The sequence below is a fragment of the Actinoplanes sp. NPDC026670 genome (assembly GCF_040638175.1).
In the GTDB taxonomy this organism is placed as follows: Bacteria; Actinomycetota; Actinomycetes; order Mycobacteriales; family Micromonosporaceae; genus Actinoplanes.
In genome coordinates this window covers 1-57,671 of the sequence record NZ_JBEZXU010000044.1, presented here as the reverse complement: position 1 = coordinate 57,671, position 57,671 = coordinate 1, and the positions used below count along the sequence as shown (strand labels likewise).

Here is a 57,671-nt window from a genome sequence, read left to right as displayed (position 1 = left end):
AGGCCGATGCCCAGTCCCACGACGACGACCAGGGCGGCGGTGGCGGTCGGTGCGCCTGCGGCTGCCCGGCCGCCGAGCCGGGAGAGCCGGCCGGCCCAGCCGCGTGCCGTGATCAGGTGGGACAGTCGGTTCTGGGCCACCACCAGCAGAAGCCCGACCGCGGTCAGCGTCGCGGCCATCCCCAGCCCGTAGGCGACGACCAGGGCCACCCCGAGCCCGGCACGGCCGAGCCCGATCGCTCCGAGCAGCACCACGAGCGCCGACGGGCTCGGCACCAGGCCACCGGCTAGACCGATTCCGGCCAGCCCGAGCCGTCGCCGCAGCCGCCCGCCCCGACCTCCCGAACCCGCCAGCGCGCCCGAATTGTCCGCCCTGCCCGATCCGCTCGCCTTGCCGGGTCCGCTCGCCTCCTCCGTTCCACTCGCCTCGCTCGATCCGTTCGCCTTGCCCTGTTTGCGCGCCTCGCCCGGTCCGTCGGCCTCGCCCGGTCCGTTCGCTTCACCTGGTCCGCTCGCTTTGCCTGGCTCGCTCGGACTGTCGCTCGGCTCGTGGTGGTGATGCCCGTGATCATGGTGGTGGGCATGACCGCCTGGGCCGTGGGTGTGCGGGTGACCGCCATGGCCGTGGCCGTGCCCGTGCGAGTGGGTGTGGTCGTGGGAGTGGGTGTGGGTGTGCGGACGGCGGGCGGTGATCAGCATTCCGGCGCCGACCAGCACCACCAGCACGCCGCTGGCGACGCCGAGGACGGTCAGGACGCGTTCGCCGGCCAGGGCCGTCGACGTGCTCAGCAGCAGGCCGACCACCAGCACCGCGCCGGTGTGCGCGAACGTCACCGCCCCGCCCACGGCGAGCGCGTCGCGGATCCGGCCGCGCCGGCCCGCGAAGTAGGCGGCCATCACCGTCTTTCCGTGGCCGGGCAGCACCGCATGCCCGGCGCCGAGCAGCACCGCCAGCAGGAACGCCAGCCCGACGACCACCGGCGTGAGCCGTCCGCCGAGCGCAGCCTCGACCCGTTCCTGGGCCGCCGCGAGCAGCCCCGGACCAGCCGGCATGTCGAGCGGCCGGCCGGCCACGGCGCCGGGCGTCCCGTCACCGCCGACCTGAACGGTCGCGGTCCGCACATCAAGAGCGGAGGTCAGAAGATCCTGGGGGTACGCCCGGAGCCGCCCCGTGACACTCTCCACCGGAACGGTCGACGACGACAGCCGCACCCCGTCCCCGGTCGCGGTGATCTCCCGCCATCCGACCCGGTCCGCCCGGTACCCGTTGTCGGCGCGCACCTCGGCGATCCCGTCGAGCCGGGCCGGAGCAGCGAGCTCACATTCGAGCCGGCTCGTCTCCAGTCCACCGGTCCCGGAGGTCAACGTGTAGACGGGCGACGACACGCTCCAGGCGAGCCGCTGCCCACCGGCGGTGACCGCGAACCCGTCGGCGAGCCGACCACATTCGGCCTCCGCATACCGCTCCAGCTCAGCGTCCTGGAGGACACCGTCGCCGTCCCCGTCGGCGCGCGACCGGTCCTGGAGGGTGGGCAGTTCGGCCGCGTCGACGACCGCGCTCACCTCGACCAGGTCCGCGCGCAGGGTCAGCCCGGCGTACTGGTTGACCGAGAACTTCCCGAGCGGATGCGCCTGGGCCGGCGCGGCCGGCCAGAGCAGGGCCCCGGCGACCAGCGCACCGACGAGAGCTGCATACCTGTTCATCGATTGCCTCCGGAGGTGCGCAACCCGGCGAGGGCGCGGCGGGCGAGCGGTGCGTCGACGGGGGAGAAGTGGGGGTTGGTGTCCAGGGCCCGGGCCAGCGACGCCCGGGCCGCCTCCGGCTGCCCGAGACCGAGTTCGATCATTCCGAGGTGGTACGCGTAGACAGCCGCCCGCGATCCACCGGCGATGGCCCGTCGCGCATAGGGCAGGGCTTCCGCGTCCCGCCCGGCCGAGTGCAGTGACCAGGCCAGCATGTCGGCCACATCGGGGTGCTGCCGGCGCCCCCACTCGGCACGGGCGGCGGTGACGGCGTCCTCCGGCCGTCCCTGAGCGAGCGCCAGTTCGGCCGCGGCCAGCCCGTCGGCGCCCCCGTTGGCGGCGAACAGCCCCTCAGCCGCGGCGGCCAGCTCGATCTGCTGATCAGATTCGGCCTGCCGTCCCGCCGCGCGGAGCAGTGTGGCGTACTCCACCAGCGTCGAGGTGGCGGGCATCCGGGCGACGAGCCGCCCGTACCCCTCGAGGTCGCCTCGCACCGCGCCGATCCGGGCCATCCCGTGCTGGGCGCCGAAGGCGGACGGGTCCGCCGCGAGCGCGGCCGTATAGGCGGCCTCGGCGGCGGCGAGATCCCCGCGCCCGAACGCGAGGTCACCCAGCTGTGCCTGGCAGAACGCCACGTCGTGCGGGTCGACGGCGTTGTCCAGCGCCTGCCGCATGAGCGTCTCGGCGTCGGCGACCTGTCCGCGCAGTTCGAGGTCGTAGGAGGCGCGGGCGTAGGCCGCGAGCCCCGGCCGGAGGTCGAGCATCCGCTGCACGGCCGCGGTGGCGCCGGGCGCGTCGCCGAGCTGGGTCAGCGCGTCGGCGAGCACCCCGTACGCGCCGGCGTCGTGATCATTGGCGGCCAGCGCCTCCCGGGCCCGGTCGCGGGCGGCGGCGAAGTCGTGCCGGGCGTTGGCGAGCGCCCCGAGCACCACGAGCCCGTCGCTGTTGCCGTCCGGCCGCAGCCGCAGCGACCGCAGCGCCGCCTCCTCGGCTTTCGGGTACAGCCCGGGGTCGGCGGTGATGCGGGCCTGCTCCAGGTAGGCGGCGCCGAGGGCGGCCCAGCCCGGCCAGTCCCCGGGCACGGCCCGCAGCTGCTGCTGGGCCCGGGCGATCCGCTGCGCGAGCACGTCGACGGGCTGCTGGGTGGCGGTCTGCGCCACGGGTGTCGGCGCGTCCGGCCGGGCCACGACGGCGGCGGCGCCGAGCAGGCCGACCCCGAGCACACCGGCCAGTCCGAAACGGATCAGGTTACGTCGCATGAGAATTCCTCCACCGAGGAGCGAGAGAGCGAGAGAGCAGAGCGGGCCGTGGGAGCGCAAGGAGTGGGACAGAGAGGTTGGTGCCGGGCGGGCGTTCGGCAACACGCCCGCCCGGCGTCAGGTGCGGCTCAGAACGTCAGGGTCCGGTCGGGGTCGCCCCCGGTGTTGCGCCGCCGGTACCACCGGAGCAGCAGGAACACCCCGGCCAGCACGATGACCAGCCCGAGCCCGGTCGCGCCGGACACCACCGCCACCGGGACCAGGTCCGGCGCCGGCTGTGCCACGTCGGTGTCCGCGGCGGCGGGCGCCGCAGCGGCCGGGGAACCCCCGGTGAGCTTGCCGACCGTCGCCGGCTGCTTGGCGGCGCTGTTCACGGCGACCCCGTTGGGCAGCGCCACATACGGGAACTCCCCACCGAACTGCTGGTCGTTGGCGTCCACGGCGTCCCCGGCAGCGAGCGCGTCGACCAGCTTCCCGGTCTGTGCCGCCCCGACCAGCGCCTGAAGTTCGATGTCGACCACGTCGTCGCTGAGCCGCCGGCCGTTCGGGAACCCCTGCAGGTCACCGGCGAGCACCCCGAGCCGGTTCGGCGATCCGGCGACCGGCACCGACAGGTTGAGCCGCAACTGCTCGGACGGCGTGAACCGGGACGCCTTGACGTCGGCGTTGTTCAGCTGCGAGTTGAGGTCGGCCTTGATCGGCCCGCCGGCCTTGGTGGTGATGCCGGTCAAGAAGATCTCCGCGAGGTCGTTGCGGGGCGTCTTCGGCGCCGGGATCTTGTAGATCGACTCGATCAGCTTGGGCACCTCGGGTTCCAGCACCCGCTTGACCAGCGCCGGGATCTTGGCGTCCCGCTCCGGCGGGGTGGCGTTGAAGGTGTCCTTCAGCGAGGCGGGCACGACCACCTCGTTGACCAGCGGGTTGCCCAGGCGGGACACCTGCACCTTGCCTCCGGACTGACCGCCGCCGGTGATCCGTACCCGATTGCGTTCGGTCGTGGTCCACACCCCGATCACCGGGTTGCGGCCGGCGTCGGCCTTGAGCGCGACATCCTTGAACGGCACCTGGAGCGCGATCGTGTTGACGTTGTAGCCGGCCACCGTGTCCTGGCCGGTCTCCGAGAGGTCGCCGCCGTACAGCAGGTCGAAGACGCGCAGGTCGAGGAAGAACGGGTCGTCCGCCTGACCGGCGAAGATCTTCCAACCCCCAGGGAGGGTACGGGTGGCCTGCTGCCGCAACGTGCCGTAGTCGGGCATCGACGCGGCCCCGACCCGCGACGGCGCCACCGGAGCGTCCTCGACACGGGTCTTGAACGGCTCGCCGTTGAACGACGACTGGAGGCTGTAGGTCTGCTTGAACAGCAGGTTCTCGTCGTCGAGCGAGGTGACCGGCCCGTTGTTGTACAGGAACGTGCTGTCGCCCCGGTTGTCGATGCTCCGGAACTTCCACTTGAACTCGGCGTCCGGTTTGGCGTCACCGTCGTTGTCGACCTTGATGTGGTACGTGGCGTCGGTCGCGAACGGGTAGAAGTTGGGCCCGCCGTTCGGCTCCTCGAACGGCTGCCAGTTGGCGACGAACGTGACGAAGCCGGGCCGTTCGGGGCTGACGAACGCGTACAGGTCGGTGTTGTCGATCGCCGGGTCGGCGGCGACCAGGGGCGCCTCACGGTGGCTGGACGCCGTCGCGGTCCCGGGGCCGAGACCGTACAGCGAGCCGCCGAGCAGCGCGACTGCGCCGAGCGCGGCGAGGGTGCGCCGCAGGCGGGGTTTGGCCGTCATCAGTGGGTCCTTCCGTGCTGGCGAGAGTCGGTCTCTCGGCACGGATTCGCGGCTCCCGCATCTCCGGATGGGCCGATGTGGACTTGCCGACATCCACCCATCCGCGGGCCGGGCGTCTCCGAATCCCCTGGTTCCGGAACCTCGCGTTCATATTGACGTCTGTAAGTTAACTTTCCTAACCTTTGCTGACCCGGACAGAAGGGTCACATCCCCCATGAAGATCAGAAGAGTTCTCACAGCCGCCCTCACCCTCGCCACGTCGGTGATGGGACTGGCCGCGGCACAGCCCGCGTCGGCTGTGGTGCTGCCCAACGGATTCAAGAGCGTCGGCTACATGCCGTCCTGGGCCGGCAGCGTCACCGCCGTCCAGTACTCGAAACTGACCCACATCAACTACTCGTTCGCGCTGCCCAACGCCAACGGCACCCTCCAGCCGATCGAGAACACCGCCAAACTCCAGCAACTGGTCACCCTCGGGCACCAGAACAACGTCAAGATCTCCCTGGCGGTCGGCGGCTGGAACGACGGCAACGACTCCGCGTTCGAGAGCCTGGCCGCGAACTCCGGCACCCGGACCACCTTCGTGAACTCGCTGATGTCGGTGGTGCGCCAGTACAACCTGGACGGCATCGACATCGACTGGGAGTATCCGGACCCGGGCACTTCCGGCAACAACTACACGGCCCTGATGGGGCAGCTCAGCACCGCGCTGCACAACGAGGGCAAACTGCTCACCGCGGCGGTCGTCAGCGAGGGCGGGACCGCGAACGGCGTGCAGCCGGCGGTGTTCGGTCATGTCGACTGGCTGAACATCATGGCCTACGACGGCGGCAGCCCGCACGCCGGCTACGACTGGTCGATCGCCTCGGCGAACTTCTGGAAGAACCGGGGGCTGCCCAAGGCCAAGACCGTGCTCGGGGTGCCGTTCTACAGCCGGCCGGGCTATTACACGTACGCCCAGCTCGTCGCTCTTGATCCGGCCAACGCGAACCGGGACTGCACGACGGCGGGTGGGGCGCAGCAGTGCTACAACGGCCTGCCGACGATCCGCCGCAAGACCCAGTGGGCGCTCGCCAACGCCGGCGGCGTCATGAACTGGGAGCTGAGCCAGGACGCCACGGGGGCGAATTCGCTGGTCAGCGCGATCTACGAGACCGTGATGGGCGGCACCGGGCCGGTCGGCCGGACCGGGCGGATCACCGGCATCGGCGGCAAATGCGTCGACATCGCGGCGGCGAGCAGCGCCAACGGCACCGCCGTGCAGCTCTACGACTGCAACTCGACCACCGCCCAGACCTGGACCGTCGGCACCGACGGCACCGTCCGCGGCCTCGGCAAATGCCTGGACGTGAACGCGGCCGGCACCGCCAACGGCTCGCTCGTGCAGATCTACGACTGCAACGGCACCGGCGCGCAGCAGTGGCAGTCCGCATCGGACGGCACGCTGCGCAACCCGGCGAGCGGGCGCTGCCTGGACGCCCAGAACAACAGCTCCGCCAACGGCACGCGCCTCCAGATCTGGGACTGTTTCGCCGGCACAAACCAGCGCTGGACCCTCCCCTAACTCGGAAGTGGACCTACTTCCTCCCGGTTGAAGCCGCTTCACGCAGCAGACCGGCAGCGACCAACCCCACTCACCGTCCGCAACCACCCACCCACCGCCACTCACCGTCCGCAACCAACCACCCACCCGCCTTCCGCTGGCGCCACCTGTCGCCGCGCGCCGCCGGGCACCGCCGGTTCGCTGCTCGCTACTTCCCCTCGTCGATCTTGTGGAGTTCGGTCACTGTCTCGTGGAACTCCACAAGATCGACGTTGGGCGCGGTGCCGTTGAGGTCATCGCCCCCTTTCTTGTCGATCTTGTGGACGTCGGGCGCACCTGTCTCGCCCTCGAGTTACGCCATTTGGCGCAGCGGCATCGCGGGTCATGGTCGACGCTGAAGTGAATTTTGCATTCGTCCTGGTCAGCGTCATCCTCAGCGACCTTCGCAAGATCATCGTGAGGTCTGACGACCTCGGGTGGCCGCTTGGAGGCGATGCCGGGAGCAGGCCGCCGAGGGCGAACCCGCCGGCCGCAGCGATGGCCAGCGCACACGTTCGCCTGGGCGCAGCGGTGGTCAGCGCACACGTTGGCGCATTGTGTGCGTCTGCTTCGCTCTGACGGGGACGGGAGCACTCGTTGTGCCGTCCGTGTGCGCCCGCCATCGTTGCGGCGAGGGTGAAATCGCACGTTGCCGCATTGTGTGCGCTGGTCGTCGCGCGCCGGAGACCAGGCCGGGCCGAGGTGTGTGGCGGGAGGCGCGGTGGCGGCGGTGTGTGGTGTGTGGCGGTGCGTGGTGGGGCCGGGGGAGGGATGTTCGTCCGTCGTGGTGGTGAATCGGTTGCTGGTTGTCCGCTACGCGGGGGTTGCGTTTCCGGGACGCGGCTACAGTCGGGGCTTCCCACGGAAGGACTCGAATGCGGACGATCGCGCACGGTGTGATGACGGTGAGTCTGGTGCTCGCTCTGGGGGCCTGCACCGCTGAGGAGCGGGCCCCCGACGGGCCGGGCCAGCCCACGGTGGCCGAGTCGGGCGGGGCCGAGGTTCCGGAGCTGGTGGCGACCACGGTCAAGCCGCTCGGCGACACCGGATCGGCGCCGTTCGACCAGGCGCGGACGGTTCAGGCACCGCCCGGGTGGACGGTGAGCGTGTGGGCGCGGATCCCGAGCGCCCGGCTGCTGGCCTGGACCCCGGACCGGCAGTTGCTGGTGTCGCGGCCGAAGTTCGGGGACGTCCTGGCGCTGACGCCGGGCGCCGACGGGACGGTGCCCGCCCAGCGGACCCTGCTCAGCGGGCTGAACCAGCCGCACGGCCTGGCCTTCGCCGGTGACACGCTCTATGTCGCCGAGAGCGACCAGGTCAACTCGTTCGCCTACAACAACGGCCAGGTCGCCGACCGGAAGATCGTGATCGGCGGGCTGCCCGACGACAAGAGCCCGGAGCTGCGCGGCGCCTACTCGCACGCGCTGAAGAGCGTCGCGATCGGTAAGGACGGCAGCATCTACGTGTCGGTCGGGTCCACCGGCAACATCTCCGAACAGGACCGGGACGCGACTCCGCAGCGCGCCACCATCCTGCGGACCCCGGCCGGTGGCGGCACCCCGACGGTGTTCGCGCGTGGCGTCCGTAACGGCACCGGGCTGGCCGTGGACCCGGACGGCGCGGTGTGGACGGCGGTCAACCACCGGGACAACATCCAGTTCCCGTACGAGCTGGACTACGACGGTGACGGCGGCAAGGACAACGGCGACGTGATGCAGGCGTACGTCAACGATCATCCGATGGAGCAGCTGGCCCGCCTGACCGAGGGCCGGGAGCTGGGCTGGCCGTACTGCAACTCGGAGCCGGACGTGAACCCGGGCGACCCGAAGTCGCCGCTGAGCTACACCAACCGGCCGTTCGTGCTGGACCTGCAGACCAACGTGGACGGCTCGAAACTCGACTGTTCGAAGCTGCCGCCGGTCGAGCAGGGGATGGGCGCGCATTCGGCCCCGCTGGGCCTGAGCTTCGTGTCGGCGCCGGGGCTGCCCGGGTCGTACGGTCCGGGCGCTCTCGTCGGTATTCACGGTTCGTGGAACCGGAAGCCGCCGCGCCCGCCGGAGGTGTCGTTCTATGCCTGGCGCAACGGCACGCTGGGCCCGCAGCAGACCCTGCTCACCGGGTTCCAGCTGGCCGACGGCTCCCGCTGGGGCCGCCCGGTGATGGCGGTTCAGGGCCCGGACGGCGCCCTCTACGTCAGCGACGACCACGCGGGCGCGGTCTACCGGGTGACCGCTCCGGCCTAGCCTATATCGGCAAACATCGATGCATACCATAAGTGAGCGACGCGTGACAGGGAGTGGACAGGGTCGATGAGCTCGATCTAGAGTGGCCGGAATTGATGCGAGCGGCGTCGGGGGCGCATCGGCAGTTTCTCGTTCGCCGCCAGTGGCGGGGGCGCTGCCAGCCTTTCGGTCGACAGGTTGGTATTGATGCGATCACTGGACTACCCGGTCGGGCGGGGTGACCCGGTCACGCCCCTCGGCGACGCCGCGCTGCTGCACGAGCTCACCCGTACCGACTCGGCCGGGCCGGTCGTCCGGACGTACATCTGCGTGCCCTTCGGTGGCGGTGACGCCGGCGTCTATCAGCCGGTCGCGGATGCGCTGCCGGCCGGCCACCGGCTGCTCTCGGTCGTGGTGCCCGATCCGGATCCGGGCATCGACGAGCTCGCCGGGCGCTGCGCCGCGGAGATCCTGGACCGGGTCGACGGCCCGCTCGTGCTGTACGGGCATTCCGGCGTCGGGTCGGCTCTCGCACTCGAGCTGGCCCGGCGCCTGACCGCGGCCGGCCGGGCGCCGGAGGCCGTCTACGTCGGCGCCGCGTTCCCGTCCGCCCGGCCGGAGAGCCGCCTGATCAGCGGCGTGTCGACATGGTTGCGGCGGCTGCGTTCCGACCAGGCGTACGCGAACCGGCTCGCCGCCCTCGGTCTCGACCTGAGCGAGCTCGCGCCGGGCGAGGCGGCCCGTGTGGTGCGCAGCCTCCGCAACGACGCGGACCGGGCCGAGGAGCACTACACCAGGCTGCTGGCGCATGCCGCCGAGCGGTTGCCGGTCCCGATCATCACGATCGTGGGCAGCGCCGACCCGGTCACCGAGTACTTCGCGGAACGGTTCCGGGAATGGCACCTGCTCACCGACACGTCGGCGCTGGTCGTCCTGGACGGGGCCGGCCACTACTTCCTCAAGTACCGGGCGAAGGACGTCGCCCGGATCCTGAGCACCGTGGACGAGGCGCTGCCGGCCGACACCACCCCGGATGTGCCGGGTGACGAATGGCGGCTGGCCGCGGTGTCGCGCAGCCGCGAGCGTGGGCACCGGGCCGGGCCGCGGCCCAGCATGCGCCGGTTCGCCACGGTCGCCGCCAGCCAGCTGGTCGCCCTGACCGGCGCACAGATCGCCGACTTCGCGGTACCCCTGTGGATCTACAGCATGACCGGTTCGCTGACCCGGTTCGGCCTGCTCACCCTGCTGGCGATCGCACCCGGGGTGCTGGTCGCGCCACTGGCCGGCGCGGTCATCGACAGGTTCGACAGACGGACCGTGATGCTCGCCGGCGACGCCGCGGCCGGGCTGGTGATCGCCGCGATGGCCGTCTGCTACGCCACCGGCGGACTTCTCGACTGGCCGATCTATCCACTGCTGGCGCTGCTGTCGGTGGCGCTCACCTTCCAGCGGCTGGCCTACCTGTCGGCGGTGCCGCAGCTGGTTCCGAAACAGTTCCTCGGCCACGCCAACGGCCTGGTCCAGACGGCCGACGGCACGGCCCGCCTGATCGCCCCGCTGGCCGGCGCCGCCCTGCTGGCCGCCCTCGGGATCGAGTGGATCCTGCTGCTCGAACTGGCCACCGTCGTCGTGTCGATCATCGTGGTGCTCGCGGTCCGGTTTCCCCGGACGATGGCCCATCAACGCCGCGAACCACTGCTGGCCGAGATCGCGGCCGGGCTGCGCTACTCGGTCGGCAACCGCAGTTTCCGGGCCATGCTCGGCCTGTTCGCGATCGTCAACGTGTTCATGTCGCCGCTGATCCTGCTGGTCCAGCCACTCGCGCTGAGCTTTCTGCCGCTGGCCACGGCCGGCTGGATCTCGTTCGCCGGCGGTCTCGGCGCGGCCACCGGCGGGCTCATGCTGACTGTGTGGGGCGGGCCGCGCCGGCGACGGATGCGGGCGGTGCTGCTGTTCATCCTGCTGTTCTCGGTGTTCGCCGTGCTCACCGGGTGGCGCGCGTCGCCGTACCCGGTCGCGGTCGGGGTCTTCGGAATTCTCTTCTCGCTGTCGGTGACCAACGGGATCTACATGACGATGATCCAGGTCAAGGTGCCACAGCGGTTCCATGGACGGGTGCTGGCGGCCAACCAGATGATCGCCTGGTCGTCGATGCCGGTGGCGTTCCTGCTGGTCGCGCCGGGCGCCACCCATGTGCTGAACCCGCTGCTCGAACCGGGCGGCCCGCTCGCGTCGACGGTCGGCGCCCTGATCGGCGTCGGGCCGGGCCGGGGGATCGGGCTCACCTACATCCTGTGCGGGCTGGCGATCGCCGCGGTCGCCGCGCGGGCGTTACGGCACCGGCTGCTGTCGCGTTTCGACGAGGAGGTGCCCGATGCGGTCTCCGGGTCCTGACCGGCGTCAGATCGTGGTCGGTTCCAGCAGCTCACCGAGCCAGGCGGCCGGCGCTCCGCGGAACTGCTCGTCGACCGGGACGACCGAGCCGGCCAGCCCACGCTGCCAGGACAGCGCCCGCGACACCCGGGTGACCCGGCAGGCCAGGGTCGCCGAGCGGCGCAGCGCCGGGAGATCGGCGAGGTCGCTCCACGGCTCCAGATAGGCGTCGCGTAGTCGTTCCAGCGCGGCCGGCCGGTCGGCCGCATCCAGCGCGTCGTGCATGACGTTCAGCGTGACCAGCAGTGTCCCGAACGGATGCCCGACACTCGCGTCGCCCCAGTCGAAGAACCGCAGGTCCGGGAAGACGTTGTTGTCGTGCAGGTCGTCGTGCTGCAGCGCGGCCGGAACACCGTCGGCGTCCAGTTCGGCACACCACCGCGCGAAGTCGCCGCTCAGCGCGGGCACCCGCGGGTCCAGGCCGGCGGCCACGTCCGGTTCGGCGAGCAGACCGGCCAGGAGGCCGGGCAGGAGCGAAACCCGCTGATCCGGTACGCCCAGAGCGCGCAACTGATCGACATGAGCGACGGTGGCCCGCTGGAGCGCGGAGTAGGCCTGAAGCATCGAGATCCACGTCGTCATCCGGCCGTCCGCGGTGATGGTCTCCCGCAGCCCGGATCCAGTCCTGAGCCTGCAGCCGCCAGCCGGGGTCGTGCCAGTCGTTGTCGCGCACGAGGCCCGACCCTACGGGCTGTCACCGCCGGCGGCACGCCGATTTCGGCCGTGCCGAACAGAGTGCTCCACGGCCGGGACGGCGCCGGTCGACCGTACCGCCGGGATCGCTCTGACCGCGAGCCCGGCGGAACGGTGACCGGTCAGCGGATCCGGCGGCGGTCGCCGAGGCCGTCGTCGATCGGCAGGTCGGCGGCCAGCGGGCGGACCAGCGTCGCCGGGACGCCGGCCCAGCGGCGCAGCATCGTCGTCGCGGCGGCCGAGTCGGCCGGGTTCAGGCGGGCGATGTTCGCGCCGTGGTTGGCGCCCGGAGCGACAAACAGCGCCGAGTCACGCCGGCTCGGCACGAACCGTTCGGCGCCCCACGGGTCGTTCTCGCCGTAGACGAACAGCATCCGTTCGGACTGCGTGCGCACCCACAGGTCGACGTCGATCATCGGCAGCGGGTTGTGCGGGCGGCGCAGCTCCTTCGGCAGCGACGCGTTCGCCGTGTACAGGTGCGGGTGGTTGCGCAGCCCGCGCAGGTGCTCGAACCTCAGGCTCGGCCAGCCCAGCTGCGACGCCGCCTGGAAGTAGTACGGCCAGTAGTACTCCAGCGCCTGATCGGTGTAGAAACTCCAGCCGGCGACCGTGTCGATCCAGGTCCAGATCTCGTCGTCGGAGGCCGTCGCGGCCGGCACCTCGGCACAGTCGGCCGCCAGGCTGTACTGCCAGAACGCCCACACCGAGTCCAGCACGGTCATCTCGAACGAGCGGTCCGCGGTGCCGATCGTCCGCTCGAACGTCCAGCCGGCCTCGGCCGCCTCGGCCTCCAGCCGCGGCACGAGACGGTCCCGGCGCAGCAGCGCCTGCCGCTGGACCTCGTCGAGCGTCTTACGGCAGTCGGCGGTGCCGACCGTGTCGAAGAACCTGTCGTACGCGCTGTCGGCCGGGTTGATCGCGTCGTTCGGCGCCACGTAGGCGACCACGCCGTCGATGTCCTTCGGGTAGAACCGCCGGTGGTAGACGCTGGTCATGCCACCTTTGCTGCCGCCGGTCTGGATCCACCGACCGTCGTAGACCGACTTGAACGCGCCGACGATCCGGTGCTCGTCGGTGGCCTCCTGCCAGATGTTCAGATCCGACCAGTCGGCGTCGGCCGGACGCGACGGGGTGAAGAACCGGTGCTCGACCGAGATCTGGTTGGCGTTCAGCAGGGCGGTCGGCTCGGTCTGGGTGGCGCGCGGGTTGGCGGCCAGGCCGTAGCCGTTGGTGAACAGCACCACCGGGCCGGCCTCCGACCGGTGCAGCAGGGTCAGGCGCTGCTCGAAGGTGCCCTGGCCGGGGTGCCGGTGGTCGGCCGGCTGGCGGTAGGTCATGACGAAGAACCGGTAGCCGGTCCCCTGGGTCTGCGAAACGATGGAAAGCCCCGGGATGGCCGTCAGCTGGTCGAGCAGAGGGTCATCGGCGGCACGGGCGGCGGTGGCCGGTGATAGGACCACGAGCAGAGAGGCCAGTACGGCCATCAGGCGAAGTCTCACGCCGGACACCATATCGACTGACGGCTATCGGCGTCCCACCCCGGGCAAGGGCCGCTCCTCGATGCCCGAGCCGTCGGCCCATCGATGGAATGTCCGGTGCCGGGCCGCGTACGACCATCCGCCGGAACCGCCGGACCGGCTGCCGAAGTCGCCGTGCGACGGTGGACTGGCGAGGCTCAGATCGGGCAGATGGGTCACGACCTCACCCTCGAGCGAGAGGATGTAGGCGCCGTCGCCGTCGGTCTGCGCGATCAGGTGACCGGATTCGGGGTCGTAGTGCAGCTCGCCCTTGACCTCGCCGTACTGGTTGCGTGCGAACACCTCGCAGTCGACCAGTGCCCGAGGTTCCAGCCAGTCAGGCGCATCCGTGGCCGAGGACAGGTCGGGGATGTCGAAGAAGGCCAGCTGACGGTAGGGCGCGTCCTCGTCCTCGGTGTCTTTGTCGTTCTCGTCGTCCGCGTCCAGGGCGAGCACGAACGTGTGATCGTCGATGAACGTGGCGGGCCGGTCCCAGTTGTATCCGAAGGCGGTCGAGACGGTGACACTGGTCTTCTCGAAATCGGTCAGGAACGCCTCGGTGGAGAAGACCCGCACCACGTCCACCGGAGACCACACCCACCCGTTGCTGAGGAAGTGCCCGGTGTCGGGGGAGACGTGTAGGAGCGAGTGGAAGTAGTCGATGTAGTTGTGGCGGTCGTACACCGTTGCGCCATCGGCGTCATGCAACCCGGAGTCCCGGATGTACACCTCACGCTCGGTCAGGTTCGCACCGGTTCCGGCGTCGAAGACGTCCAGCCGGTTCCACTCCGTCTGCGCGATCAGCAGCGTGCGTCCGGCCCGTTCGACGAACCCGATCGAATAGCTGGACACGTCCGAGTGGTAGTCGGCGCGGGTGAGTTCACGGACCGTCCGGTCGGCCGTGTTGATCAACGCCGCGTTGGTGCCGAACCGTTCGGTCACGCACACCCATGGCCCATGCACATACAGCCGGACTTCCAGGGGCTTGCCCTCCAGGCGTCCGTCACCGGTGCCACGCCCGACCTCAAGGATGTTCGGCACGTCGACGACCGGCTCGGCCTGCGTGCTGCCGGCGGCCACTCTCAGCAGCCGGCCGTCCGCGAACACGAAGTAGGAGTGCGGAGCCGTGTGGTCTGCCGCGACCGCGCGCACGTGCCGGTCCGAAAGATCTTTCACCACCGCGACATTGCACCAGACCGTCCGGCCCCGGCACCACCGAGATTCCGCGCCACCGGCTCCGGCGAGCGCGGCCGGGCGCCGCTCGGACGGGTCTCAGGCGGTGTGGCGCTCGACGAGGGTGGGCTCGAAGATCACCGAGGTCACCCGGGCGTCCGGGTCGTCCAGGCGGGACAGCAGCATGCGGGCGGCCTCGGCGGCCATGTCCTCCAGCGGATGGCGGACCGTGGTCAAGGCCGGCCGGGCCGACAGGGCGGCGCTGCTGTCGTCGAAGCCGACCACCACCACGTCGTCCGGGATGCGGCGGCCGGCGTCGTGCAGGACCAGCAGGGCGCCGAGGGCCATCAGATCGTTGGCGACGAACACCGCGTCCAGTGCCGGGTGGGCGGCCAGCAGGGCGCGCATCGAGCGCTCGCCGCTGTCCTGGGTGAAGTTGCCGGTCTCGGCCGGGATCCAGGCGTGCCCGTGCCGGGCCATCGCGCGGCGGAATCCGGAGACCCGGTCGACGCTGGCCGGGACCTCCGGCGGCCCGGAGATCATCACCGGGCGCCGGCAGCCGCGCTCGGCGAGACGGTCGGCGGCCAGTGCGGCGCCGCCCTCGTTGTCGAGGTCGACGTAGCTGATCGGCACCGGCTCGGCGGGCCGCCCGATCAGGACGGCCGGAATGTTCGACTCGGCGAGCAGGCCGGGCAGCGGGTCGTGGGCCGGCAGGGACAGCACCACCGCGCCGTCGGCCTGGCCGTTGCGCAGGTCGCCGACCAGGCGTTTGTGCCCGTCGGCCCCGACCATCTGCAACGCCAGCTGCACGCCGAGCGGCCGGAGCACGCTCATCAGCCCGCCGACGACCCGCCCGAAGTAGGGGTCGGAGAAGAACCGTGACATGAACGGGTCGTCGTCGTGGGTCTCGCTGTCCGAGACGACCAGGGCCACCGTGCCGGTGCGCCGGGTGACCAGTGATCGGGCCATCTTGTTGGGCACGTAACCGGTCTGGTCGACGGCGGTCCACACCTGCTCGTGCAACTGCGGGTCGACGTTGCGGATGCCGTTGATGACACGGGACACGGTGGCCCGGGAGACCCCGGCCACGCGAGCCACGTCCTCGAGGGTGGGCAGCCGCTGGCTCTGCATGCCGCAAGTTATAGCACGGGGAGAGCGGTTTCCGACGCCCCGGTCACAGGTCCGAAACACCGGGTTCCGGAACCGGAAATCATTGACGTTCGGGACAGGGCAGCACACGATGGGAAAACGCTCTCCAAGCGCGTTTCCCCCGTCCTCGCACAGACTTGGAGATCAACCGTGCGAAAACGCATCCTGGCGCCGATCGGCGCCACCCTGCTGACCGCCGCCCTTCTGGTGGCCGCCGGCAACCAGTCCGCGCAGGCCGCGGACACCCTGCTCTCCCAGGGCAAACCGGCCCTCGCCTCGTCGCTGGAGAACGGCGAGTCACCGGCCATCGCGGCCTTCGACGGCCGCGCCGACACCCGCTGGGGCAGCCAGTGGGCCGACCCGCAGTGGCTGCGCGTCGACCTCGGCGCCTCGGCCACGATCACCCAGGTCGTGCTCCAGTGGGAGACGGCGTACGCCAAGGCCTTCCAGATCCAGACGTCGCCGGACGGCAACGCCTGGACGTCGATCTACAGCACCACCACCGCGACCGGCGGCAATCAAACCCTCAACGTCAACGGCACCGGCCGGTACGTGCGGATGTACGGCACCCAGCGCGGCACCACCTACGGCTACTCGCTGTACGAGTTCAAGGTCTACGGAACCTCGACGGTCACGCCGCCACCGACCGACGGCCCCGGCTATGTCTACGCGAACCCGCCGGTCACCGGGGTGGTCCCGTCCACCGAGATCCCCCCGGCGATGAACCCGCCGGTCACCCACCGTGAGTTCCAGGCGAACTGCTCGGTGAGCCGCACCAACCTCAACGACGACCCGATCGTCTTCCCCGGCCTGCCCGGCGCGTCGCACTCGCACACGTTCATGGGCAACCGGACCACCAACGCCAACTCCACGCTGTCGAGTCTCCAGGCGGGCGGCACCTCGTGCATCACGCCCGGCGACAAGACCGGCTACTGGATGCCGACGCTGCTCAACGGCAGCACCGCGGTCCAGCCGGACGGCCCGCAGGTCATCTACTACAAGAGCGGCGTGATCGACTACCGCAGCGTGCGGCCGTTCCCACCGGGCCTGCGTTACGTGGTCGGCAGCCCGACCGCCACCCAGGACGAGTTCCGTAACGCCCCGGGCGCGGTCGAGGGTTTCGAGTGCGGCAACAGCTCGTTCAACTGGGACATCCCGGCGAACTGCCCGGCCGGCACCCAGCTGAACGCCCGTTACCAGGCGCCGAGCTGCTGGAACGGCATCCACCTGGACTCGCCGGACCACAAGAGCCACATGGCGTACCCGGTCAACGGCGTCTGCCCGACGTCGCACCCGGTGGCCGTCCCGATGATCGAGTTCAAGATGGCCTGGCCGGTCAGCGGGAACATGTCGCAGGTCAGGTTCTCCAGTGGCCGCGGGTACTCGTTCCACTATGACGTGTACAACGTCTGGGACCCGGCGACGCTGGCCGCCCTGGTGCGCCACTGCATCAACGGCGGGCTCCAGTGCAACCCGCGCGGGTTCGATCAGTACAAGCCGGAGCGCGGGGCGGCGCTGAACGAGAACTACGAGCTGCCCGGATAACAGTTTTTCTACAGAAGATTCAAAGCGGACTGCCGGGTCTCGGAAATGCGTACGGCGAGTGCGACCGTACGCGGTTCGGACCCGGCAGACCGTTCGCTCGCGGCCAATTTCTGGCTCTGTTCGAGATGGGCCCGCAGGTGCTCGCGCAGCACCGCGTCGAACTCCTTCCCGCGGAGCTTGGCCGCCGCCGACACCTGCGACGGCATCACCATGCCGGGCATCGGCATGCCCTTGTGCTGGTTCTCCCGGGGCAGCCCGGCCTCCTCGCCCAGCCGCCGCATCTCGCTCAGCTCGGCCTCGGTGAACTCCCTGATCTGGGACACCACGTCGAACAGGTCGGAGTCGTCATCGACCAGATCGAGCAGCGGGAGCAACTCCTCGTCCATCGCGATGTTGATCTCGAGCCAGGAGCGGTCGGTGCCGCCGAACGCGGCGGCCGACGTGCTGACGACCGGCGCGGGCGCTGCGGGCGTGGCGGCGGCGCACCCGGCGGTGCTGAGCAGGGCGCATGCGAGAAGGATACGGGGAATCGCATTCACGTGGCGCAGTCTCCGGTTCCGGAACTGATTCTGTCAACGCTTTCGTATTGACCCGCGGCAACCTGGGCGAAACAATCGCCTCGCTTGGAGAGCGCTTTCCGTCCCCGCTGAGGTATTGGTGTGATCATGTATAGACGGCTGCTCCTACTCATCGCGCTCGTCGCCGCGACCCTGGGCGTCCCGTCCGCCGCCGGAGCGGCCGAGACGCTGCTGTCGCAAGGCAAGCCGGCCACCGCGTCCTCACAGGAGGTCGCCGGCCCCGGATACAGCCCGGCACTCGCCTTCGACGGCAACACCGGCACCCGCTGGTCCAGCGCGTTCGCCGACCCGCAGTGGATCCAGGTCGACCTCGGCTCGTCCGTGGCGATCACCCGTGTCGTACTCCAGTGGGAGGGCGCGTTCGGTCGCGCGTACGACATCCAGATCTCAGCCGACGGCAACGCCTGGACCACCGTCAAGAGCGTGAGCAATGGTGCCGGAGGCACCGAGACGCACACGGTCAGCGGCACCGGCCGCTACGTGCGGATGTACGGCACCCAGCGCGGCACCGGCTACGGCTACTCGCTGTGGGAGTTTCAGGTCTTCGGCGGCGACAGCGGCCCGGTGAACGACGAGTTCACCACGATCTGGACCGACACCTTCGACGGCGCGGCCGGCACCAGCCCGAACGCGTCGAACTGGCTGCTGCGCACCGGCACCCAGTACCCGGGCGGCGCCGCCAACTGGGGCACCGGCTCGGTCGAGACCGCCAGCAACTCCACCGCCAACGTCTCGCTCGACGGCGCGGGCAGGCTCAACATCAAGGCGATCCGGGACGGCGCCGGCAATTGGACCTCGGGCCGGATCGAGACCCAGCGCGCCGACTTCAACCCGCAGCCCGGTGAGCTGCTGAAGTTCACCGCCGTGCTGAAGCAGCCGGGGGTCGCCAACGGTGCCGGTTACTGGCCGGGCTTCCGGGCCACCGGCGCCGCCTACCGTGGCAACTTCAACAACTGGCCGGGCGTCGGCGAGACCGACATCATGACCGGTGTCAACGGCCGCGACCAGCTCTCCCAGACGCTGCACTGCGGCACCGCGCCGGGCGGGGTGTGCAACGAGTACGACGGCCGGTCCTCCGGGTTCGCGTCGTGCGTCGGCTGCCAGAGCGGCTACCACGAGTACACCCAGATCATCGACCGGACCCTGACCGACGAGGAGATCCGGTTCTACCTGGACGGCCGGCAGACCTGGGTGGTCCGCGAGTCGCAGGTCGGCGTCGCGGCCTGGCAGGCAGCCGTGCACCACGGCTTCTACCTGCGCTTCGACCTCGCGATCGGCGGCTCGCTGCCGAACGCGATCGCCGGCTCGACCACGCCGACCGCCGACACCACCTCCGGCGGCACCCTCAGCGTCGACTCGGTCACCGTGGCCCGCTCGGTGAAGACCGCGGCGCCGGCGATGAACGACCCGCCGGTCCCGGCCGGGCCCAGCGTCGTCCGGGTCACCGGCTCGCAGGGCAACTGGCAGCTAACCGTCAACGGCAGCCCATGGGAGATCAAGGGCATGACCTACGGCCCGCCGCAGGGCGCCGCCGACGGGTACATGCGCGACCTGAAGAACATGGGCGTCAACACGATCCGCATCTGGGGACCGGACGCCAGCACCCCGCTGCTGCTGGACACCGCGGCCCGGCACGGCATCAAGGTGGTCGTCGGGTTGTGGCTCAACCACGGCGCCGACTACGTCAACGACACCGCCTACAAGACCGCGGTCAAGGCCGAGATCGTCGCCAAGGTCAACGAGCTCAAGGGCCGGTCCGGGGTGCTGCTCTGGGACGTCGGCAACGAGGTCATCCTGGAGATGCAGAACTACGGGCTGGCCGCCGACGTGGTCGAGGCGCGGCGGGTGGCGTACGCCCGGTTCGTCAACGAGGTCACCGAGGCCATCCACGCCGCCGACCCGAACCACCCGGTCACCTCGACCGACGCCTACACCCACGCGTGGACCTACTACAAGCCGTACTCGCCGGCTCTGGACCTGCTCGCGGTCAACTCGTACGGCGCGATCGACACGGTCAAGCGGGACTGGATCGCGGGCGGCTACACCAAGCCGTACATCCTCACCGAGGGCGGGCCGTCGGGGGAGTGGGAGGTGCCCAACGACGTCAACGGGGTGCCCAACGAGCCGTCCGACCTGGCCAAGAAGGCCGGGTACACGTACAGCTGGAACGCTATCAAGGGACACCCGGGAGTGGCGCTCGGCGCGACCGAGTTCCACTACGGCATCGAGAACGACTTCGGCGGCGTGTGGCTCAACACCACCACCGGCTTCTGGCGGCGGCTCGGCTACCACGCGATGCGGCAGGCGTACACCGGGCAGCCCGCCCCGAACACCCCGCCGGAGATCACCGCGATGACCGTCGGCTCGCAGACCGCGGTCCCGGCCGGCGGCACGTTCACCGTGTCGGCCACCGCGACCGACCCGCAGGGCGACCTGATCCGCTACAACCTGATGGCCGGCGACAAGCACATCAACGGCAACCGTGGGCTGCGGCATCTGGCTTTCAGCCAGACCGGCAACGGCACTTTCACGGTACGGGCGCCCGAGACCCTGGGCGTCTGGAAGATCTACGTGTACGCCTACGACGGCCACGGCAACGTGGGCATCGAGCAGCGGTCGTTCAAGGTCGTGCCGCCGCCCGCGCCCGGCACCGAGCTGTCCCGCGGCCGTCCGGTGACCGCGTCCAGCTACCAGCCGACCGGCACGAACGGGCCGCAGCTGCCGTCCTACGCGGTCGACGGCGACTACGGCACCCGCTGGGCCAGCGAATGGGTGGACACGGCGTGGCTGCAGGTCGACCTCGGTTCGGTGCAGTCGTTCAACCGGGTGCGGCTGGCGTGGGAGGCGGCGTACGCGAAGGCGTACACCGTGCAGGCCTCCGACGACGGCAACAACTGGCGGACGATCAACACCACCACAGCCGGTGACGGCGGCTTCGACGAGCTGACGGTCGCCGGCTCCGGACGCTACGTCCGGATCAACGGCACGACCCGGGCCACCGCGTACGGCTACTCGCTCTACGAATTCGGCATCTACCGGGCCTGAGGTTCCGGAACTTCCCCGGCCGCTTTTTGAGTGTTGGCCCACTGAGCTGGGTCTATGCCTCGGAAAGCGGCTGGGGAAGCGCTTCCCCGATGTTTCCAGTGCATTGACAGCTCCTTACGGCCAGTTCACAGTGGCGTCCAATAGAGCGCTTTCACAGCGTCGTTCCCCCTCTCCAGGAGCCCCCGCCCATGAGACGCCGTCTGTTCTCCCTAGCCGGAATCGGCGCCCTGCTCGCCACCTCGGTCATCGCCCTCGGTGGCCAGGCGAGCGCCGCCGACACCCTCCTCTCCCAAGGCAACGCCGCCACCGCCTCGTCCACCGAGTCGGCCGCCTTCCCCGCCGCCAACGCCGTCGACGGCAACCTCGGCACCCGCTGGTCCAGCGCGTTCAGCGACCCGCAGTGGCTACAGGTCGACCTCGGCGCCAGCGCCACCATCACCTCGGTCACGCTGAACTGGGAGGCCGCGTACGCCCGCAGCTTCAGCCTGCGGACCTCGGCCAACGGGTCCAGCTGGACCACCGTCTACAGCACCACCACCGGCGCCGGCGGCCAGCAGTCGATCAACGTCACCGGCACCGGTCGCTACGTGCGCCTGGAGACCACCGTGCGGGCCACCCAGTGGGGGGTCTCGCTCACCGAGTTCCAGGTCTACGGCACCGGCGGCACCACCACGCCGACCATCCCGCCCGGCGCGGTGCGGGTCGCCGAGTTCCTGGCCGACTGCCCGTTCAGCCACCGCCTGCCGGACGACCCGATCATCTTCCCCGGCCTGCCCGGCGCCTCGCACATGCACAGCTTCTTCGGCGCCACCAACACCAACGCGTTCAGCACGGTCGACACGCTGCTCAACGCCAACAGCAACTGCAACCCGTCGATCGACAAGTCCTCGTACTGGATTCCCACCCTCTACCAGGACAACCAGCCGGTCGAACCGGTCACCGGGATCTTCTACTACCTCGGTGAAGGCGTACGCGACGACCTGATCGCACAGACCCAGCCGCTGCCGCTCGGCCTGCGCATCGTGGCCGGCAACGCCAAGGCCACCGGCCCGGCCGACAACACCATCTCCCGCTGGTCGTGCCTGCACGCCGGGCACGTCGGCTCGTCACCCGACTTCGTCAACTGCCCGTCCGGCACGATGCTGGAGTCGTACCTCGACTTCCCGCACTGCTGGAACGGCCGCGACCTGGACTCCGCCGACCACAAGAGCCACATGGCGTACCCGGTCGGCAACGCATGCCCGGCCAGCCACCCGGTCGTGGTGCCCAAACTGCGGCAGGTCATGCGCTACCCGGTCTCCGGTGACCCGGCCCGGCTGCGGCTCGCCTCCGGCGGCGGATACACGATGCACGGCGACTTCTTCAACGCGTGGCCGGTCGAGGAGATGGCCCGCCGGGTGAACGACTGCATCCGACCCATCATCAAGTGCGGAACCAACGGACGGCCCTGATACAACATCAGGTCATGAGCTCGAAATCTGGACGCGGCGGTCACCATCCCACGATGGATCAGGTGGCCGCCGCGGCCGGCGTCTCCCGGGCCACCGTCTCCCGGGTGATCAACAACGCGGCGTCGGTGGCGCCGGGCATCCGCGACGCGGTCCAGCGGGCGATCACGCAGACCGGGTACGTGCCGAACGTCGCCGCCCGCAGCCTGGTCACCCGCCGGTCGAACTCGGTGGCCCTGGTGATCAGCGAACCCGACCGGCCCGACGACCACTCGTTCCTCAACCGGATCTTCACCGACCCGTACTTCGGCCGGGTCACCGCGGGCGCGACCGGGGCGCTGCGGCCGCACGACGTACATCTCGTGGTCGTCCCGACCGACTCCGCCGACCATCACCAGGTCGTCCGCTATCTGCGCCAGGGCCACGTCGACGGGGTGCTGCTGATCAGCAGCAGTGAGGACGACCCGCTGCCCGCCCAGGTCCACTCGCTCGGCATCCCGGCGGTGCTGGCGTCCCGGCCGTCGGGCCCGCTGCCGGTCAGCTACGTCGACGTCGACCAGCGGTTCGGCGCCCGCCTCGCGGCCGCCCACCTGCTCGGCCGCGGCTGCCGGCGTCTCGCCACGATCAGCGGGCCGCTGGACATCCCGGCCGGCGCCGACCGGCTCGACGCCTTCCGCGAGGCCGCCTTCTCTCCTCCAGCCGGCCCTTCTTCGGCCGGCGCCTCTTCTGCCTCGGCCGGCCCCGCTTCTGCCTCGGCCGGCCCCGCTTCTCCCTCGGCCGGCCCCGCTTCTTCTACTGGCGCCGCTTCTCCTTCGGCCGGCCCGTTTTATCCTTCGGCAGGTGCCCCTTCTCCTTCGGCCGACGCCCTCTTCACTTCGGCCGGAGCCGCTTCTCCCTCCGCCGGCCCCTCATCTACTTCTGGCGCTGCTTCTCCTTCGGGCGGCCCGTTTTCTCCTTCGGCCGACGTCCTCCTTACTTCGGCAGGAGCCTCTTCTTCCTCGGCTGGCGCCCTTTTCGCTTCGGCTGGAGCCGGTTCGTCCTGGGCCGGCGGCTCGATCCCGGTTGAGATCGGTGACTTCACCCGGGTCGGCGGGGAGGCAGCCGCGCACCGGCTCCTCGACCAGTACCCGGACCTTGACGGCCTGTTCGTGGCCAGCGACCTGATGGCCGAGGGGGCGTTGCGGGCGCTCCAGGACCGGGGCCGCCGAGTGCCCGACGACGTGGCGGTCGTCGGGTTCGACGACAGCAGCGCCGCCCTCGAATGCCGCCCGCTGCTGACCACCGTCCGGCAGCCGGTCGAGGAGATGGCCGCCGAGATGGCCCAGCTCCTGATCGCGCACATCGACAACCCGGGCCGCTCACCACGCTCGGTGATCTTCCAGCCGACGTTGGTGATCCGAGAGTCCGCCTGACCGCCAGTTGGAAACCCGCGGCTCAAATCAGGCCACAAGTCACCACGCTGCCGAGCCTCGTGGCCGATGTGGATGTCTGTGGTCTGGTTCGAGCCTGGGGTCGGCACGTTGTCGAGCGTCGTGGTCGGTGTGGATGTCTGTGGTCTGGTTCGAGCCTGGGGTCGGCACGTTGTCGAGCGTCGTGGTCGGTGTGGATGTCTGCGGTCTGATTCGAACCCGGGATTACCACGCCGATCATTGCTGTCAGCGTGGCTGACGGAACGCGGAAAGCCCTGACCGCGCACCATTGGCCGGGACGACGACGAACGCACACGTTCGCCGACCGTGTGCGTTCATCCTCGCCACCGCGTAGGTCCGGTCGCACGATGAGCGTTGCGTGGACGCGCATCATCGCTATCGCAACGACCAAAGCCCACGATCGCGCAAATGTGTGCTCCCGTCGTCGTTCGAGCAAGCACCGCGTTCCCGTCGGACCGGACCAGGCAGGCCAGCCCAGGTGGCCTGGAGCAATCGGTCCAATCCAGGTGGCCTGGACCAGGTTCCAGCCCAGGTGGACCGAGGATCACCAGATCTGGCCGCTGTGGCGGGTGGCCGTCCGGTGTGCGGCCGGTTACCGGGTGGCGACCGGCGCCTGACATCGGGGCGTGACACGAATTCGTGAGAAAGAGCAGCTCAGCGGTCCTCATAGGATTCCCGGCAGCGGTCACCGACGCCGCTTTTCAGAGAACCGATCATGGGGAGATTCATGTTCTCGTTCAACCGCCGGGCGCTGGCCGCCGCAGTTCTGGCCGCCGCCGGCACCGTCAGCCTTCTGGCCACGCCCGCGCAGGCGGCCACCTTCGCCACCGCCAACGTGTGGGGCAGCGCAGTGCGGTTCGCCGCGGCGCCGGGCCAGGCCAACTTCGTGGTCATCACCGTCTCCGGGCGGTATGTGACCATCGACGACCGTAATGCCGTCCACCCCGGACCGGGCTGTGGCCAGGCCACCGGTGACCCGACCCGGGTCGTCTGCGTCACCCCTGGTAAGCCGGGCGCGGTCAGTGTCACGCTCGGTGACCTGAACGACCAGATCGACAACCGGACCGCGATCCCGTTGATCGCCGTCGGCGGCGCCGGGACCGACACGCTGGCCGGGGGCGCCGGCCGGGACCAGCTCTACGGTGGAGCCGGCCGGGACTACCTCATCGGCCGGGAAGGCAACGACATCCTCGACGGCGGCGAGGGCAACGACTGGTTCGAAGGCCGCGCCGGCCACGACTGGATCGAGGGCGGCTCCGGCAACGACGAGGTGCACGCCGGCGTTGGCAACGACACCGTGTTCGGCGGTGACGGCGACGACCTGCTCCACGGCTACACCGGCGACGACTACATCTACGGCGGCAACGGCGTCGACATCCTCCAGGGTTGGCAGGGCCGCGACCGGCTGAACGGACAAACAGGCAACGACGTGATCTACGGCGGTGTCGCCGACAACGACGTCCCGGACGCCGGCGATGTCATCACCGGCGGCGCGGGCCACGACCGGATCGCCGGCCAGGCCGGCAACGACGCGATCAGCGGCGGCACCGGCGACGACCGGATCGTCGGCGGCCCGGGCCAGGACCGGATCGACGGCGGCTCCGGCCGGAACCAGATCACCCAGTAGCCCCAACCCCGCGCCTGCGACGCTCACCGTGCCGTCTTTCGGCGCAGTTCGCACCGCAGGCGCGCCATGCGGGGTTCCAAAGGCACCGCAGCCCGGGCGGTCGGCCGTCGTTGGTGGTGGTTTTGGGGTGGGGATAGCAGGTGTGGGCGACGGCTGGGGTTTGTGGTGTGGCGGCCGGCCGTCGCTGGCGGCGGGAATGGGGTGCGGATTCCGGGTGTGGGCGACGGCTGGTGGTTGGGGGTGGCTGTGCGAGGGTGGGGGTGTGAGCTTTGATGTTGCTGCCCTGCGGGCACAGTTTCCGGCGCTTGACAGTGGGCTTGCGTTCTTTGACGGGCCCGGTGGGACACAGACGCCGCGGGCGGTGGCCGAGGCGATCGCCGCCACCCTGACCGGGCCGCTGTCCAACCGCGGGGTGGTCAGCTCCTCCGAGCTCAACGCGGAGCGGGCGGTCGGTGAGTTCCGTAGTGCCTATGCCGACCTGCTCGGGGTCGACGCCCGGGGGATCGTGCACGGGCGCAGCGCCACCCAGCTCACCTATGACTTCTCGCGGCATCTGGCCAAACAGTGGCGGGCAGGGGACGAGATCGTGGTCAGCCGGCTCGACCACGACAGCAATGTGCGGCCGTGGGTGCAGGCTGCCGAGCGGGCCGGGGTCACGGTGCGGGGGGCGGACTTCGACACCGGCAGCGGGGAGTTCGATCTCGGGTCGCTGGAGCGGGCGCTGTCCGAGCGGACCCGGCTCGTCGCGGTCACCGCCGCGTCCAACGTGCTCGGGACGGTGCCTCCGCTGCGGCGGATCGCTGACCTCGTGCACGAGGTGGGGGCGCTGCTCTACGTGGACGGGGTGCACTACGCCGCCCACCGGCTCGTGGACGTGGCGGCGCTCGGGGCGGACCTGTTCGTGTGTTCGCCCTACAAGTTCCTCGGGCCGCACTGCGGGGTGCTTGCCGCGGCGCCCGAGTTGCTGGAGACGATCCGGCCGGACAAGCTCGTGCCGTCGACCGATGTGGTTCCGGAGCGGTTCGAATTCGGGACTCTGCCCTACGAGATGCTGGCCGGGGCCACCGCGGCCGTCGACTTCCTGGCCGCGATCGATCCGGGGGACGGGGTGACCCGGCGGGAGCGGCTGGCGTCCTCGCTGGCCTCGGTGCACGAGCACGAGACTGCGCTGCGGCAGCGCCTGGAAGCGGGCCTACGAGGGCTGGGCGACGTTGTCACGCTGTATTCGGGAGCGGTGGACCGTACTCCCACGTTGTTGATGAATTTTGCGGGCCGGGACGCCCGGGCGGGCCAGGCCCATCTCGCATCGCTGGACGTCCTGGCTCCGGCCGGGTCTTTCTATGCGTATGAGCCGTTCGTGGCGCTGAAGCTGGACGCGGCGTTGCGGGTCGGTCTGGCGCCCTACAACACGGTCGAGGAGATCGACCGGCTGATCGACGGATTAATCAGTTGGACAGACTCGCCGGTGCGGGGATAGCGTGCCGTCGACCGTGGCACTGCATGAAGGGGGTGAGCATCGTGGACGTTGTAACGATGGGTGCTCCCCATACCGTCACGGTCGGCGAATGACGTAGGTGTCGCCGGGAGCACATCCGGTGAAAGGCGATACCTATGCAATCTGCGGAAATCACTCGTATCTCGGAGCGGCACTGGCATGCCCTCGACGACGATCAGGTCGTCGGGCGCGGCGAGGTGTGGCTCAGGCCGGACGGCCGCAGCTTCCTGAGCATCGACGCGTGGCACGGCGCGGTCTTCGACCGGCTGGCCGGGGCGATGCTGCCCACGCTGCCGAAACCGCTGTACACCGTGGTCGACGAGGACGACCTGGATCTGCTGGCGCAGTGGGAGCAGTTCGGGTTCGGGCCGCGCCGCCGCGAATGGGAACTGGTCGTGCCGGCCGGCGTCTTCCCCTCGTCCGGCGTCACGATCCGGCCGGTCGGTTCGGCCGAGGATGCGCCGCTGCGTGACCTGGACCGGGTGGTTCGTTCGGAGATCGAGGCGACGATCGGCTGGCACAACATGCCCGCCGAGATCTTCGACATGCACGACCCTTCGCGGTACGCCGTAGCCGTCGCCGACAGCAGCTACGTCGGCATGGTCCGGGTGGTGCCGTTGCCGCGCCGGCCGCGGATCGGGCTGATCGCGGTACGGGCCGACCACCGTCGCCGCGGCATCGGGCGGGCGCTGCTGGCCGAGGTGCTCGGGGCCGCCCACCGGGCCGGGCAGGCGTCGGTGTCGGCCGAGGTCAACCAGTCGAACACGGCGGCACTCGCACTGTTCGACGGATTCGGCGCCCGGCGTGAGAGCAGCAATCTCGAGTTGGTGCTGCGCTGATGTCATCCGAGATCTCGCTCGAGGGAAGGGTCCTCGAATGCCTGCGCAACGCCACGTTCCGGGTCGAGCTGAAGAACGGTCACCAGGTGCTGGCGCACATCAGTGGCAAGATGCGCAAGAACCGGATCCGGGTGCTGCCGTTCGACCGGGTGCTGGTCGAGCTCAGCCCTTATGACCTGAGCCGCGGCCGGATCTCGTTCCGCTACCGCAACTGACGCCCGACTGTGAGGGCCCGCGGGCGTCCCCCGCCCGCGGGCCCTTCTCGAGGGGGTCGTCAGTTCACGAACACCAGGGCGCCGGCCGAGGTCGACACCGGCGTGTACTTCGCGGTGAAGTAGGCGTTCGCGATGCAGGCGGCCGGGCCGCTGCTCTTGTTGAACTGCTGGTCGGTGAACGCGATCGAGTTGTCGGTGTTGCTGGAGACACCGCTGATGGCGTTGCCGTTGGCGACGAAACTACAGGTCACCGTGCCGAGCAGGGTACGCAGCACGAGGGTCGCCGAGATCGGCGCGGTGTCGGTGCCGGAGACCGTCACCGTGCCGTCGCTGGCGGTCGTGGTGGCGTACGGCTGGTTGTTGATCGACACGCTGTTGACGCCGAGCACACCGATGATGCCGGTCACCGTGCAGCCGGACAGGCCCAGAGTGGACCCGAGCACTGCCGCTCCGGGGGCGGCCGGGTTGTCGTTGACGACGGCGCTGAAGCTCGACGCCGTGCACTTCATGCCGTTGGCGCCGGCCGGGGCGGAGGCGAAGACCGCCTGCGTTCCGGTGGCGATGCCGGCCGAGATGGTGTCACCGACGGCGACGGCCGGGCCGGCCAGGCTCTCGCTGGTCAGCACGGTGGCGTCGTCGGCCAGGGCCGGGGCGCCGACCATCAGGACGGCGGTGGCGCCGGCGAGAGCGGCGGCGATGATGCGGGACTTGTGCATGGGGGTGCACCTTTCCTAGGAGGCGGCAAGCGCCTGGTTGAGATCTTCGAGGCTGGGGGAGACGGCGAAGGCGGTGTCGTTGCCGCTGAACGTGACGGCGTTGCGGCCGGCCGCGGAGGGCAGGCCGAACGCCAGGTTGATGATCCAGTCGAGGCTGCCCGGGATCAGGCCACAACCTGTTGCCTTCGGTACGGCGTACGAGTTGTCGACGAGGGTGGCGCCGGTGAATCCGACTCCGAGGGTCTGGTAGCCGTTCGGGTCGGCGACGATGTTCAGGGTTCCGGGGTCGCCGGTGACCGGCCCGTTCGGCGCGGGCGGGCTGGTGGTGCCGGTGGTCGGCTGGAACCGGATCGGGTTGGTGTCCGAGCCGATGTAGCAGCGGTTGCCGAAGAGCGCGTTCTTGAGCTTGAGCTTGATCGGCAGCACGAAGACCGGGGTGTTCGCGCCGGTGGCCAGCGGGATGAACTCGGTGATCGGCCCGGCCAGCTCGACCTGCGCGAACACGCTGGTCACGCCGGGCAGGAAGTTGATCAGACCGGGGATGACGACTTCGAGCGGCTGGGCCACCAGCGTCTTTCCGCCCGCAGCGAGGACCGTCGAGTAGACGTTGGCGACGCTGCCGTCCGGGAATTCCCGGACCGGGGCGGACGCCGGCCAGTAGACCCCGAACTGGACGGTGATCGGGCTGTCGAACTCGACGACGTTGGAGCCGATGGCGATGCTGCCGCCGTTGGTGACCGACCGGACGCACCCCACCTGCAGGTTCGCCGGGTCCATCATGACGGCCGAGGTGAGTGGGCATTCGTCGAGACCGGCGTATGCCCCGCCTGGTGCTGCGGCGGAGGCCGGACCGGCGGTGCCGATGAGAAGAAGAGCAGTGAGTGCGGAAACGAGTCGTGAGGCGCGCATGGGCGCCACCCTTCCTTCTGGTGAGGACGAGGTGGCCCGGCCGTTTCCGCAGCGTTCCGGGGGATTGAAGTACGGGTGATACTGGGGGAACCATCGAGGTCGGTGTCTCCCCGGTATGAGAAACCTCCGCGGTATGTCATGTCAAGACATTGAGGAACAGCGATGACGAATCCGGTAATCAGCCCGCTTCCGGGCGCACGCGCGGGCCGTGACCCGTCCCGGGCGATCAAACGTGGCCCGCGGTCGATGACACCCGAGGCGGTGGCCGCCACGCAGCGCGAACGCCTCTACGACGCGCTGGTGCACACGGTCGCCGAGAAGGGCTACGCCAACGCCCGGGTCAGCGACATCTGCACCGCGGCCGGGGTGACCCGCCCGGCGTTCTACGCGCTGTTCGCCGGCAAGGAGGACGCGTTCCTGGACACCTACCGGCACGGCACCGGCGTGGTGCTGCGGCTGATGGACGAGGCGTACGCGGCCGAGCCCGACTGGCGCAGCGGAGTGCGGGCCGCGCTCAAGGTGCTGCTGGACGTGCTGGCCAGCGTGCCGGCGTTCGCCGCGATGGCGATCGTCGAGATCGACGCGGCCGGGACCCTGGCCCGGGAGAAGCGCACCGAGCTGCTCGGCCGGTTCACCAGGTTCTTCGCCGACGCCCCGCCGGTTCCGGAGGGCCTGGTCGACACCGTGGTCGGCGGGGTCTACGCCACCATCTACGGCTACGTCTCGACCGGCCGGGTGGACCGGCTGCCGGATCTGCTGCCGATGCTCAGCTACTTCATGATCGCCCCGTTCGTGGGGCGCGACGCCGCCTCCGCCGAGCTGGAGTTACCGGCTGTGGGGGAGCGGGTGGTGGCGCCCTGCGCCGCGTCAGATACCGACGAGGTTTTTCACTGACGGGAAAGCGGGTTCCTGGGCTTGACGGGCCGTGTTACTGGGGCGTAACTTCGCCGAAATCCATCGAGGTTTCCCAATAGGGATCCCGCCGGGCGGCATCCGCAGTGTCCGCACCGGTGGCGATCGTCTGTGCCCGCATAAGGAGCGCGCATGTCCTCCACCCCGTTCGGCCGTACCCGCTGGCGCCGTTTCGCCACGGTGATGGCCGGTGGCCTGATCGCCACCACAGGTCTGGTCCTGCTCACCGGCCAGGGTGTCCTGGCGGTGTCCTTCTCGATCTCCGGCATGCCGTTCACCGTCACCTCGCCCAAACTCCACGGGTACGGCTTCGCGCAGTACGCCGAGATCGACAACATGGCGCCGGGCAGCCCGAACGGGGAGGCGAACGGCGAGCAGGTGCTGGTGATCGTCTCCGCCATCCGGGACGCCGAACTGGACGGCCTGTGCCAGAGCATCGACCTCGGCGGCACCCATCTCAGGCTCACCGCAGGCAGCGCGACCAACAAAGTCAAGGCTGACACCCTCGTCGTCGACTCCGACATGATCAGTGCCAATGCCGACTTCAAGAAGATCGACATCGCCAAGGACGCCAGCACCCTGACCCAGGTGCCCGGCCGGACCGGCGGCATCGGCGTCTTCGGCCAGGAAGCCGAAGAGGTCACCCTGACCAACCTGCGCCAGAACAACTGGGCCACCACGGCCGTCCGGTTCTACCTGCCCAACCTGAGCATGTCCTTCTCCTCGAACGGCTGCTGAGGATGGCCGAACCCGGCCTCAAGGTGCGCAAGCCCCGCTGGCGGCACGGACGGCCCTTCTGGGGAGGGCTGTTCGTGCTGCTCGGCGGCGCCGAGATCATGGCGACCGTGTGGGCGCCGCTGGGTGTGGTGCTGCACGTCGGCATGCAGAACTTCATCGGGTACCTGATCCCGATCGTGATCATCCTGTGTGGCCTGCTCCTCTGGTTCAACCCGGCGCAGCGGCTGTTCTACTCGCTGATCGCCATGATCTGTGCCCTCGCCTCCTTCATCACCTCCAACATGGGCGGCTTCATCATCGGCCTGCTCCTCGCCCTCACCGGCGGAGCGCTGGCGTTCGCGTGGACCGATGAGGAGCGCGCCACCGAGAAGCCGGCGACCGAAGAGCCGGTCGCTGCAAAACAGGCCGGAATCGACGAATTGTTGACGGAGGAATAGTGGAGCAGGCGAGATCTCCCCAGGTCAGCCGCCGCCAGGCGATCGGCGTGGCGGGTGGGGTGGTGGCCGGCGCGGCGATCGCCCAAGCAGGCGGGCTGCCCGCGTTCGGGGCGGCCGCGGCGGCCGACGCCGACGTCATCGTGGTCGGGCACGGCCTGGCCGGACTGGTCGCCACGTCCGAGCTGGTCGCCGCCGGGCGTAAGGTGCTGCTGCTCGACCAGGAGAACGAGGCGAACCTCGGCGGGCAGGCGTACTGGTCGTTCGGTGGGCTGTTCTTCGTCAACTCCGACGAGCAGCGGCTGATGGGCGTCAAGGACACCTACGACCTGGCGTGGCAGGACTGGCTGGGCACCGCAGGATTCGACCGCGGCATCGACGACCCGGCCGGTCAGGACTACTGGGCGTACAAGTGGGCGCAGGCCTACGTGCAGTTCGCCGCCGGGGAGAAACGGTCCTGGCTGGCCGGGCTCGGCATGCAGTGGTTCCCGATGGTGGGCTGGGCCGAGCGCGGTGGCGGCGTCGCCGACGGGCACGGCAACTCGGTTCCGCGTTTCCACGTCACGTGGGGGACCGGGCCGGCCGTCGTCGAGCCGTTCGAGAAGAAGGTGCGGGCCGGGGTCGCCGCCGGGAAGGTGGTGTTCAAGTTCCGGCACCGGGTCGACGAGCTCGTCGTCACCAACGGGGCGGTCACCGGCGTACGCGGCAAGATCCTCGAGGCAAGCACCGCTGCTCGTGGGAAGTCGTCGTCGCGTACCACAGTCGGCGACTTCGAACTGAAAGCGCCTGTGGTGATCGTGGCGTCCGGCGGGATCGGCGCCAACCACGACCTGATCCGGCAGAACTGGCCGGCCCGGCTCGGTAAGGCGCCCAGCACCATGGTCACCGGGGTGCCCGCGCACGTCGACGGCCGGATGCTGGGGATCACCGCCAACGCCGGCGGGCGGATCGTCAACCCGGACCGGATGTGGCACTACACCGAAGGCCTGCGCAACTGGGACCCGATCTGGCCCGGTCACGGCATCCGGATCCTGCCCGGCCCGTCGTCGATGTGGTTCGACGCCACCGGCAAGCGTTTCCAGGCGCCGGACTGGCCCGGCTACGACACCCTGCACACGCTCGGGTCGATCACCGCGAGCGGCTACGACTACTCGTGGTTCGTCACCACGCAGAAGATCGTCGACAAGGAGTTCGCGCTCTCCGGCTCCGAACAGAACCCGGACCTCACCGGCAAGAACATCTGGCTGCTGCTGAGCCGCGTCTGGCAGACCCCGGAGCCGATCCAGAAGTTCCAGCAGTACGGCGCCGACTTCGTGAAGGCGGCCACTCTCCCCGAGCTGGTCACCGGCATGAACCGGCTCACCGGGTCGAATCTGATCAGCCTGGACGGCCTGAAACGGCAGATCGAGGCCCGGGACCGGGAGATCGACAACTCGTACAGCAAGGACGCCCAGGTCCAGGGCATCCGCAATGCGCTGTCGTACCCCGGTGACGTCCTCGGCCGGACCGCCTCGGCACACAAGATCCTCGGCTCGGAGTCGGAAGGGCTGGTCGCGGTCCGCCTCAACGTCCTGACCCGGAAGACGCTCGGCGGCCTCCAGACCAACCTGCAGGGCCAGGTCCTGGGCGCCTCCGGCAGCCCGATCCCCGGCCTCTACGCGGCGGGCGAGGCGGCGGGCTTCGGCGGAGGCGGTGTGCACGGTTACCGATCCTTGGAGGGTACGTTCCTCGGCGGCTGCCTCTTCTCGGGCCGAGCCGCCGGTCGTGCCGCGGCGGCAGCCACCGCGAGCTAGCCGGACCGGTGCCGCCGTGACCCGCATGTCCGCGGGGGCCCGGGGCCCCCCGGGGGGGGCCCCCCAGCCGGTGTCCGGGCATGGCGGGGCAGCGGCACCGGGGCCGGAGGGTGCCGGCGATCGGTGCCGCTGCCTGTGCGCTCAGCCCCGGCGGGGACCAGGGCTGGAATTGCTCCTCCGTGGGGCGGAGGTTTCGGGGACCGAGGCGGGGCTACCTCGTTCCCCAGTGGAGAGGCACTGCGTGGACGGAGCCGTGCCACGCGGGGGATTTATGCCTCCGTTCTGCGATGGGGGACGACGTGGGAATTGGGAGCGCTCCCACTTAATCGCACTGTAACAAAAATGAACCGATGAGGGGAGATGTCAGGTAGTGGCGGCGCAGGTGATCGTGGGCGTCGACGCGGTACCCGAGCCGAGGAATCCGAAGCTCGTGCTGGCGCCGGCCGCCACGCTGCCGTTGTACGACACATTCGTCGCCACGACCGTGTTGCCGTTGGTGGTCAGCGTCGCGTTCCAGGCCTGCGCGATCGGGGGCGTGCCCGGGTAGGTGAGGGTCACCGTCCAGCTCTTGATTGCGGCGCTGCCCGCGGTCACCTTGATCTCACCCTGGAAGCCACCGGACCACTGCGAGGTCACCGCGTGGGTGGCGGCGCAGGAGCCGTTGACCGGCGGGTTCGAGGTGCTGGGCGAGACCGACGTGGACGGTGAGTTCGAGGGGGAGGGCGGGTTGGAGGGGGAGGGGGACGACGGGTTCGACGGCGACGGTGTGGTGGTGCCGCCGAAGTTCACGTCGCTGCAGAAGTAGTACGACTGGTCGAGGTGGCTGGCCTGCCAGATCGTGTAGATCATGGCGCGGCCGGACCGCCCGGACACGCTCGCCGGGATGTCGATCTGCACACCGTTGGACAGCTGCTGGGTCCACTGTGCGGCGGGAGTGTTCGGAACCGTCTTGATGAGTTCCAGATCCGACCACTTCAGCGCGGTGGTGACCGGGTTGTAGCCGGCCTTCGTCACGTAGACCCGGATGTAGTCGGCGCCGTGCCGGGCCCCGTCGAACAGCGAGACGGTGAACGAGTTGCCGAGCGAAGTGGCCTTCCAGTCGCCGACCACGTCCATGGCGTTGTAACGCCCGCTCTCGGTGTGCCCGGCGCTGCACAGCTGACCGTCCGGGATGACGGTCTCGTGCTGGCCGGCCACGCCCTCCCGGAACAGGCCGTTCCAGTTCCACATGGCGTTCGGGTTGGCCTGCCAGGCCTGCCAGCACATCGGGTCCTCGGTCGCCATGACCGGGTCCTGGAACCGCGATCCCCAGCGTTCCCAGCAGCCGTAGTTGCGGGAGGCCGGACTGACGACGTTGCCGTGGGCGGCCGCCGGGCCGCTGTGCACGGCGAGCAGAGCCATCGACGCGGCCAGGGCCGCGACCACAGCAGAGATCAACAATTTGATGCGTACGGGTTTGAGCATCTGAACTCAGCACTCCTGAGCTCGGGGCCGTCGACATGAACGGCCCGCCTGCGGTGGATGTGCGCGGAAGCTGCCCAGGCTTGCGCGCGCCGCGTGGCTCCGGCGGCAGTGCTGGCCACAGCCTGCTTGATCGATCGAGTTAAGTCAATGTGAAATTCGGGTGCTCCCGGCGGTGGCCGTGCCTACGGTGAGGGGATGTCCGTTGAAGCCGCGCACGCCGCCGGCCTGCTGATGCTGCTGTCCCACCCGGTTCGCTGCCGGGCCTTCGCCGAGCTGGCGCGCCACGGCAAGGACGGCGTGACCATCTTCGAGATGTCGATCCACCTGGATGTTCCCCAGACCGAGGCCGCTGAACTGCTCGGCCGCCTGGTGGGTGCGGGGGTGGCGACCGGCACCGGCAACGGTTATTACCGGGTTCGTGACGGGGTGCTGCGTGAGGCCGCCCAGGCCCTCGACCGGGTCCAGCCGGTCGGCCCGCTGCTGTCCGAGTACCCGCAGCTCAAGTCGTTCTTCGCGCACGGCCGCCTGAAGAGCCTGCCGCCCACGCTGAGCGAGCGGGCCCAGCAGATGGCCGAACTGTTCGCCCGCTTCATCGCGGTCGACGGCGTCCTGACCGAGTCCGAGGTGAACGACCGGATCGCCCGCGCCGCCGACGACGTGGCAGCCGTGCGCCGGATGCTCGTGGAGTCCGGCTGGCTGGAGAGAGACCGTGCCGGCACGTCCTACGGTTCCGCCCGCCCCCTGCCCACCACAGCCCTGTCCCTGACCTGACCCCAGACCACCAGCCGTCGCCTACGGCGGTTATCCCGCACGCTTTCCCGCGGTGAGCGACGGCCGGGACCGGGAGCCGTCGCCTACGGCGGTTATGCGGTGCGCTTTCCGGCGGTGGGCGACGGCTGGGACCGGGAGCCGTCGCCTACGGCGGTTATGCGGTGCGCTTTCCGGCGGTGGGCGACGGCTGGGACCGGGAGCCGTCGCCTACGGCGGGTATGCGGCGCGCTTTCCCGCGGTGAGCGACGGCTGGCGGTCTGGGCCGTTGCTGGGCACGGCATCCGGGCAGGCGAGAGGTGCGAGCGACGGCCGGGCCCGCGAGCCGTCGCTCACCGCGGGAAAGCGGCGCGGAATACCGCGTTCAGCGACGGCTCGCGGTCTGGGGTGGCCACGGCTCCGGGGGCGGCGTGGATGCTTCGGGGCGGGTGGCCGTACCCGATGAGGGAAGCGGGACCGGATTGTCAGTCGTGGGTGACGTTGAGCGGGGCCGCACTGCGGGGGACGATGGCGAGCGACGCGGCGGCGAGGATCGCCGCGAGGACGCCGAGGACGCCGAGCGCCGGCCGGAGGCCGCCGAAGGCGCCGGACAGCCCCGTGATCAGGACCGGTGACAGGAATTCGCCGATGAACAGGGTGCCGGTCCAGAGCCCGGTGCCCCGGCCGCGTTCGGCGAACGACAGCCCGTTGGTGGCCCAGGTGAGCAGGACCGGAAGCAGCAGGCCGGTGCCGGCGCCGGTGAGGACCGCGCCCACCGTGATCACCGGGACGGCGCCGTTGGACCAGATGACCAGGAACCCGGCGGCGGCGAGCCCGAACGCGACCGGCAGCAGCTCACGCGGGGTACGGCCGGACAGTTTCGCGAACGAGCCGGCGGCGAGAGCGGTGGCGAGGGACATCAGGGCGCTGAGCGCGCCGATGGTGGCGGTGGCGGTGACGCCGGCTTCGTCGAGGACGAACGACAGTTCCACGATGAGGGCGTAGAAGACGATGCCGCCGGCCAGCGTGACCAGGCACGGCACACCCAGGCGGCGCCACGGGACCGGCGGGAGCGCGGTCTTCTCGACGGTGGAGGCGGGCTGCCAGATCAACAGCGCCATGGGTACGGCCAGCACGATCGCCACCAGGTAGAGCCAGAACGGGGTGCGCCATCCGGACGAGCCCAGCGCCCCGCCGATGCCGAGGAACACGGTCGCCGAGACGGAGGCGAGCAGGGTCTGGAGGCCGAGGTACCGGCTGCGGCGCGGCCCGGACCAGTAGTCGGCGATCAGGGTCGTGCAGCAGGTCATGATCGCGGCTTCGCAGAGTCCGACGAGGACCCGGCTGCCGATGATCGCCCCGAGGGTGTCGAGGTAGAGCGGAGCGGTCCCGAAGATCGTGTAGCCGGCCAGGGCGATGATCAGCACCCGTTTGCGGTCGATGCGGTCGGCGATGAAGCCGGCGAACGGCGCGGTCAGGCCGATGATCAGCGCCGGGACGGTGAGCACGATCGGCACCAGCACGTCGGCGCCGGCCACGTCGGCGAAGTGGTCGGTCATCTGCGGCAGCACGGGCGCGATGAGGACGGCGCCGAGGACGGACAGGCAGCTGCCGGCGAGCAGCAGGACGAGCTGCGGCAGACCGGCTCGCCTTTCCAGAACAGCGGGCATGGACGGCCCTTCATAATCAGTGGTCCAGGTCACACGGTGGGCTCTGACTATGTGCGGACGCCAACCATCAGCGGAAGACGGATCCGCTGATGAGGGCTATAACTCAAGCTGATGGGCGCAGCTCGGCGGCCGCGGAGAGCAGCACGTCACGCAGCCACATGTGGGCCGGGTCGTTGCGGAACATCGGGTTCCACCAGAACGCCTCGGCCACCGGGACGACGTCGAACGGGCAGTCCAGGATCCGGATCCCGGCGACCGGGGCGACCAGCCGGGCCAGCCGTTCCTGCAACAGGGCGACCCGGCGGGTGCCGGCGACCAGGAACGGCATCTGCGCGAACCCGTCGACGACGACCTCGACCCGGGCCTCGATGCCGAGCATCCGCAGCTGCCGGGACGCCGGGGCGAACGCGGTCGGCCGGTCGAAGATCACCACCCAGGGCAGTTCGGCGAGCTGGTCCATGGTGAGCTCGTCGCCGACGTCGGGATGGTCGGCGGAGACCACGCACACCCAGCGGTCGGCGTACAGGTCCAGATAGGGCAGCCCGGTGACGAAACCGTGCGGGATGATCAGCCCGTCGGCGCTGCGCAGGGTGTCGGCGGCGTGGTCGACCGCGTACGGCGTGGTCTGCTGCAACCGCAGCCGGGCGCCCGGCGCCTGGGCCGCGAACCGCCGCGCGATCAGTGGCGCGAGGATCGTCGCCGCGTAGTCGGAGCTGACGATGGTGAACTCCCGGTCCAGTCCGGACGGATCGAACTCGGCGGTCGCGTCGAAGACCCGGCGCACCCCGGCCAGCGCGGGCCCGGTGAGCGCGGCGACCCGGGTGGCGAGCGGGGTCAGGTCGTACCGGTTGCCGACCCGGACCAGCAGCTGATCACCGAAGTGGCGCCGTAACCGGCTGAGCGCGCCGCTCACGGCCGGCTGGCTGACCCCGAGCCGTTCCGCGGTCCGTGTCACGTTCCGCTCCCGGAGCAGGGCGTCGAGGGTGAGCAGCAGGTTGAGATCGAGGTTCGCCAGCACCCGGTCGACGGCCATCCCGACACTATAAGCCGGGCCTATGGCTGCGATCACCAACTCGAGGTTCCCTGATGACCCGACGGCACGCGACAGTGGTCCCAGTCACAGGGGAAACAGAAGGGAAACCGCCGTGCCGGCAGTTCGTAATGTTCTGGTCGTCGGTGGCGGCGCCGCGGGCGCTGCTGTGGCGATCCTGCTCGCCGAGGGCGGCGTCACGGTCGAGCTGGTCGACCTGAAACCCGATGTGGCCGTCCTCGGCTCCGGCATCACCCTCCAGGGCAACGCGCTGCGGGTGCTCCGGCAGCTCGGCGTGTGGGGGAAGATCAAGGCCGAGGGGTACGAGTTCGACACGCTCGGCCTGCGCGCCCCGGACCCGGCCGGCACCCTGATCGCCGAGCTCACCGACATCCGCACCGGTGGCGAGGACCTGCCCGCGACACTCGGGATGTACCGGCCGGCGCTCGCGAAGATCCTGATCGAGCGTGCCCGGGAAGCCGGCGTGACGGTGCGGTTCAACACCAGGCCGGCCTCCCTCGGCGACCTCACGGCGCAATACGACCTGGTGATCGGCGCGGACGGGCTGCGTTCGTGGACCCGCCGGCAGCTCGGCATCGACGTCGAGCCGCAGCCGGTCGGCATGGGCATCTGGCGCACGTTCACGAAACGGCCGGCGAGCGTGACCCGGACCGACCTGTTCTACGGCGGGCCCGCCTACATCGCCGGGTACTGCCCGACCGGCGAGGACACCCTCTACGCCTATCTGGTCGAGGACGTGCAGGACCGGGCCGGCCTGTCCCCGGAGGAGGCCCTGGCCACGATGCGGGAGCTGGCCGCCGCCTACCACGGGCCGTGGGACGAGATCCGGGAGAACCTGACCGACCCGGCCCGGGTCAACTACACCGCCTTCGAGAGCCACATCATCGACGGCCCCTGGAACCGCGGGAACGTGGTCCTGATCGGCGACGCCGCGCACAGCTGCCCGCCCACCCTGGCCCAGGGCGCCGCCCAGGCCCTGGAGGACGCGTCGGTGCTGGCCGAGCTGCTGCTGCGCGACGACGAGCTCACCGAATCCCTCTGGCAGGAGTTCACCGCCCGCCGCCTCGACCGCGCGAGGACGGTCGTCGAGGCCTCCCTGCAACTGACCCGCTGGCAGCTCGCCCACGAGCGCGGCGACGTGCCCGGCCTGATGGCCCGGATCGCGCACCTGGTCGCCACGCCCGCGTGAAAGGAATGTCGATGAACGACGAACGCCTCATCACCCACCTGCGCCACGTCGACCTGGCCGTCCCGGACTACCACCGGCAGCTCGAGTTCTACACGAACATGTGGGGCCTGGACGCCGAGACCACCGACGAGGGCCTCGCCTTCCTGGCCGCCGCCGGCTCCCCCGAGCAGTACTCGGTGCGGCTGCGCAAGGCCGCCGAGAAGCGGCTCGACCTGATCGCCTTCGGCGCCGCGAGCCGGACCGACGTCGACGCGCTCGCCGAACGTCTCGGCCGTTCCGGGGTCACCCTGATCAACGAGCCGGATCAACTGCAGACCCCGGGCGGCGGGTACGGCTTCCGCTTCTTCGACATCGACGGCCGTACCGTCGAGGTGTCCTGCGACGTGGCCGCCCGGCAGCACCGGAAGGTGGCCGAAGGCGAGGCCGTCCCGGTCAAGCTCTCGCACGTGGTGATCAACTCGCCGAACCCGGAGGCGACCGTCGCCTTCTACAGCGAGCATCTGAACTTCGCTCTCTCGGACACCCTGATGCACCCGCGGATGGGCGAGATGATGTGGTTCATGCGGACCAACCGCTGGCACCACAGCCTCGCCGTCGCGCGCGGCCCGCACGTCGCCCTGCACCACGCGTCGTTCGAGATGCGCGGCATCGACGAGTACATGCGCGGCACCGGCCGGCTGCTGCGCGGCGGCGTCGAGAAGGTGTGGGGACCGGGCCGGCACATGGCCGGGAACAACACGTTCAGCTACTTCCTCGACCCGCACGGGAACACCATCGAGTACACCACCGAGCTGGAGGAACTCGATGAGGACACGTGGCACCCGCACATCTACGACTTCTCCGACCCCACGGTCAGTGACCAGTGGGGGACCGCGAACCCGATGAACGAGTTCGTCGCCAAGCAGTCCTTCAACGACGTCGACCGCGGCGTCTTCGTCGCCCCGCCGGTCTGAGGAGAGGACCTCCGGACATGCGCCTCGCACGTTTCCAGCACGCGGGCAAGATCAAGACCGGCAGGATCGAGGACGATGCGGTACGGGTGTTCGCGGGCGGCCCGGCGATGGAGGCGATCGTCGCCGCCGGGGTCGGCGCGGCGTACCGGCTCGACGTGGCGCAGACCGTGCCGCTCGCCGAGGTCCGTCTGCTCGCCCCGCTGAAACCTGCCTCGTTCCGTGACTTCGTCGCGTTCGAGGAGCACGTGGACGGCGTGCGGCGCAGCATCGACGGCTCGGCCGGAGTCCCGGACGCCTGGTATGACGCGCCCACCTTCTACTTCACCAACCCGCACGCGATCTACGGCCCCGGTGACGACATCCCGTTCCCGGCCGCGTCGGTGGCCCGTGACTTCGAGCTGGAGGTCGCCGCGATCGCCGGGCCCGGCCGGGCCGTCTTCGGCTACACCGTCTTCAACGACTGGTCGGCCCGTGACCTGCAGGGCCGTGAGATGCAGGTGCGGCTCGGACCGGCCAAGGGCAAGGACTTCGCGAGCAGCCTCGGCCCGTGGATCGTCACCGCCGACGACCTGGAACCGGCCCGGGACGCCGACGGCTTCCTCGACCTGTGGTGCACGGCCGAGGTGAACGGCGCCGAGGTCGGCCGGGACCTGCTCAGCAACATGGGCTGGACCTTCGAGACGATGATCGCCTACGCCGCCCGGGACGCACCGGTCGAGCCCGGTGACCTGTTCGGGTCAGGCACCGTCGGCAACGGCGGCTGCCTGGCCGAGCTGTGGGGCCGTAACGGCCGCCAGGATCCGCCCCCGCTGGTGGACGGCGACGTGGTGACGCTGACCGTCGAGGGCATCGGCAGCCTCACCAACCAGGTCGTCTCCGCACCCCCCACCGTTGATCTTCCCCGCGTCCGGCGCCGCGATGCGGCACGGGCGCGCGCAGAAAGGCAGCACTGAATGTTCGAGTACTTCCCGGGCAACTACGTCTGGAACCTGGGCGTCGTCGCCACCCTGAACAGCGGTGGCCTGATCGACGAGGTGGACCGGGCCTGCCGGCCGATCAAGGAGCTGGCCGCCCAGGGTGCCGACGTCGGGACCAGGGAGTTCATGGCGTCCTGGGCCGCGGTGGCCGAGGATCTGGCGTCGCAGGCGTCCGCGGACGAGGCGGCCGGGCACACCCGGACCGCCGGGCAGAAGTATCAGCGGGCCACCAACTACCTCGCCCAGGCCGAGCGGATGCAGAGCGCCAAGTCGCCCGACCGGAAGGCGTTCTATCAGCGTCTTCTCGACCTCCAGCAGAAGGCGTTCGACCTGATCGACCCGGCGACCACCCGCGTGGCGATCCCCTTCGAGGGCGCGCTGCTGCCGGCGTACTTCACGAAGGCCTCGGATTCCCCCGCGCCGACGATCATCCTGTGGAACGGGCTCGATTCCACCAAGGAGCACATGTACGCGTCGGGCTTCGCGCACGAACTGGCCGCCCGGGGCATCAACACGCTGATGGTCGACTGTCCGGGCAGCGGGGAGGCGCTGCGGTTCCTCGGGCTGACCGCGCGCGTCGAGACCGAGGACTGGGCTGCGGCGTGCGTCGACTACCTGCTGACCAGGGACGATGTCGTGGCCGGGAAGATCGGGCTGGTCGGCTGGTCGCTCGGCGGCTACTACGCGCCACGCGCGGCGGCGTTCGAGAAGCGGCTCGCGCTCTGTGTGGCCTGGGGCGCCAACCACGATTGGGGCGCCGTGCAGAAACGCCGGCTGGAACGCGAGGGGGAGAACCCGGTCCCGCACTACTGGGACCACGTGCTCTGGGTGTGGGGCGAGGACGACCTGGACACGTTCATCGCCAAGGCCGAGGCGGTCAGCCTCGACGGCGTGGTCGAGAAGATCACCGTGCCGTTCCTGATCTGCCACGGCGAGAACGACAGGCAGATCCCCCTGGAGTATGCGCACCGCTCCTACCGGCAGGCGGTCCACTCGCCCCGGCGTGAGCTGCGGATCTTCACCGCGGCCGAGGGCGGGGCGGAGCACATCGGCCTCGACCACTTCGCGCACGTCCAGACGTACATCGCCGACTGGGTTCTCGATGTCCTCCAGGACTGAGCCTTCGATGTCGTCCGGGGCCGGCCCTTCGATGTTCTCCCGGGCCGACCCGGAGGGCGCCATCGCCGCGGCCGCCGAACGCTGCTCCAACTGGGGCCGCTGGGGCGCGGACGACGTACGCGGAACCATGAACTTCCTGACCCCGGCGAAGCGTGCGGAGGCCGCGGCGCTGGTGCGGCGTGGGGTGTCGTTCTCGCTGTCGCAGTCGTTCGACGCGAACGGCCCGCAGAAGGGCTGGCGGCGCCGCACCAACCCGGTGCACACGATGCTCGACACCGGCACCGACGCGGCCGCCGGCGTGCAGGGTTTCCCGCACGGCATCGGCGGCGCCGACGACGTGATCGCGATGCCGTTGCAGTGCTCCACCCAGTGGGACGGGCTGGGCCACATCTTCGACCACGGCTACGCCTGGAACGGCCGCCGGGCCGCCGACGTGGTGACCAGCCTCGGTGACGGGTTCACCGGCATCGAGACGGTCGCCGACGTGATCGCCGGCCGTGGGGTGCTGCTGGATTTCGGTGACCTGCCCGACGGTTTCGCGATCACCGAGTCGCACCTGGTCGCCACCGCGGCAGAACAGGGCGTCGCGATCGGGAGAGGCGACATCGTTCTGGTACGCACCGGGCAGCTCGCCCGGGCCCGGCGCGACGGCTGGGGTGACTACGCCGGCGGCCCCGCCCCCGGCCTGTCGTTCACCACCGCCGACTGGCTGCACCGGACCGAGATCGCCGCGATCGCCACCGACACCTGGGGTTTCGAGGTGCGGCCGAACGAGTTCGACGACGCGTTCCAGCCGTTGCACCAGGTGGCGATCCCGCACATCGGCCTGTTCCTGGGCGAGATGTGGGACCTGGACGCCCTCGCCGCCGACTGCGCTCAGGACGGCGTCTTCGAGTTCTGGCTGACCGCGGCCCCGCTCCCGATCACCGGCGCGGTCGGCTCCCCGGTGAACCCGATCGCGGTCAAATAAATCGCGGTCAATTTGCATCGCGGTCGGATGACGGGTGGGGGCGCGTCGGCAGACACGCCCCCACCGCCGGCGGAACTCAGGCGGTGGCGGCCGCTGGTTCCGCCGCCGGGCGGCGCCTGGCCACCCAGCGCTCGAAGATCAGCGTGGTGAGCGGCGGGATCGACGCCGCCAGACCGAACAGCACCCGCCACAGCGACCAGCGCTCGGCCCGGGCCACCCACAGTGTGGCGACCAGGTAGGCGATGAACAGGGCGCCGTGCAGACGGCCGAACAGCCACACCCCGGCCTCGGTGGTCTCCGTGACGTATTTCAGGTACATCCCGACGAGCAGGCCGGTCCACGAGAAGGCCTCGGCGATCGCGGTGATCCTGAAGATCCGGAACGGTTGCACCCTTGTTCTCCCCTCACATTCCTCCCCGCAGCCTAGAGCGCCGAAGATGTGTGGTTCCTGAGGGTTGATCCGTCCGATACTGGTCGGGTGGGTGAGTCGTCAACGGAGCGGATGCGCCCGTGCCGGCGCTGCGGGCACCCCACCCGGGTGGACCGCATGGTGCAGGGTTACGGGCGTAACTGCGCGGCGCTGCTCGGCCTGGTCGGGAGCACGGTCGACACCGGGCACTCCGGGCCGGATCTGCTCGATCTGATCGAGGTCGAGCCGGAGGACAGCTGCGACGGCTACGACCGGCCGGCCGACGCCGGGATCGCTATCGCTCGCCGACGCCGGCCAGGAACCCTTCCTCGGCGCTGACCGGGCCGCCGTCCGGGCGCCATTGCGAGCCCGGGACCAGGCCCGGCTCGACCAGATCCCAGCCCTCGAAGAACTCGGTCACCCGGCCGGGGCCGCGCGGTACCAGCGGGGTGCCGGTACGGCCGAAGAGCTCGGTGATCCGCTGGGTCAGCCCGGGTTCGGAGGCCGTGGTGGCGTGCGAGACCGCCAGCAGGCTGCCCGGCACGGCCGTCTCGCGGTAGGCGCGCAGGGCCGCGTCCAGTTCCGGCCCGTCCGGCACGAAGTGCAGCACCGCGATCATCAGGATGCCGACCGGCCGGCTCAGGTCGAGCAGGCCGCGAACCTCCGGCGTGGCCAGGATCGCGGCCGGTTCGAGCAGGTCACCGTGCACGATCGCGGTCTGCCCGTCGTCGTCGAGCAGGTGCCGGGCGTAGAGCACCGCGGTCGGGTCGGTGTCGACGTAGACCACCCGGGCGTCCGGCGCCTCCTCGCGGGCCGCCTCGTGCACGTTGCGTTCGGTGGGGATGCCGGAACCGAGGTCGAGGAACTGGCGGATGCCGCAAGCCAGCGCGTACCGGACGGCGCGGTGCAGGAAGTCCCGGTTGGCCCGGGCGATCAGCGGGATCTCGGGCAGGATCTCGGCGGCCCGGCTGGCCACGGCACGGTCGGCGGCGAAGTTGTGTGTGCCGCCGAGGAGGGCGTCGTAGATCCGGGCGGCGCTGGGGCGGTTCGGGTCTATCGGTGGCGGTGCGGTGGTCACTATGCCAGCCTTTCATGCCAGCTTTGCCCTAAGCCTCCAACCTCATACCGAAATATCAGAATAGACGTATTTTAGGGGGTGGGAGGGCATCGGTGGAGTCAACCGGCATCCCGGGGCTGCTGCTCGACGCCGCCCCGGACGCGATCATCGTGAGCCGTTCGGACGGCACGATCACCATGGCCAACCGTCGCGCCCACGACATGTTCGGCTGGACCGACGACCTGGTCGGGCGGTCCGTTGACGAACTGGTGCCGGAGGACGACCGGGAGCGGCATCCGCAGCACCGTGCGGCGTACCTCTCCGGCGCGCATCAGCCCCTGCGCCGCATGCCGCTGCGCGGGCTCCGGCGCGACGGCACGGTCTTCCCGGTCGAGATCTCGCTGGCCGCGGTGGCCGCGCCGGACGGGGAGACGTACGTGACGGCGGTGCTGCGCGACGACACGGTGCAGCGTGAGGCGGCCCGCACCAGGTCCCTGCTCGCCTCGATCGTGCAGTCGTCGCACGACGCCATCGTCACCACCGACCTGGACGGCCGGGTGCTCTCCTGGAACCCGGGCGCCGAGGCTCTCTACGGCCATCCGGCGTCCGACATGATCGGCCGGTCGATCGACGGCATCATCCCGGAGGACCGGCGCAGCGACGAGGAGCAGGTCCGGCTGATGGTGCGCCTGGGTGGCCGGGTGGACCGCTACCGCAGCGTCCGCCGTACCGCCAAGGACGAGGACATCGCGGTGTCCACGCTGGTGTCCCCGCTGGTCGACGAGCACGGCTCGATCGTCGGCACGACCAGCATCACCCGGGACATCAGCGACCGGGAGCGGGCCGAGGCCCGGGTGCAGGCGATCCTCGACGCCGCCCCGGACGCGGTGCTCGGCGTCGCCGAGTCGGGCGAGGTGGTGCTGGTCAACGCCGAGGCCGAGCGGCTGTTCGGTCATCCCCGTTACGACCTGCTGCACATGCCGGTGGCGCTGCTGCTGCCGGACGGTCTGCCGGCCGCGTCGGCGGTGCTGCGCACCGGCGGCGACAGCACCCCGCTGGACTCCGAGCGGTCCGCGGAGGAGCCCGACCAGCGCTGGGCGACCCGCCGGGCGGCCCGGCGCGGCGGTGTCGAGATCCCGGTCGACATCGCGTGCAGCGCCCTGCACACCGACAGCGGCGCGGTGACGGTCGCGGTGGTCCGGGACGTGTCCGACCGGCTGGCCGCCGAGGAGGAGCGCCGCCGGCTGCGCGAGGAGACCGATCGGCAGCGCCTCGAGGCCCGGATGCAGCAGGCGCAGCGGCTGGAGAGCCTGGGCCAGCTGGCCGGCGGGATCGCCCACGACTTCAACAACCTGCTCGCGGTGATCCTGAACTACGCGTCGTTCATCGTCGAGGACCACGCCGGCACGCCGCCCGCGGTCGACGCCGAGCAGATCGCCCGGGCCGCCCGCCGCGGCAGCGACCTCACCCACCAGCTGCTCGCGTTCGCCCGCCGGGAGGTGATCCGCCCGCGCCCGCTCAACCTGAACACCGTGGTCACCGAGGTGCACCAGATGCTGAAACGGTCCCTGGGCGAGCACATCGCCCTGACCGTGCGGACCACGGCCGGCCTGCCGTCGGTGATGGCCGACCCCGGCCAGCTCGAGCAGGTGCTGGTCAACCTGGCCGTCAACGCCCGCGACGCGATGCCCACCGGTGGCCGGCTGACCATCGACACCGCCCTGGTCGACGTCGACTTCGAGCACGCCGCCGCCCGGGCCGGCCTGCCGACCGGCCGGTACGTGCGGGTGCGGGTCTCGGACACCGGCACCGGCATGCCCAAGGAGGTGATCGACAAGGCGTTCGAGCCGTTCTTCACCACCAAGCCCAGTGGTCAGGGCACCGGGCTCGGCCTGGCCACCGTCTACGGCATCGTCGCCCAGGCTGGCGGGACCGTGCAGATCTACTCCGAGCCGGGCATCGGCACCACGTTCACCATCCTGCTGCCGGCCACCGACGCCGAGGCCCACCAGGAGGCCGCCGAGGATTCCGTGGCCGGGCTGGCCGGGCACGGCGCGACCGTGCTGGTGGTCGAGGACGAGAGCGCGCTGCGCGAGGTGACCTGCCGGATCCTGCGGCGCGGCGGCTACACCGTGCTGGCCGCCGACGGCGGCGAGGAGGCGCTGCGCCTGGCCGCGACGCACAGCGTCGACGTCCTGCTCACCGACGTGATCATGCCGAACATGCTGGGCCGCGACCTGGCCGACGCGGTCCGGTCCCGGTGGCCGGAGACCAGGGTCCTCTTCATGTCCGGGTACGCCCAGCCGGTCCTCACCACGCACGGGACCCTCTCCGCCGACGTGCACCTGCTGGAGAAGCCGTTCACCAGCGCCGAACTGATGCGCGCCCTGCACGACGAGCTCCGCGCCCGCCCGTGACCCGGCCCTTCGGGGTCAGCCGTTCAGGAACAGCCCGATGCACGCGCAGATCGCCAGGGTGGTGGCGCACAGCAGCAGCGCCGCGGCGGCTGCCGCGCCCGGATAGCGCTGCGGCGGCAGGCCGAGCGCGCCGCGCAGGAACGACAGCATCGGCGCCCGGTACTCCAGCTCCACGGTGTGCCCGGGGAGCGCCACCACGGTGGTGTCGGCCGACCCGATCCGGGACGGGGCCAGGCACGGCACATGGACGTGCACGTGGTGCTCGCCGAGCGCCACCGACTGCACGACCCGCCCCCAGTACGCCGGGACGCCCTGCCCGTCGATCTCCACCACCGGCACATAGAGCCGGAGCAGGAAGGCCAGCGGCGAGTGCCGCAGGGTGACCGCGATCGCCGAGCCGTCGTCACGGCGCGACGAGTCGACCGGCGGGAACCCCGGCGAGGAGGGCCGATACGGCGGCGCGACGATGGCCATGGCCAGCGCAGAATATGCCGGGCGGCAGCCACCGGAAAACCCCGTCGTGGTCCTGTGTGGATCGGGTGGTGGTGACTCGGTTCTGCTCCATGACCTTGCGCGGTCGTCGTACCGTCTGCTACAGGATCGCGCAGGACCAGCACTTTCTCAGCGTTCGTTCAGCGGGCGTTGTTAGGTTTCACCAGGCACGTATTCGAAGCGGGAGAACATCGTGGTCTTCAAGAAGTTGCTCGGTGCCCTGGGAGTCGGTGGCCCGAGCGTCGACACTGTGCTGTCGAACCCGAGCACCTATCCGGGTGCTCCGCTGACCGGCAACGTCAACCTGGTCGGCGGCACGCAGGACGCGGACATCGAGCACATCACCCTCGGCCTGGTCACCCGGATGGAGGTGGAGGGCGGCGGCGGCGACTACTCGACGGTCGCCGACTTCCTGCGGGTCCCGGTCACCGGCCCGATGCGCCTGCACCCCGGCCAGCAGCTGGCCATCCCGTTCCGCATCGACATGCCGTGGGAGACCCCGATCACCACGGTCTACGGGCAGACGCTGCGCGGCATGGTGATGGGTGTGCGCACCGAGCTGGCCATCGCGCGGGCGATCGACAAGGGTGACCTCGACGCGGTGCACGTGCACCCGCTGCCGATCCAGCAGCGCATCCTCGACGCGTTCCAGCAGCTCGGTTTCCGGTTCAAGTCGGCCGACCTGGAGTATGGGCAGATCTACGGTGTCCACCAGACGCTGCCGTTCTACCAGGAGATCGAGTATTTCCCGCCGCAGCAGTATGCGCATGCGATCAACGAGGTCGAGCTGACCTTCGTGACCAGCCCGCACCAGGTCGAGGTGGTGCTGGAATTCGACAAGCGCGGCGGCCTGTTCACTCAGGGGCACGACACCTACGGGCGCTACACGGTGTCGCACGCCGACGCCGACACCACCGACTGGCGTCAGGTCGTCGACGGCTGGGTCCGCCAGTCGGTCGACCGCCGCAAGTCGATGCCGGGCTTCGGCGCCCCGCAGCCGGGTTACGGCCACCCGCAGCCCGGTTACGGCCACCCCCAGCCGGGTTACGGTCACCACCCGCAGCCGGGTTACGGGCACGGCGGGCACGGCCACCACGGGCACTACCGCCAGCCCGGTCATCACGGTCACTACCGCGGGCACGGGCACCACGGCTCGGGCATGGGCGGCATGGCGATGGGCATCGCCGGTGGTCTGGCCGCCGGCTACCTGGCGGGTGAGGCGATCGACGAGGTCGGCGACGCGTTCGAGGACTTCGGCGAGTAAAGGTCCTGGTCAAAGGGGTGGGAGCGGTCGCTCCCACCCCTTTTTCGCGACCTAATCTCTACTCACTCTATGGGAAATGTATGTGCTCTGGGTCACAAAGTGGCTGACGTAGCGTGCACGGCCATTTACGTTGCTCGCATGACCCGAAGCAAGCGCCTCATCCGGCGACGCTTCGTCGACCACCTCCGGGTGTGTACCTGCGCCTGTTGAGCAGGACGGCGAAGTCCCGCCCCGCCAGGCCCCTCCCTGACACCGCCGGCGTTCGGCCGGCGCGCTGAAACCTGCCTTCACACACCGGCGGCCGCCGCGGCCCGCCGGTGATGACACGCGCCCTCCCTGCCTAAGGAGTTCCCGATGACCACCCGCAGATCCGCTCTCGCCGCCGCCCTGGCCGGTGTCCTCGCCGTCTCCGGCCTTGCCGCCTGCGGTGGATCCGACGAGCCCGCCGCCGCCGGCGAACAGGTCAAGGAGCTGCGCTACCAGGGCAGCGTGGGCGCGGTGACGCTGCCCGAGCTGGCCGCCGAACTCGGCTACCTCGGCGACCTCAAGCTCAACTGGATCGGCAACACGATCAGCGGCCCGCAGGACATCCAGGCCGCCACCACCGGCGACACCGACTTCGGCGGCGCCTTCAACGGCGCGATCGTCAAACTCGCCTCCTCCGGCGCCCCGATCACCGCGGTCATCGGCTACTACGGCGTCGACGACGTCACCTTCAACGGCTTCTACGTCCTCGACGACAGCCCGATCAAGACCGCCAAGGACCTGATCGGCAAGAAGATCGGCGTCAACACGCTCGGCGCCCACTCCGAGGCGATCACCAAGACGTACCTGGCCAAGGCCGGTCTCACCGACGACGAGATCAAGCAGGTCGAGCTGATCGTGGTGCCGCCGGTCAACACCGAGCAGTCGCTGCGGGCCAGGCAGATCGACGTCGCGGCCCTCGGCGGCACGCTGCGCGACAAGGCCCTCGACCGGGGCGGCATCCACGCCCTCTACACCGACTACGACCTGCTCGGGAAGTTCACCGCGGGCAGCTACATCTTCCGCGACGACTTCCTCAAGAAGAACCCGGACACCGTGAAGACGTTCGTCTCCGGCGTCGGCAAGGCCATCGAGTGGTCCCGCACCACCCCGCGCGACGAGGTCGTCGCCAAGCTCAAGGACATCATCAAGAAGCGGGCCCGCCAGGAGGACGACAGCCAGACCCAGTTCTGGAAGAGCTACGGCGTCAACGGCACGGGCGGCGTCATCGAGGAGCGCGAGTTCACCACCTGGATCGAGTGGCTGGACCGGGCCGGTGAGCTGAAGAAGGACATCAAGGCCGGCGACATCTACAGCAACGACTACAACTCGTACGCCACCGGCGGTGCGGCATGACCGCCAAGATCGTCTTCGAGAACGTCAGCAAAACGTTCCACTCCCGCGGCAAGACGGTCACCGCCCTTCAAAACATCAACCTGGCGGTACGCGACGGCGAGTTCCTGGTCATCGTCGGCCCCAGCGGCTGCGGCAAATCCACCCTGCTCGACCTGCTCGGCGGCCTCAGCGAGATCTCCAGCGGCCGGATCCTGGTCGACGGCGAACCGGTCACCGGCCCCGGCCTGGACCGCGGCATCGTCTTCCAGCAGTACGCGCTCCTGCCGTGGCGCACCGCCCAGGGCAACGTCGAGTTCGGTCTCGAAGCCAAGGGCGTCGCCCGGCGGGAACGCGCCGACAGGGCCCGCGAATACCTCGACCTGGTCGGGCTGGCCGGCTTCCACGACCGCTACCCGCACGAGCTGTCCGGCGGCATGAAACAGCGCGTCGCCATCGCCCGCAGCCTCGCCTTCGACCCGGACGTGCTGCTGATGGACGAGCCGTTCGCCGCCCTCGACGCGCAGACCCGCGACGGCCTCCAGGACGAGCTGCTGCGCATCTGGGAGAAGACCGGCAAGACCATTGTCTTCATCACCCACGGCATCGAGGAGGCCGTCTACCTCGGCCAGCGGGTCGCCGTGCTCACCTCCCGGCCCGGCCGGATCAAGGAGGTCGTCGAGGTGCCGATCGACGCCCGGTCGGCCACTGAGGACCTGCGCTCCGACCCCGAGTTCACCAGGTACCGCCACGAGATCTGGACCCTGCTGCGCGACGAGGTCGACCGCGCCCGCAACGAGGAGCTGAAGATCAATGTCTAGCCTCAGCCTGCGCACCCTCCCGGTGGCCCGGCCGAAACCGGTCCTCCGCGGTGCGATCAGAATCGCCGGGGCGGTGCTCACCCGTACCATCGCGATCGGCATTCTGGCCCTGGTCTGGGAGATCCTGCCGCGCCTCGGCGTGGTCGACGCGACCTTCCTGCCGCCGCTGTCCGAGGTGCTGGTCGCCTGGTGGGACCTGCTCGTCTCCGGCCAGCTGTGGAGCCACACCGAGGCCAGCCTGATCCGGTCGGCCGCCGGCTTCGGCCTGGCGATTCTCATCGCGGTGCCGCTCGGCCTGCTGATCGGCTGGTACAGCCCGGTCGCGAACCTGCTGAACCCGCTGCTCGAAGTGTTCCGCAACACCGCGGCCCTGGCCATTCTGCCGGTCTTCGTGCTGATCCTCGGCCTGGGCGAGACCTCCAAGATCTCGATCATCCTGTACGGCTGCACCTGGCCGATCCTGCTGAACACGGTGAGCGGTGTCCGTACCGTCGACCCGCTCTTGATCAAATCGGCCCGGTCGCTGGGCCTGGGACCGATCCGGCTCTTCCAGAAGGTCGTCCTTCCGGCGGCCGTGCCGACGATCTTCACCGGCATCCGGCTGGCCGGCGCCGCCTCGATCCTGATCCTGATCGCCGCCGAGATGGTCGGCGCCAAAGCCGGCCTGGGCTACCTCATCAACTACGCCCAGTACAACTTCGCGGTCCCCGACATGTACGCCGGGATCATCACGATCTCCGCCATCGGCCTGCTGGTCAACCAGCTCCTCATCGCCACCGAGCGCCGGTTCTCCACCTGGCGCACCAACTAGTTCGTTTCTCCGAAAGGACCGACAGTGAGCATCGACATCACGCGTATCGGCGGGCGGATCGGCGCCGAGATCTCCGGCATCGACCTCAAGCTCCCGATCGAGCCCGGTGACGCCGGCGCGATCCACGACGCCCTGGTCGAGCACAAGGTGCTGGTCTTCCGCGGCCAGCATCTCGACGACGAACAGCACCAGCGGTTCGCCTCGATCTTCGGGGAGCTGACCCTCGCCCACCCGACCGTCCCGTCCGTCGACGGCCAGGCCAACGTCCTCGAGGTCGCCGGCGGCGAGGGCGCCCGCGCCAACGCCTGGCACACCGACGTGACGTTCGTGGTCGCCCCGCCCAAGGCCACCACCCTGCGCAGCCTCGTCATCCCGCCCTACGGCGGCGACACCCTGTTCTCCAACACCGCGGCCGCCTACGCCGACCTGCCCGAACACCTGCGCCTGCTGGCCGACCGGCTGTGGGCCGAGCACTCCAACTCCTACGACTACGCCGAGCACCCGCAGTTCCGCTCGGCCGAGGTCGACGAGTACCAGAAGGTGTTCGTCTCCACCCGCTACCGCACCGCCCACCCGGTCGTGCGGGTCAACCCCGACTCCGGCGTGCCGAACCTGTTCATCGGCAACTTCGTCACCGGGCTCATCGGCCTGTCCAAGACCGAGAGCCGCGACATCCTGCGGCTGCTCCAGCACTACGTGACCCGCCCGGAGAACACCCTGCGCCACAAGTGGCAGGTCGGCGACATCGTCGTCTGGGACAACCGGTCCACCCAGCACTACGCCGCCGACGACTACGGCGACCTGGCCCGGAAGCTGCACCGCGTCACCGTCGCCGGCGACGTCCCGGTCGGCGTCGACGGCGAGAAGTCGCGGATCCTCGAAGGCGACGAGGCCACCCACTACACCCCGCAGGTGCAGTGATGACCCGCCCAGGACAGCTGCACCTCAACGCCTTCCTGATGAGCGTCGGCCACCACGAGGCCTCCTGGCGCCTGCCGGAGAGCGACCCGTACGCCGACCAGAGCGTCGAGCACTTCCAGAACCTCGCCCGCATCGCCGAGCGCGGCAGACTCGACTCGCTCTTCCTCGCCGACGGGCCGGTCCTCTGGGACCAGGTCGGCCGCCGCCCGTCCGGCGTCCTCGAACCAACCCTGCTGCTCACCGCCCTCGCCGGAGCGACCTCGCGGATCGGGCTGATCGCCACCGCGTCCACCACCTACAACGAGCCGTACAACCTGGCCCGCCGGTTCGGCTCGCTCGACATCATCAGCGGCGGCCGGGCCGGCTGGAACATCGTCACCACCGCCGGGCTCGACGCGGCCCGCAACTTCAACCTCGACGAGCTGCCCGCCCACCGGGAGCGCTACGAGCGGGCCGCCGAGTTCGTCGACGTGTCGCTCAAGCTCTGGGACTCCTGGGACGACGACGTCATCGTCGCCGACAAGGAGACCGGCGTCTGGGGCGACGACACCAAGATCTACCCGCCGGCGCACAAGGGGCACTACTACTCGGTCGCCGGGGCGCTCAACGTCCCGCGCTCCGCACAGGGCCACCCGGTGCTGGTCCAGGCCGGATCGTCGGAGAACGGCCGCAACTTCGCCGCCCGCTACGCCGAGGCCGTCTTCACCGCACACCAGACCCTCGCCGACGCGCAGGAGTTCTACGACGACCTGAAGCGCCGCACCGCCGAGCACGGCCGCGACCCGGACCACATCAAGATCCTGCCCGGGATCGTCCCGATCATCGGCCGCACGGTCGCCGAGGCTCAGGAATTGGAGGCGGAACTCGAACGGCTGATCCGCCCCGAATACGCCCTCGCCCAGCTCGCTGGGCTGATCGGCGTCGACCCGTCCGAACTGGCCCTGGACGCGCCCCTGCCGGCGAACCTGCCCGAGGAGGAACAGATCGAGGGCGCCAAGAGCCGGCGCACCCTGGTCGTCAACCTCGGCCGCCGGGAGAACCTCACCGTCCGCGAACTGATCGGGCGGCTCGGCGGCGGGCGCGGCCACCTCACCTTCACCGGCACGGCGGTCCAGGTCGCCGACAAGATCGAGCACTGGTACGAGAACGGCGCCGCCGACGGCTTCAACATCATGGCCCCGGTCCTGCCGTCGGGTCTCGAGGCCTTCGTCGACCAGGTCGTGCCGATCCTCCAGGAACGCGGCCGCTTCCGTACCGAATACACCGGCCGCACCCTGCGCGAACACTACGGCCTGCCCCGTCCCGCCAACCGCAACACGACGGCCGCCGGGGCCGTCGCCGAGGGCGCGCTCACCCGATAACGGCAGTGCGCCCGGCTCGGGCCCGGCGGCGGACGGCCCCTCCTGTCCGCCCGCCGCCGGCCCGCCCGCCCCGGCGGGACCGGGTGGGCTGCGGGCGGGGCGGCGGTGGCCGTACCGGAGGAAGGGTCTTGATCTCTTGAAACACGCCGTGCTCGGCGGGCTCTGTCTCGCCACCGCCGCGTATTCGGTCCTGCAATCGCTGGTCGTGCCCGCGCTCGGGGTGTTCCAGCGTGAGCTCGGAACCACGCCGTCCGGCGCCGCGTGGCTGCTCACCGCGTTCCTGCTGAGCGCTTCGATCGCCACGCCGGTCCTCGGCCGGCTCGCCGACGTCTACGGCAAACGCCGCATCCTCCTGGTAGCCCTGACCGCGATGAGCATCGGCGCCCTCACCTCCGCACTTGCCACCCACCTGCCCGTCATGATCGCCGGACGTGTCATCCAGGGCATCGGTGGTGCCGTCTTCCCACTCTGCTTCGCCCTGGTCAGAGATCACCTGCCGCCCGAAGCCCGCCCGCGCGCCTTCGTCGTGATATCGACCGTGATGAGCGTCGGAGGCGCTGCCGGAACCATCACCGCCGGCCCGATCCTCACCCTGCTCTCCTCACGTTGGCTGTTTCTGATCCCCGCCCTGATCTCCGCGCTCGCGATGATCCCGGTCGCCCTGCTGCTGCCGCGGGCGAAACCCGCCACCACACCGACCACGATCGACTGGTACGGCGCCGCCCTCCTCTCCACCTGGCTCGGCCTCCTGCTGTTCGCGATCAGCCGCTTCCCGGAACCGGGCTGGCCCTGGCCCCTCACCACCGCCGCGATCGTCGCCCCCCTCTGGTGGCGCAGCCAGCGCCGCTCCACTCCGGCGAACCCGCGAAGCCCGCTGATCGACCTGAGCACCCTCGCCCTGCCGACCGTCCGGGCCACCAATGCGGCAACCCTGCTGCTCGGGTTCGGCATGTTCGGCTCATGGATGGTGATCCCGTTGCTGATCGTCGACCGGTTCGCGGTCAGTCCCACCGTCGTCGGACTGGCCATGCTCCCCACCGCGGTCGGCAACCTCCTGATCATGCCGATCCACCGCCGGCTCACCGCCCGTCAGGGGCCACGTGCCGCCCTCGCCACCGGGATCGCCGCAGCCGGACTGTCCTACCTGTCCCTCGCGGTCTGGCAGCACACCCTCCCGCAGATCCTCCTCGGCATCCTGGCCATGGGTGCGGGCATCGGACTGGCGTTCAGCGCGGTCGGCGCCCTCGTCGTCGAAGCCGTCCCCGCCGAACAGACCGGCGTCTCCGCGGCCGTCAACACCGTCATGCGCACCGTCGGCGGCAGCCTCGGGACCGCGGTCGGCGGCTCGGTCCTCACCTGGTCGACGGGGGAGTCGTCGTATGTGACCGTCCTCCTGCTCTACGCCGCCGCCCTGGCCGGCGCGCTGATCTGCGCCATACAGGTACCCCGCCCCGCCCTGACCGCGACGTCCAGCCCTGCCGAGTCGCCGGCCTGACCCGGCGCTCCGCTCCGTCTGCCGGTCTGGCTCGCTGCTATTCGCCTGGCGGACCGACCCGTGACCCCAGGAGCGGGTATCGCTGCTCGACGGTGAACGCCTCCGCGGCCGTCGTGGTGTGGGCGATCTCCGTCACCGTGAACTCGCCGCTCAGCGACCTGCCCCGGCACGCCGACCAACACTCCGGGCCGTGGCTCGACGTGCGCGGATGCGCGATTGTCGCGTGCGGCGGGAAACCGGCGGTCAGGCCGGGCGCCGTGCCAGGCGCCAGGCTCAGGAGCCGGCGACGGAGATGGGCCCACTCGCCGTCGACGTCCTGGACGGCCACGAACACACCGCCGCGCCCCTCATCGAGGGTGATGACCGCACCCAACCGCAGCCGGAAAGGTGCCGTCTCCGCAACCACCTCCTCGACCTGCCGAGACTCCAGGAGCATCGCCTCCGTCGCCTGTCCCTCGTCGCGGAGCTCCTGGATCAGAACCTCCTCGGGGTAGAGCAGCGTCACATGCGCTGGAACGACCGCGGCCATGACCGGATCCCACGTTCGGCGCCAGCTCTCCAGAAGCGTGGCCGACGGCCCGGTCAGCAGGATTGTCAGGTGGCGTCTCATCCGCGGTCCCCGTGCACGATCCGGCCGAATCAGAGCTCGGCGGGAGCGGACTGACGGCGGGCCTCGGTGACGTCGGCCATCAGCTCGTCCCAGCGCGGGTCGGGGCGGAACCGGGCCAGCTGAACCGTGGTGGCGGCCCGTGCCGACGTGTACTCCCACCAGGCGGCGACCCGGACCGGCCACAGACCGACCCGCATGGCGCCGGCGATGAAGCAGCGGTGGGCCAGGAGAGTGGCGGCGAGCATCTCCGGATCCAGCTCCACCGCCGGGTCGTCGATCGCCTTGCCCAGCGCGCGGACGTCCCGGTGCATCTCCGAGTAGGCGATCATGCCGGGCATCGCCGGCACGAGCAGTTCGTCCTCCGGATCGACCATGTCATCGGCGTAGACCGGAGCGAACACCACGTCCTCGACGGTGAAGATGAGGGGCAGGGACTCGCGCTTGCGTTTGATGTCCACCTGCACGGCCGGAGCGCCGGTCGGCACCGTCACCTCGTAGGCGTCCAGGACGTCCCGGAACAGGATCCGGGCCGTGTCGTCGATCGCCGGCACCCGCACGGTGACGATGCCGGGGACCGCTGAGACCTCGGTACCGGGTATCTCGGCGATCAGGTCGGCGAGCTCGTCAGTGCGCATGCGTTCGTTATATGCCTTCCGTGCACGTCGCACCGCCCCACGACCCACAGTCGCCTCGAGCGTTGACGAATTGCCCGGCTTTGTCGGCTGGAATGGCGCTGACCTGAGCCTTTTAGCTCGACCGGATGATGTGACGGCCGTCGCCGCCCCCCGATTTGGTGTCGCGCAGGGGGACGAGTAATGTTTAGCGAGCCGCCAGGGAGACGGGCGAGCGAGCGGGACCTGAAGTTGGGGCCCGGCGCGGCCGTCCTGGAGGAACCTCAAACAAGATCACACAATCTAGTGTCGTGTTCTTTTGGGGTGCCTGTGCAGTTTCTGTGGTTGTTGAATTCGGTTGCGAAACGCGGATTTGACAGGGCGGAAACGGCGGGTAAAGTAGAGCGAGTGCCCCGGAGGGCGGGCCGCGAAAGCGGAACGAACTAAGGTGTGCGGTTGTTCTTTGAGAACTCAACAGGGTGCTTGATAAGCCAGTGCCAATTATGGCAATACCCCGGCTTGTCGTTTAGGCGATAAGTGGGAGATTCCTTTGGCAACATTTTTGTTGCCGGGATGAGTTTTTCAACAGATTTTGTTGGAGAGTTTGATCCTGGCTCAGGACGAACGCTGGCGG

49 protein-coding genes (1 of these 49 running past the window's edge) are annotated in these 57,671 nt (G+C 70.0%); 30 read left to right on the top strand and 19 right to left on the bottom strand.

Annotation, left to right across the window (positions count from 1 at the left end; translation table 11 throughout):
• The 3 genes from AB0E94_RS34450 to AB0E94_RS34440 form a co-directional block, all read right to left on the bottom strand.
• Positions 1-1,703: the 5' portion of a hypothetical protein gene (locus tag AB0E94_RS34450; RefSeq protein ID WP_360335177.1), read on the bottom strand. 16 nt of this gene lie to the left of the window's left edge; only the first 1,703 of its 1,719 coding nucleotides appear in the window; the start codon lies at positions 1,701-1,703; its stop codon lies beyond the left edge, outside the window.
• Positions 1,700-3,001 carry a tetratricopeptide repeat protein gene (locus AB0E94_RS34445; protein ID WP_360335175.1) on the bottom strand — a complete coding sequence of 434 codons (1,302 nt, stop codon included), beginning with the start codon at positions 2,999-3,001 and terminating at the stop codon, positions 1,700-1,702. The genes AB0E94_RS34450 and AB0E94_RS34445 overlap by 4 nt, the downstream gene beginning before the upstream one ends.
• Positions 3,002-3,129: 128 nt before the next feature.
• Positions 3,130-4,779, bottom strand: coding sequence for a DUF4331 domain-containing protein (locus AB0E94_RS34440; protein WP_360335173.1), 1,650 nt, complete (start codon positions 4,777-4,779; stop codon positions 3,130-3,132).
• Between the two features lie 214 nt (positions 4,780-4,993).
• Here AB0E94_RS34440 and AB0E94_RS34435 point away from each other — a divergent pair, with 214 nt between their 5' ends.
• The 3 genes from AB0E94_RS34435 (at position 4,994) to AB0E94_RS34425 (ending at position 10,977) form a co-directional block, all read left to right on the top strand.
• Positions 4,994-6,343, top strand: a complete 1,350-nt coding sequence (locus tag AB0E94_RS34435; protein ID WP_360335171.1) for a glycosyl hydrolase family 18 protein — start codon at positions 4,994-4,996, stop codon at positions 6,341-6,343.
• An 893-nt stretch (positions 6,344-7,236) separates the two neighbouring features.
• Entirely contained in the window at positions 7,237-8,604 is a 1,368-nt protein-coding gene (locus tag AB0E94_RS34430) for a gluconolaconase (protein WP_360335169.1), read from the top strand.
• A gap of 186 nt (positions 8,605-8,790) precedes the next feature.
• Positions 8,791-10,977 carry an MFS transporter gene (locus AB0E94_RS34425; RefSeq protein WP_360335167.1) on the top strand — a complete coding sequence of 729 codons (2,187 nt, stop codon included), beginning with the start codon at positions 8,791-8,793 and terminating at the stop codon, positions 10,975-10,977.
• Positions 10,978-10,983: 6 nt separating this feature from the next.
• Here the strand turns inward: AB0E94_RS34425 and AB0E94_RS34420 are convergent, their stop codons facing one another.
• The 4 genes from AB0E94_RS34420 to AB0E94_RS34405 form a co-directional block, all read right to left on the bottom strand.
• On the bottom strand, positions 10,984-11,598 hold the full coding sequence (locus AB0E94_RS34420) for a phosphotransferase (RefSeq protein ID WP_360335165.1): 615 nt from the start codon (positions 11,596-11,598) through the stop codon (positions 10,984-10,986).
• Between the two features lie 233 nt (positions 11,599-11,831).
• On the bottom strand, positions 11,832-13,208 hold the full coding sequence (locus AB0E94_RS34415) for a S28 family serine protease (protein ID WP_360335163.1): 1,377 nt from the start codon (positions 13,206-13,208) through the stop codon (positions 11,832-11,834).
• Positions 13,209-13,232: 24 nt separating this feature from the next.
• Positions 13,233-14,402, bottom strand: a complete 1,170-nt coding sequence (locus tag AB0E94_RS34410) for a hypothetical protein (protein WP_360335161.1) — start codon at positions 14,400-14,402, stop codon at positions 13,233-13,235.
• 96 nt (positions 14,403-14,498) lie between these two features.
• Positions 14,499-15,530: a LacI family DNA-binding transcriptional regulator gene (locus AB0E94_RS34405; RefSeq protein WP_360335159.1), complete on the bottom strand. Its 1,032-nt coding sequence runs from the start codon at positions 15,528-15,530 to the stop codon at positions 14,499-14,501.
• Between the two features lie 168 nt (positions 15,531-15,698).
• On the opposite strand from AB0E94_RS34405, the gene AB0E94_RS34400 reads away from it, so the two are divergent.
• Entirely contained in the window at positions 15,699-17,093 is a 1,395-nt protein-coding gene (locus AB0E94_RS34400) for a DUF1996 domain-containing protein (protein WP_360335157.1), read from the top strand.
• 8 nt (positions 17,094-17,101) lie between these two features.
• On the opposite strand, the gene AB0E94_RS34395 is transcribed toward AB0E94_RS34400, so the two are convergent.
• Entirely contained in the window at positions 17,102-17,632 is a 531-nt protein-coding gene (locus AB0E94_RS34395; protein ID WP_360335155.1) for a DUF305 domain-containing protein, read from the bottom strand.
• Positions 17,633-17,758: 126 nt separating this feature from the next.
• Here AB0E94_RS34395 and AB0E94_RS34390 point away from each other — a divergent pair, with 126 nt between their 5' ends.
• From AB0E94_RS34390 to infA, 7 genes are all read left to right on the top strand, one after another.
• Positions 17,759-20,716 (top strand): discoidin domain-containing protein, encoded by a 2,958-nt coding sequence (locus AB0E94_RS34390; RefSeq protein WP_360335153.1) that lies wholly within the window; start codon positions 17,759-17,761, stop codon positions 20,714-20,716.
• A gap of 188 nt (positions 20,717-20,904) precedes the next feature.
• A complete protein-coding gene (locus tag AB0E94_RS34385) occupies positions 20,905-22,167 on the top strand; it encodes a DUF1996 domain-containing protein (protein WP_360335150.1) in 1,263 nt (420 codons plus the stop codon).
• A 53-nt stretch (positions 22,168-22,220) separates the two neighbouring features.
• On the top strand, positions 22,221-23,576 hold the full coding sequence (locus AB0E94_RS34380; RefSeq protein WP_360335148.1) for a LacI family DNA-binding transcriptional regulator: 1,356 nt from the start codon (positions 22,221-22,223) through the stop codon (positions 23,574-23,576).
• Positions 23,577-24,309: 733 nt separating this feature from the next.
• Complete coding sequence (locus AB0E94_RS34375; RefSeq protein ID WP_360335146.1) at positions 24,310-25,221, top strand: hypothetical protein; 912 nt, start codon at positions 24,310-24,312, stop codon at positions 25,219-25,221.
• A 214-nt stretch (positions 25,222-25,435) separates the two neighbouring features.
• A complete protein-coding gene (locus AB0E94_RS34370; protein ID WP_360335144.1) occupies positions 25,436-26,698 on the top strand; it encodes a cysteine desulfurase-like protein in 1,263 nt (420 codons plus the stop codon).
• 134 nt (positions 26,699-26,832) lie between these two features.
• On the top strand, positions 26,833-27,555 hold the full coding sequence (locus AB0E94_RS34365) for a GNAT family N-acetyltransferase (RefSeq protein WP_360335142.1): 723 nt from the start codon (positions 26,833-26,835) through the stop codon (positions 27,553-27,555).
• On the top strand, positions 27,555-27,770 hold the full coding sequence (gene infA, locus AB0E94_RS34360; RefSeq protein ID WP_360335140.1) for a translation initiation factor IF-1: 216 nt from the start codon (positions 27,555-27,557) through the stop codon (positions 27,768-27,770). The genes AB0E94_RS34365 and infA overlap by 1 nt, the downstream gene beginning before the upstream one ends.
• A 59-nt stretch (positions 27,771-27,829) precedes the next feature.
• Here infA and AB0E94_RS34355 read toward each other — a convergent pair whose 3' ends face one another.
• Together AB0E94_RS34355 and AB0E94_RS34350 are read right to left on the bottom strand one after the other, a co-directional pair.
• Complete coding sequence (locus tag AB0E94_RS34355; RefSeq protein WP_360335138.1) at positions 27,830-28,486, bottom strand: Tat pathway signal sequence domain protein; 657 nt, start codon at positions 28,484-28,486, stop codon at positions 27,830-27,832.
• 15 nt (positions 28,487-28,501) lie between these two features.
• Complete coding sequence (locus AB0E94_RS34350; protein ID WP_360335136.1) at positions 28,502-29,395, bottom strand: hypothetical protein; 894 nt, start codon at positions 29,393-29,395, stop codon at positions 28,502-28,504.
• 162 nt (positions 29,396-29,557) lie between these two features.
• Here AB0E94_RS34350 and AB0E94_RS34345 point away from each other — a divergent pair, with 162 nt between their 5' ends.
• The 4 genes from AB0E94_RS34345 to AB0E94_RS34330 all read left to right on the top strand — a co-directional run bounded on the left by AB0E94_RS34345 (position 29,558) and on the right by AB0E94_RS34330 (position 33,272).
• The gene (locus AB0E94_RS34345; protein ID WP_360335134.1) at positions 29,558-30,289 is read left to right on the top strand and encodes a TetR/AcrR family transcriptional regulator; all 732 of its coding nucleotides are present in this window, start codon (positions 29,558-29,560) and stop codon (positions 30,287-30,289) included.
• 150 nt (positions 30,290-30,439) lie between these two features.
• Positions 30,440-31,045, top strand: coding sequence for a DUF6230 family protein (locus tag AB0E94_RS34340; RefSeq protein ID WP_360335132.1), 606 nt, complete (start codon positions 30,440-30,442; stop codon positions 31,043-31,045).
• Between the two features lie 2 nt (positions 31,046-31,047).
• Entirely contained in the window at positions 31,048-31,482 is a 435-nt protein-coding gene (locus AB0E94_RS34335) for a DUF6114 domain-containing protein (protein WP_360335130.1), read from the top strand.
• Between the two features lie 95 nt (positions 31,483-31,577).
• Positions 31,578-33,272, top strand: a complete 1,695-nt coding sequence (locus AB0E94_RS34330; RefSeq protein ID WP_360335236.1) for an FAD-binding dehydrogenase — start codon at positions 31,578-31,580, stop codon at positions 33,270-33,272.
• Between the two features lie 363 nt (positions 33,273-33,635).
• On the opposite strand, the gene AB0E94_RS34325 is transcribed toward AB0E94_RS34330, so the two are convergent.
• On the bottom strand, positions 33,636-34,736 hold the full coding sequence (locus AB0E94_RS34325; protein WP_360335128.1) for a lytic polysaccharide monooxygenase: 1,101 nt from the start codon (positions 34,734-34,736) through the stop codon (positions 33,636-33,638).
• Between the two features lie 195 nt (positions 34,737-34,931).
• Here AB0E94_RS34325 and AB0E94_RS34320 point away from each other — a divergent pair, with 195 nt between their 5' ends.
• Positions 34,932-35,507, top strand: a complete 576-nt coding sequence (locus tag AB0E94_RS34320) for a DUF2087 domain-containing protein (protein ID WP_360335126.1) — start codon at positions 34,932-34,934, stop codon at positions 35,505-35,507.
• A 461-nt stretch (positions 35,508-35,968) separates the two neighbouring features.
• Here AB0E94_RS34320 and AB0E94_RS34315 read toward each other — a convergent pair whose 3' ends face one another.
• A complete protein-coding gene (locus tag AB0E94_RS34315) occupies positions 35,969-37,153 on the bottom strand; it encodes an MFS transporter (protein ID WP_360335124.1) in 1,185 nt (394 codons plus the stop codon).
• A 103-nt stretch (positions 37,154-37,256) separates the two neighbouring features.
• On the bottom strand, positions 37,257-38,186 hold the full coding sequence (locus AB0E94_RS34310) for a LysR family transcriptional regulator (RefSeq protein ID WP_360335122.1): 930 nt from the start codon (positions 38,184-38,186) through the stop codon (positions 37,257-37,259).
• A gap of 112 nt (positions 38,187-38,298) precedes the next feature.
• Between AB0E94_RS34310 and AB0E94_RS34305 the strand changes: the two genes are divergently transcribed.
• The 5 genes from AB0E94_RS34305 to AB0E94_RS34285 are packed head-to-tail and all read left to right on the top strand — an operon-like array spanning position 38,299 to position 43,412.
• A complete protein-coding gene (locus AB0E94_RS34305) occupies positions 38,299-39,393 on the top strand; it encodes an FAD-dependent monooxygenase (RefSeq protein WP_360335120.1) in 1,095 nt (364 codons plus the stop codon).
• Between the two features lie 11 nt (positions 39,394-39,404).
• Positions 39,405-40,346 carry a VOC family protein gene (locus AB0E94_RS34300; RefSeq protein WP_360335118.1) on the top strand — a complete coding sequence of 314 codons (942 nt, stop codon included), beginning with the start codon at positions 39,405-39,407 and terminating at the stop codon, positions 40,344-40,346.
• 17 nt (positions 40,347-40,363) lie between these two features.
• Positions 40,364-41,299 (top strand): fumarylacetoacetate hydrolase family protein, encoded by a 936-nt coding sequence (locus AB0E94_RS34295; protein WP_360335116.1) that lies wholly within the window; start codon positions 40,364-40,366, stop codon positions 41,297-41,299.
• Complete coding sequence (locus AB0E94_RS34290) at positions 41,300-42,442, top strand: alpha/beta fold hydrolase (protein WP_360335114.1); 1,143 nt, start codon at positions 41,300-41,302, stop codon at positions 42,440-42,442.
• A 7-nt stretch (positions 42,443-42,449) separates the two neighbouring features.
• A complete protein-coding gene (locus AB0E94_RS34285) occupies positions 42,450-43,412 on the top strand; it encodes a cyclase family protein (protein WP_360335112.1) in 963 nt (320 codons plus the stop codon).
• A 76-nt stretch (positions 43,413-43,488) separates the two neighbouring features.
• Here AB0E94_RS34285 and AB0E94_RS34280 read toward each other — a convergent pair whose 3' ends face one another.
• Positions 43,489-43,803: a DUF3817 domain-containing protein gene (locus AB0E94_RS34280; protein ID WP_360335110.1), complete on the bottom strand. Its 315-nt coding sequence runs from the start codon at positions 43,801-43,803 to the stop codon at positions 43,489-43,491.
• Positions 43,804-43,890: 87 nt separating this feature from the next.
• On the opposite strand from AB0E94_RS34280, the gene AB0E94_RS34275 reads away from it, so the two are divergent.
• On the top strand, positions 43,891-44,160 hold the full coding sequence (locus AB0E94_RS34275; RefSeq protein WP_360335108.1) for a hypothetical protein: 270 nt from the start codon (positions 43,891-43,893) through the stop codon (positions 44,158-44,160).
• Here the strand turns inward: AB0E94_RS34275 and AB0E94_RS34270 are convergent.
• Positions 44,117-44,899, bottom strand: coding sequence for an SAM-dependent methyltransferase (locus tag AB0E94_RS34270; RefSeq protein WP_360335106.1), 783 nt, complete (start codon positions 44,897-44,899; stop codon positions 44,117-44,119). The genes AB0E94_RS34275 and AB0E94_RS34270 overlap by 44 nt on opposite strands.
• Before the next feature lie 92 nt (positions 44,900-44,991).
• Between AB0E94_RS34270 and AB0E94_RS34265 the strand changes: the two genes are divergently transcribed.
• Entirely contained in the window at positions 44,992-47,295 is a 2,304-nt protein-coding gene (locus tag AB0E94_RS34265) for a PAS domain S-box protein (RefSeq protein WP_360335104.1), read from the top strand.
• 15 nt (positions 47,296-47,310) lie between these two features.
• Here the strand turns inward: AB0E94_RS34265 and AB0E94_RS34260 are convergent, their stop codons facing one another.
• Positions 47,311-47,769 carry a hypothetical protein gene (locus tag AB0E94_RS34260; RefSeq protein ID WP_360335102.1) on the bottom strand — a complete coding sequence of 153 codons (459 nt, stop codon included), beginning with the start codon at positions 47,767-47,769 and terminating at the stop codon, positions 47,311-47,313.
• Positions 47,770-47,980: 211 nt separating this feature from the next.
• Between AB0E94_RS34260 and AB0E94_RS34255 the strand changes: the two genes are divergently transcribed.
• The 7 genes from AB0E94_RS34255 (at position 47,981) to AB0E94_RS34225 (ending at position 55,816) form a co-directional block, all read left to right on the top strand.
• Complete coding sequence (locus AB0E94_RS34255; protein WP_360335100.1) at positions 47,981-49,051, top strand: sporulation protein; 1,071 nt, start codon at positions 47,981-47,983, stop codon at positions 49,049-49,051.
• 354 nt (positions 49,052-49,405) lie between these two features.
• On the top strand, positions 49,406-50,431 hold the full coding sequence (locus tag AB0E94_RS34250; RefSeq protein ID WP_360335098.1) for an ABC transporter substrate-binding protein: 1,026 nt from the start codon (positions 49,406-49,408) through the stop codon (positions 50,429-50,431).
• Positions 50,428-51,228: an ABC transporter ATP-binding protein gene (locus AB0E94_RS34245; protein WP_360335096.1), complete on the top strand. Its 801-nt coding sequence runs from the start codon at positions 50,428-50,430 to the stop codon at positions 51,226-51,228. Before AB0E94_RS34250 ends, AB0E94_RS34245 begins: the two co-directional genes overlap by 4 nt.
• Complete coding sequence (locus AB0E94_RS34240; RefSeq protein ID WP_360335094.1) at positions 51,221-52,039, top strand: ABC transporter permease; 819 nt, start codon at positions 51,221-51,223, stop codon at positions 52,037-52,039. The genes AB0E94_RS34245 and AB0E94_RS34240 overlap by 8 nt, the downstream gene beginning before the upstream one ends.
• A gap of 24 nt (positions 52,040-52,063) precedes the next feature.
• Positions 52,064-52,960 carry a TauD/TfdA family dioxygenase gene (locus AB0E94_RS34235; protein ID WP_360335092.1) on the top strand — a complete coding sequence of 299 codons (897 nt, stop codon included), beginning with the start codon at positions 52,064-52,066 and terminating at the stop codon, positions 52,958-52,960.
• Entirely contained in the window at positions 52,960-54,321 is a 1,362-nt protein-coding gene (locus tag AB0E94_RS34230; RefSeq protein WP_360335090.1) for an LLM class flavin-dependent oxidoreductase, read from the top strand. Before AB0E94_RS34235 ends, AB0E94_RS34230 begins: the two co-directional genes overlap by 1 nt.
• 136 nt (positions 54,322-54,457) lie before the next feature.
• Positions 54,458-55,816 carry an MFS transporter gene (locus tag AB0E94_RS34225; RefSeq protein WP_360335088.1) on the top strand — a complete coding sequence of 453 codons (1,359 nt, stop codon included), beginning with the start codon at positions 54,458-54,460 and terminating at the stop codon, positions 55,814-55,816.
• 37 nt (positions 55,817-55,853) lie between these two features.
• Here the strand turns inward: AB0E94_RS34225 and AB0E94_RS34220 are convergent, their stop codons facing one another.
• From AB0E94_RS34220 to AB0E94_RS34210, 3 genes are all read right to left on the bottom strand, one after another.
• A complete protein-coding gene (locus tag AB0E94_RS34220; RefSeq protein ID WP_360335086.1) occupies positions 55,854-56,426 on the bottom strand; it encodes a 2'-5' RNA ligase family protein in 573 nt (190 codons plus the stop codon).
• A gap of 29 nt (positions 56,427-56,455) precedes the next feature.
• Positions 56,456-57,061, bottom strand: coding sequence for a hypothetical protein (locus AB0E94_RS34215; RefSeq protein ID WP_360335084.1), 606 nt, complete (start codon positions 57,059-57,061; stop codon positions 56,456-56,458).
• A gap of 419 nt (positions 57,062-57,480) precedes the next feature.
• On the bottom strand, positions 57,481-57,671 hold a 191-nt coding region (locus AB0E94_RS34210), incomplete at its 5' end, for a hypothetical protein (RefSeq protein ID WP_360335082.1).

Excerpts from the sequence above, each read along its gene's own strand:
- AB0E94_RS34260 (WP_360335102.1), bottom strand. The coding sequence starts at position 47,769 with ATGGCCATCGTCGCGCCGCCGTATCGGCCCTCCTCGCCGGGGTTCCCG.
- AB0E94_RS34240 (WP_360335094.1), top strand. The coding sequence starts at position 51,221 with ATGTCTAGCCTCAGCCTGCGCACCCTCCCGGTGGCCCGGCCGAAACCG.
- AB0E94_RS34440 (WP_360335173.1), bottom strand. The coding sequence starts at position 4,779 with ATGACGGCCAAACCCCGCCTGCGGCGCACCCTCGCCGCGCTCGGCGCA.
- AB0E94_RS34245 (WP_360335096.1), top strand. The coding sequence starts at position 50,428 with ATGACCGCCAAGATCGTCTTCGAGAACGTCAGCAAAACGTTCCACTCC.
- AB0E94_RS34405 (WP_360335159.1), bottom strand. The coding sequence starts at position 15,530 with ATGCAGAGCCAGCGGCTGCCCACCCTCGAGGACGTGGCTCGCGTGGCC.
- AB0E94_RS34325 (WP_360335128.1), bottom strand. The coding sequence starts at position 34,736 with ATGCTCAAACCCGTACGCATCAAATTGTTGATCTCTGCTGTGGTCGCG.
- AB0E94_RS34230 (WP_360335090.1), top strand. The coding sequence starts at position 52,960 with ATGACCCGCCCAGGACAGCTGCACCTCAACGCCTTCCTGATGAGCGTC.
- AB0E94_RS34340 (WP_360335132.1), top strand. The coding sequence starts at position 30,440 with ATGTCCTCCACCCCGTTCGGCCGTACCCGCTGGCGCCGTTTCGCCACG.
- AB0E94_RS34425 (WP_360335167.1), top strand. The coding sequence starts at position 8,791 with ATGCGATCACTGGACTACCCGGTCGGGCGGGGTGACCCGGTCACGCCC.
- AB0E94_RS34445 (WP_360335175.1), bottom strand. The coding sequence starts at position 3,001 with ATGCGACGTAACCTGATCCGTTTCGGACTGGCCGGTGTGCTCGGGGTC.
- AB0E94_RS34335 (WP_360335130.1), top strand. The coding sequence starts at position 31,048 with ATGGCCGAACCCGGCCTCAAGGTGCGCAAGCCCCGCTGGCGGCACGGA.
- AB0E94_RS34350 (WP_360335136.1), bottom strand. The coding sequence starts at position 29,395 with ATGCGCGCCTCACGACTCGTTTCCGCACTCACTGCTCTTCTTCTCATC.
- AB0E94_RS34380 (WP_360335148.1), top strand. The coding sequence starts at position 22,221 with ATGGATCAGGTGGCCGCCGCGGCCGGCGTCTCCCGGGCCACCGTCTCC.
- AB0E94_RS34375 (WP_360335146.1), top strand. The coding sequence starts at position 24,310 with ATGGGGAGATTCATGTTCTCGTTCAACCGCCGGGCGCTGGCCGCCGCA.
- AB0E94_RS34215 (WP_360335084.1), bottom strand. The coding sequence starts at position 57,061 with ATGCGCACTGACGAGCTCGCCGACCTGATCGCCGAGATACCCGGTACC.
- AB0E94_RS34250 (WP_360335098.1), top strand. The coding sequence starts at position 49,406 with ATGACCACCCGCAGATCCGCTCTCGCCGCCGCCCTGGCCGGTGTCCTC.
- AB0E94_RS34430 (WP_360335169.1), top strand. The coding sequence starts at position 7,237 with ATGCGGACGATCGCGCACGGTGTGATGACGGTGAGTCTGGTGCTCGCT.
- AB0E94_RS34300 (WP_360335118.1), top strand. The coding sequence starts at position 39,405 with ATGAACGACGAACGCCTCATCACCCACCTGCGCCACGTCGACCTGGCC.
- AB0E94_RS34435 (WP_360335171.1), top strand. The coding sequence starts at position 4,994 with ATGAAGATCAGAAGAGTTCTCACAGCCGCCCTCACCCTCGCCACGTCG.
- infA (WP_360335140.1), top strand. The coding sequence starts at position 27,555 with ATGTCATCCGAGATCTCGCTCGAGGGAAGGGTCCTCGAATGCCTGCGC.
- AB0E94_RS34390 (WP_360335153.1), top strand. The coding sequence starts at position 17,759 with ATGTATAGACGGCTGCTCCTACTCATCGCGCTCGTCGCCGCGACCCTG.
- AB0E94_RS34365 (WP_360335142.1), top strand. The coding sequence starts at position 26,833 with ATGCAATCTGCGGAAATCACTCGTATCTCGGAGCGGCACTGGCATGCC.
- AB0E94_RS34315 (WP_360335124.1), bottom strand. The coding sequence starts at position 37,153 with ATGCCCGCTGTTCTGGAAAGGCGAGCCGGTCTGCCGCAGCTCGTCCTG.
- AB0E94_RS34310 (WP_360335122.1), bottom strand. The coding sequence starts at position 38,186 with ATGGCCGTCGACCGGGTGCTGGCGAACCTCGATCTCAACCTGCTGCTC.
- AB0E94_RS34345 (WP_360335134.1), top strand. The coding sequence starts at position 29,558 with ATGACGAATCCGGTAATCAGCCCGCTTCCGGGCGCACGCGCGGGCCGT.
- AB0E94_RS34385 (WP_360335150.1), top strand. The coding sequence starts at position 20,905 with ATGAGACGCCGTCTGTTCTCCCTAGCCGGAATCGGCGCCCTGCTCGCC.
- AB0E94_RS34285 (WP_360335112.1), top strand. The coding sequence starts at position 42,450 with ATGTCGTCCGGGGCCGGCCCTTCGATGTTCTCCCGGGCCGACCCGGAG.
- AB0E94_RS34290 (WP_360335114.1), top strand. The coding sequence starts at position 41,300 with ATGTTCGAGTACTTCCCGGGCAACTACGTCTGGAACCTGGGCGTCGTC.
- AB0E94_RS34320 (WP_360335126.1), top strand. The coding sequence starts at position 34,932 with ATGTCCGTTGAAGCCGCGCACGCCGCCGGCCTGCTGATGCTGCTGTCC.
- AB0E94_RS34220 (WP_360335086.1), bottom strand. The coding sequence starts at position 56,426 with ATGAGACGCCACCTGACAATCCTGCTGACCGGGCCGTCGGCCACGCTT.
- AB0E94_RS34295 (WP_360335116.1), top strand. The coding sequence starts at position 40,364 with ATGCGCCTCGCACGTTTCCAGCACGCGGGCAAGATCAAGACCGGCAGG.
- AB0E94_RS34355 (WP_360335138.1), bottom strand. The coding sequence starts at position 28,486 with ATGCACAAGTCCCGCATCATCGCCGCCGCTCTCGCCGGCGCCACCGCC.
- AB0E94_RS34420 (WP_360335165.1), bottom strand. The coding sequence starts at position 11,598 with ATGACGACGTGGATCTCGATGCTTCAGGCCTACTCCGCGCTCCAGCGG.